The 40,647-nt window shown below is 60.0% G+C and carries 37 protein-coding genes; 20 read left to right on the forward strand and 17 right to left on the reverse strand.

Translation table 11 applies throughout. The features are described 5' to 3' along the window. Nucleotides 1-385: 385 nt before the first annotated feature. From ABEA58_RS13365 to ABEA58_RS13395, 7 genes are all read right to left on the reverse strand, one after another. The gene (locus ABEA58_RS13365; RefSeq protein WP_345552250.1) at nucleotides 386-1,720 is read right to left on the reverse strand and encodes a serine hydrolase; all 1,335 of its coding nucleotides are present in this window, start codon (nucleotides 1,718-1,720) and stop codon (nucleotides 386-388) included. A gap of 191 nt (nucleotides 1,721-1,911) precedes the next feature. Beyond that, nucleotides 1,912-2,736 carry a transglutaminase domain-containing protein gene (locus ABEA58_RS13370; RefSeq protein ID WP_345552252.1) on the reverse strand — a complete coding sequence of 275 codons (825 nt, stop codon included), beginning with the start codon at nucleotides 2,734-2,736 and terminating at the stop codon, nucleotides 1,912-1,914. An 11-nt stretch (nucleotides 2,737-2,747) separates the two neighbouring features. Further along, a complete protein-coding gene (locus ABEA58_RS13375) occupies nucleotides 2,748-2,972 on the reverse strand; it encodes a DUF350 domain-containing protein (protein ID WP_345552254.1) in 225 nt (74 codons plus the stop codon). A gap of 383 nt (nucleotides 2,973-3,355) precedes the next feature. After that, nucleotides 3,356-4,141, reverse strand: a complete 786-nt coding sequence (locus ABEA58_RS13380; RefSeq protein WP_345552256.1) for a DUF2884 family protein — start codon at nucleotides 4,139-4,141, stop codon at nucleotides 3,356-3,358. Nucleotides 4,142-4,417: 276 nt separating this feature from the next. Then, complete coding sequence (locus tag ABEA58_RS13385; RefSeq protein ID WP_345552258.1) at nucleotides 4,418-4,816, reverse strand: globin domain-containing protein; 399 nt, start codon at nucleotides 4,814-4,816, stop codon at nucleotides 4,418-4,420. Nucleotides 4,817-4,935: 119 nt separating this feature from the next. Next, nucleotides 4,936-6,330, reverse strand: coding sequence for a penicillin binding protein PBP4B (gene pbp4b, locus ABEA58_RS13390; RefSeq protein WP_345552260.1), 1,395 nt, complete (start codon nucleotides 6,328-6,330; stop codon nucleotides 4,936-4,938). 431 nt (nucleotides 6,331-6,761) lie between these two features. After that, complete coding sequence (locus ABEA58_RS13395) at nucleotides 6,762-6,977, reverse strand: CPXCG motif-containing cysteine-rich protein (protein ID WP_345552261.1); 216 nt, start codon at nucleotides 6,975-6,977, stop codon at nucleotides 6,762-6,764. A 371-nt stretch (nucleotides 6,978-7,348) separates the two neighbouring features. Between ABEA58_RS13395 and ABEA58_RS13400 the strand changes: the two genes are divergently transcribed. The 3 genes from ABEA58_RS13400 to ABEA58_RS13410 all read left to right on the forward strand — a co-directional run bounded on the left by ABEA58_RS13400 (nucleotide 7,349) and on the right by ABEA58_RS13410 (nucleotide 10,986). Beyond that, on the forward strand, nucleotides 7,349-8,512 hold the full coding sequence (locus ABEA58_RS13400) for a phosphoglycerate kinase (protein ID WP_345552263.1): 1,164 nt from the start codon (nucleotides 7,349-7,351) through the stop codon (nucleotides 8,510-8,512). Nucleotides 8,513-8,595: 83 nt separating this feature from the next. After that, the gene (gene fba / locus ABEA58_RS13405; protein WP_345552265.1) at nucleotides 8,596-9,660 is read left to right on the forward strand and encodes a class II fructose-bisphosphate aldolase; all 1,065 of its coding nucleotides are present in this window, start codon (nucleotides 8,596-8,598) and stop codon (nucleotides 9,658-9,660) included. A gap of 348 nt (nucleotides 9,661-10,008) precedes the next feature. Then, the gene (locus tag ABEA58_RS13410; protein ID WP_345552267.1) at nucleotides 10,009-10,986 is read left to right on the forward strand and encodes an alpha/beta hydrolase; all 978 of its coding nucleotides are present in this window, start codon (nucleotides 10,009-10,011) and stop codon (nucleotides 10,984-10,986) included. A 370-nt stretch (nucleotides 10,987-11,356) separates the two neighbouring features. Here ABEA58_RS13410 and rarD read toward each other — a convergent pair whose 3' ends face one another. Next, the gene (gene rarD / locus ABEA58_RS13415) at nucleotides 11,357-12,262 is read right to left on the reverse strand and encodes an EamA family transporter RarD (RefSeq protein ID WP_345552269.1); all 906 of its coding nucleotides are present in this window, start codon (nucleotides 12,260-12,262) and stop codon (nucleotides 11,357-11,359) included. A 156-nt stretch (nucleotides 12,263-12,418) separates the two neighbouring features. Further along, nucleotides 12,419-13,651 carry a phosphoglycerate dehydrogenase gene (gene serA / locus ABEA58_RS13420; protein WP_345552271.1) on the reverse strand — a complete coding sequence of 411 codons (1,233 nt, stop codon included), beginning with the start codon at nucleotides 13,649-13,651 and terminating at the stop codon, nucleotides 12,419-12,421. A 246-nt stretch (nucleotides 13,652-13,897) separates the two neighbouring features. On the opposite strand from serA, the gene ABEA58_RS13425 reads away from it, so the two are divergent. The 9 genes from ABEA58_RS13425 (at nucleotide 13,898) to ABEA58_RS13465 (ending at nucleotide 21,007) form a co-directional block, all read left to right on the forward strand. Next, nucleotides 13,898-14,560 (forward strand): fumarylacetoacetate hydrolase family protein, encoded by a 663-nt coding sequence (locus ABEA58_RS13425; RefSeq protein ID WP_345552273.1) that lies wholly within the window; start codon nucleotides 13,898-13,900, stop codon nucleotides 14,558-14,560. Between the two features lie 313 nt (nucleotides 14,561-14,873). Continuing rightward, entirely contained in the window at nucleotides 14,874-15,410 is a 537-nt protein-coding gene (locus tag ABEA58_RS13430) for an asparaginase domain-containing protein (RefSeq protein ID WP_345552275.1), read from the forward strand. A gap of 151 nt (nucleotides 15,411-15,561) precedes the next feature. Beyond that, nucleotides 15,562-17,070 carry an aldehyde dehydrogenase gene (locus ABEA58_RS13435; RefSeq protein ID WP_345552277.1) on the forward strand — a complete coding sequence of 503 codons (1,509 nt, stop codon included), beginning with the start codon at nucleotides 15,562-15,564 and terminating at the stop codon, nucleotides 17,068-17,070. Nucleotides 17,071-17,133: 63 nt separating this feature from the next. Beyond that, nucleotides 17,134-17,439, forward strand: coding sequence for a putative signal transducing protein (locus tag ABEA58_RS13440; protein ID WP_345552279.1), 306 nt, complete (start codon nucleotides 17,134-17,136; stop codon nucleotides 17,437-17,439). A 139-nt stretch (nucleotides 17,440-17,578) separates the two neighbouring features. After that, nucleotides 17,579-18,331, forward strand: coding sequence for a TerC family protein (locus tag ABEA58_RS13445; protein ID WP_345552280.1), 753 nt, complete (start codon nucleotides 17,579-17,581; stop codon nucleotides 18,329-18,331). A gap of 267 nt (nucleotides 18,332-18,598) precedes the next feature. Beyond that, on the forward strand, nucleotides 18,599-19,021 hold the full coding sequence (locus ABEA58_RS13450) for a hypothetical protein (protein ID WP_345552281.1): 423 nt from the start codon (nucleotides 18,599-18,601) through the stop codon (nucleotides 19,019-19,021). Between the two features lie 101 nt (nucleotides 19,022-19,122). Continuing rightward, a complete protein-coding gene (locus ABEA58_RS13455) occupies nucleotides 19,123-19,773 on the forward strand; it encodes a hypothetical protein (RefSeq protein ID WP_345552283.1) in 651 nt (216 codons plus the stop codon). A 106-nt stretch (nucleotides 19,774-19,879) separates the two neighbouring features. Beyond that, a complete protein-coding gene (locus tag ABEA58_RS13460) occupies nucleotides 19,880-20,500 on the forward strand; it encodes a PepSY domain-containing protein (RefSeq protein WP_345552285.1) in 621 nt (206 codons plus the stop codon). A gap of 282 nt (nucleotides 20,501-20,782) precedes the next feature. Beyond that, complete coding sequence (locus ABEA58_RS13465; protein ID WP_345552287.1) at nucleotides 20,783-21,007, forward strand: hypothetical protein; 225 nt, start codon at nucleotides 20,783-20,785, stop codon at nucleotides 21,005-21,007. A gap of 172 nt (nucleotides 21,008-21,179) precedes the next feature. Here the strand turns inward: ABEA58_RS13465 and ABEA58_RS13470 are convergent, their stop codons facing one another. Genes ABEA58_RS13470 through ABEA58_RS13485 form a run of 4 tightly spaced genes read right to left on the reverse strand, consistent with a single transcriptional unit; the run spans nucleotide 21,180 to nucleotide 24,773 of the window. Next, entirely contained in the window at nucleotides 21,180-21,686 is a 507-nt protein-coding gene (locus tag ABEA58_RS13470; protein WP_345552289.1) for a GNAT family N-acetyltransferase, read from the reverse strand. Continuing rightward, nucleotides 21,665-23,203: a PhnE/PtxC family ABC transporter permease gene (locus ABEA58_RS13475; protein ID WP_345552291.1), complete on the reverse strand. Its 1,539-nt coding sequence runs from the start codon at nucleotides 23,201-23,203 to the stop codon at nucleotides 21,665-21,667. Before ABEA58_RS13475 ends, ABEA58_RS13470 begins: the two co-directional genes overlap by 22 nt. Beyond that, entirely contained in the window at nucleotides 23,200-23,877 is a 678-nt protein-coding gene (locus tag ABEA58_RS13480) for an ATP-binding cassette domain-containing protein (protein ID WP_345552293.1), read from the reverse strand. Before ABEA58_RS13480 ends, ABEA58_RS13475 begins: the two co-directional genes overlap by 4 nt. Next, entirely contained in the window at nucleotides 23,877-24,773 is an 897-nt protein-coding gene (locus ABEA58_RS13485) for a putative selenate ABC transporter substrate-binding protein (RefSeq protein WP_345552295.1), read from the reverse strand. Before ABEA58_RS13485 ends, ABEA58_RS13480 begins: the two co-directional genes overlap by 1 nt. 323 nt (nucleotides 24,774-25,096) lie before the next feature. Here ABEA58_RS13485 and ABEA58_RS13490 point away from each other — a divergent pair, with 323 nt between their 5' ends. Beyond that, on the forward strand, nucleotides 25,097-25,279 hold the full coding sequence (locus ABEA58_RS13490; RefSeq protein ID WP_345552297.1) for a hypothetical protein: 183 nt from the start codon (nucleotides 25,097-25,099) through the stop codon (nucleotides 25,277-25,279). Between the two features lie 55 nt (nucleotides 25,280-25,334). On the opposite strand, the gene ABEA58_RS13495 is transcribed toward ABEA58_RS13490, so the two are convergent. Continuing rightward, nucleotides 25,335-26,084, reverse strand: coding sequence for an SDR family NAD(P)-dependent oxidoreductase (locus ABEA58_RS13495; protein ID WP_345552298.1), 750 nt, complete (start codon nucleotides 26,082-26,084; stop codon nucleotides 25,335-25,337). A gap of 63 nt (nucleotides 26,085-26,147) precedes the next feature. Further along, entirely contained in the window at nucleotides 26,148-27,065 is a 918-nt protein-coding gene (locus ABEA58_RS13500; protein WP_345552300.1) for a LysR family transcriptional regulator, read from the reverse strand. Between the two features lie 170 nt (nucleotides 27,066-27,235). Here ABEA58_RS13500 and ABEA58_RS13505 point away from each other — a divergent pair, with 170 nt between their 5' ends. The 5 genes from ABEA58_RS13505 to ABEA58_RS13525 all read left to right on the forward strand — a co-directional run bounded on the left by ABEA58_RS13505 (nucleotide 27,236) and on the right by ABEA58_RS13525 (nucleotide 33,974). Beyond that, entirely contained in the window at nucleotides 27,236-28,681 is a 1,446-nt protein-coding gene (locus ABEA58_RS13505; protein ID WP_345552303.1) for an NAD-dependent succinate-semialdehyde dehydrogenase, read from the forward strand. Nucleotides 28,682-28,829: 148 nt separating this feature from the next. After that, nucleotides 28,830-30,143, forward strand: a complete 1,314-nt coding sequence (gene aptA, locus ABEA58_RS13510) for an omega-aminotransferase AptA (protein WP_345552305.1) — start codon at nucleotides 28,830-28,832, stop codon at nucleotides 30,141-30,143. A gap of 253 nt (nucleotides 30,144-30,396) precedes the next feature. Further along, complete coding sequence (locus ABEA58_RS13515) at nucleotides 30,397-30,987, forward strand: HdeD family acid-resistance protein (RefSeq protein WP_345552307.1); 591 nt, start codon at nucleotides 30,397-30,399, stop codon at nucleotides 30,985-30,987. A gap of 113 nt (nucleotides 30,988-31,100) precedes the next feature. Next, nucleotides 31,101-32,723 carry a collagenase gene (locus ABEA58_RS13520; protein ID WP_345552309.1) on the forward strand — a complete coding sequence of 541 codons (1,623 nt, stop codon included), beginning with the start codon at nucleotides 31,101-31,103 and terminating at the stop codon, nucleotides 32,721-32,723. 312 nt (nucleotides 32,724-33,035) lie between these two features. Continuing rightward, entirely contained in the window at nucleotides 33,036-33,974 is a 939-nt protein-coding gene (locus ABEA58_RS13525) for an alpha/beta fold hydrolase (RefSeq protein ID WP_345552311.1), read from the forward strand. 72 nt (nucleotides 33,975-34,046) lie between these two features. On the opposite strand, the gene ABEA58_RS13530 is transcribed toward ABEA58_RS13525, so the two are convergent. Continuing rightward, the gene (locus ABEA58_RS13530) at nucleotides 34,047-34,814 is read right to left on the reverse strand and encodes a transglutaminase domain-containing protein (protein ID WP_345552313.1); all 768 of its coding nucleotides are present in this window, start codon (nucleotides 34,812-34,814) and stop codon (nucleotides 34,047-34,049) included. Between the two features lie 871 nt (nucleotides 34,815-35,685). After that, on the reverse strand, nucleotides 35,686-36,669 hold the full coding sequence (locus tag ABEA58_RS13535; RefSeq protein ID WP_345552315.1) for a transglutaminase domain-containing protein: 984 nt from the start codon (nucleotides 36,667-36,669) through the stop codon (nucleotides 35,686-35,688). Nucleotides 36,670-37,228: 559 nt separating this feature from the next. On the opposite strand from ABEA58_RS13535, the gene ABEA58_RS13540 reads away from it, so the two are divergent. Together ABEA58_RS13540 and ABEA58_RS13545 are read left to right on the forward strand one after the other, a co-directional pair. Then, on the forward strand, nucleotides 37,229-39,268 hold the full coding sequence (locus ABEA58_RS13540) for an MltF family protein (RefSeq protein WP_345552317.1): 2,040 nt from the start codon (nucleotides 37,229-37,231) through the stop codon (nucleotides 39,266-39,268). A gap of 850 nt (nucleotides 39,269-40,118) precedes the next feature. Beyond that, on the forward strand, nucleotides 40,119-40,466 hold the full coding sequence (locus ABEA58_RS13545; RefSeq protein ID WP_345552318.1) for an energy transducer TonB: 348 nt from the start codon (nucleotides 40,119-40,121) through the stop codon (nucleotides 40,464-40,466). The last annotated feature ends 181 nt before the right edge of the window (nucleotides 40,467-40,647 follow it).

A 40,647-nucleotide genomic window follows, 5' to 3' on the forward strand; every position in this document is an offset into this window, starting at 1 on the left:
ATGATGCTGGGAGCGGAGAATGCGTGGGTTGCAATGGCTGCGACTGAATGAAGCTAATGGCGCTCTACTGTGGGTTTTCCGGTGTCGATGGCAATGTCGCCGTTGATATTGGTGTCGATGCTGGTGTAGTCGATGTTGGTGTCGATGCTGGTGTAAGAGTCGCCCGGCATTTTCGCGCCGGTATGAGCGGTGTTATGCGCTGATGGCTTGAAGCTCCCCTGAGTGCCCACCTGCTTGAATTTCTGAGTATTCAGTATTCAGTATTCAGTATTCAGTATCGAGCCTTGAGCGCCGGGAATCAGTTATTCAAGTGTAAGCCCGGGAGCGCGACAAATACCGCTGCTCCACAGGCGGTTACAGGCTGTTATCTATAACGCAAAAAGGATCAGTGCTGCATTGCGGGGACCGTTGCCGGCGCAGTGACTTTTTCGAGCGCAGTGAGGTCGGGTGCGTTTGGACGGGCGCGCTTCAGCTCCTGTTGATAGATCAGGCCGCCAAGCTCGCGCAAAAACGGTTTGGCCACCTCGTCGATCTGGTAGTCATCATCGTTCAGTGTGTCGTTTTTATTGGCATAGATAACCGCGGAAAGAAAAAACTCCACCCGATTCTTCAGATCGACGATATAAGCCGAGTCGATCACATGCCCGTAGGCCCAGCCGGTTTTGTTGAAGATTTTAATGTGCTCGGGGATCTGCCGGGGTTCACCGCCAAACATCAGGAATTTGGAGTAGTTGTGCGGATACTCTTTCGCAGAATAAGCGGGTTCGCTGCTGTCTGGTGGCAGCATGGACATATAGCGCAGCAGCAGCGCGCGGTCTTCTTCGCGCAGTGCAAAGCGCTCACTCTGAGCAAACAACTGCGGGAAGATTAAACGCTTCATCACTCCATCGAGGTCGCCGAGGCTCAAGCGGTTCTTGGTGGTGAAATCCATCGGCGTGGGGATGCGCTCGCCGGCGGCAATATAGGCTTTGCCCAGCTTGGGGTGGCTGGTATTGATATAGCGGGTGTCGCTGTGGCGCGCCGGCAGGGACAGGATGGTCTCGCCTGCGGCGTCGATAAAGCGAATGGGGTTGTACTGGCGGTTCTCCTCTTCCGTCATGGCCGTGCTCAGGCGGTGATTGATCAGCGTGTGCCGCAGCCCTTTATTCGCCAGTTTCTGATTGATGTAGTCCTGCCCCAAGAGTTCATACAGGCGGTTACTGGCATCGTTATCGCTCACCAGAAGAATCTTTTTAATGTAGTGGCCGATGCTGGGAGTGCCGCTCTCGGCGGTGGGATCGCGATATGCGCTGGTCTGGGCGGGGGCGGCGGCATCGGTCAGCATGGTGGTTGCAGAGGTCAGCCCCTCAACATCCTGTTCGGCCAGCCACTCCAGCGCCAGCAGCGAGATTGGCAGTTTGACGGTGCTGGCGGGATAAAAATAGCGGTTGTTATCCAGCCCGTAGTGGTACTCCCGCAACTCGGGGTTATTGTGCCGGTCGCGGTCTATGCGGGTATAGATGATCTGCAGCCGGTGAGGCTCAGGGTCGGCCATGACGGCATTCAGAATGGGATATTCCGGGCCGGCCGCAGACAACCACTCCTGCAGCTGCTCGCACTGTTTGTCCGGTGCCGAGGCTGAGGAGTAAGTCGAGAGGGAGGTCGAGTGTCCGCAGCCGGCCGTGGCCGCCATGGAAAGTCCAGCACTGCAAAGCAGCAGTAAAACACGGTGCAGGTTCACAGGCGGTACCTCTTTGAGAAATGACCGCAGGATCATATCGACCCGCCCCGGGCGGGGCAAACCCGCATGGGGGAAGCGGGCCGCTGCGGTGAGCGCGAATTGCCGGCGGGGCCGCGGATTGAAGGCCGGGGTGGGAAGTTTGCCGATGACGGTGTGGCGGGGCTGGTTGCGCGGTAATGGGGGAAAAACGGTCAGCCGCGAATAAACTGCGACTTTTTCACCCAGTGGCTGCCGCGATAGTTTCTGGTGGCAGCTTTGCTGCGCTTGGCCCAGAAGAAGTCGCGGTTAAACTGGAATTCCACGTCGTAGCCCTCGGCCAGGGCCGCCAGGGGCATGGCCTGGAAGCTGCTCCGGCGCTCTTTGCTGGTGGCCTCCAAAAGGTATTCGCGGTTATTGACGATCGCCACCACCCACGCATGCCCCTCCCCCTTGAAGGTGCCCATCGCCACCCGGGCATCCACGCCCAGGTTGATGAGCCAGTCGGCCAGCAGGATGGCGTGGTCTTCGCAGTCGCCGCGTTTCTGGTAATAAGCCTGCCGCGAGGTCTGCCAGATATCCGCAAGGCCGGAATATTGCAGGTGATCGAGCTGATATTCCTTGCGGGTCGCCAGGGTATAGAGGGGCACCCAGAGCTCGCGTGTGGTGAAGGGCTGGAAGCCGACAAGATAGCTGTTGGCAAAGTGATGTTTGCTGTCGAGACCGCGCGCGGAAGCGGTGGCATCGCGAATGCCGCGCCAGTGCCACACGGAGACATAGGCGCTGTCCTCAAGGCTGCGTTGTTCCACCGCCTGATGAAGGAATTCCTCGGTCAGCGGCTCGCTGCTGCCCTGTACACGCACCACGCCGCGCTGGTTATCGCGAACCCGCTCGGCCGAGGACAGCTCCATCTGCCGCGCAACCATGCCCTTGTGCTCAACGGGCTGGGGCGGAATATCGTAGTAACCGCCCGCCTGCAGGGCCAGGTGTGGAGCGATAAGTGCGGCGGTGACCAGTCCGAGTAAAAGCCAGTGACGCATGGGGAAAGAGCTCAGCCTTTGAGCCCGAAGGAGATGATGAGGGCAACAAAGAGGAGGATGGTGGAGGCGAAAATCGCTACGGCGATATTGCCTTTTTTGAGCTCTCCCTCGATATCCACATGCCGCAGCAGTTTCTTGTCGATCAGCATCAGCGAAACGATGCCGATAAAGAGCGCCAGCACGGTATACAGAATATTGATGCCGATATTGAAGAGGGTGGCAGTAATAAATTCCATCTGCATGATATTCAGTAGTCCATAAAACTGAAGAGGTGCCGATTAAATCATAAAGTGCCGCGCCGCGCTGAGCTGTGGTTGCAGCAAGGGCAGAAATTTCCCGGTGCGGGCCCTTCAGCTGAACAGTATGGAGCATGTGTGCGGAGCGGGGGAAGTGTGCGGGAAATGGAATGCAGGCGCTATGGCCAGCGGGGTGCTGGATCCCGGGGCTGGAGCGGCAGGCCGCAGGCGCGCCGGCTGCTGGAACAGGGAGGGCGTTAGGAAGCGCGTACCGCTTTGTGAAGGGGCCAGGCATCCGCGCGTGGCGAAAATAAAAAAGGCCGCACTGGGCGGCCGAGGGGATCAAGATCGGGTCGGTTGGGTTCGATTGGGTCGAGAGAGAATCAGTGCAGTTTGACCAGGTCATAGGCCGCCAGTTGCGGGATGGCGGCGTGAACCTGGGTTTCGGTCCGGTCGATGGCCTCCATCTGCCGACAGAGACTCTCGGCCATGGCATGCAGGGCTTCCGTCTTGCCCTCGATGGCCTCTTCCGCGGCCGCGGCGGCCTGCTCCGCCTGGCGTTCGATACTGCGCCCGCCGGTCAGGGCCGCCTTGAAGGCACCCCAGGCAATGCTGCCGGCGGAGTCCATGGCGATCTGCTCCAGGCGGGGTTCCAGGTCCTTGCCGATGGCCTCTTCCACAAAGGTCTCCACACCTTCGGTACCCAGGGTGTAGGTGCCGTCCTGCTCGCTGAAGCGCTGATAGGCGCGGCGCTGCACGTCTGCCATGGCCTGGTGCAGTTCCTCGAGGTTGGGGTGGTCGCTGCCAGCGAGGACGGTCAGCGCAATCCCCACGCCGTGCAGGGCCACATCCACTGCCAGCAGGGAAAGCAGGTTCAGGTTGCGGCTGGCCTCGTGCATCTGGCCGTAGTAGCGGGCCATCAGGGTCTGCTGTGTCACATCCAGTGCAATCGCCTGACCATTGACCATCAGGGTCGCGGGGACCTCATACAGAAACAGGGTTTCGCTGGACTGGGCGCTCTCCCGCACATCAATGGACGATGGTCCCAGGCGCACCGTGTGGGAAATATCGATATTGCACTGCTCGTTATCGTCGCCAAGCTCCAGGTTTTCGGCGCAGACGATACCGCTCGCGCCCATGGCGGCGGCAATCAACAGGGGTTTCCACATATCAGCGAGTCCGGTTGTTTATTCAGTTATGCATAGGATGCGCTGAAACCGGCGCATGGATGCAGTGACTGAAAATTTTTTTGGCAGGCTGACGCCGACGCGATGGCGGATGCTGTTAGGGGCAGGGGCAGGGGCAGGGGCAGGGGCCGGATCAGGAGCCGATGCACAGCGGGCAAGCGGCGCTGCCGGCTGGGAGGCCGGCCAGTGCTTTTGCGTATCTTTCGGTCTTGCGATTGGGCGCTGGGCGCCGGGCCGCGAACGGGGCTGGAAGCGCGCTCAGTAGGCGCCGCGAATCAGCTCGATACCGGGGCCGATAGCCTCGCGCCAGCTGGCTTCGGTGTTCTCGTCGAATTCCGGGTCGTGTTTGCGCACGGTGTCGATCAGTGCCTGCAGCCAGAGGCTGTACCACTGTGGCTGAATACCATAGCCGCGGCGGGAGTGGCTCTCGCCGAGGGCGCGCAGCTTGGTGTCTGGCATGCCCCGGGAGTGCAGCACCAGCTGCATGATGCCGTTGCGCAGCAGATGGCGCTGCTGCTTCATATCGGTGTCCACGAACAGCGCCCGAACCTCATCGGAAGAGCTCATAAAGCGGTCGTAGAAATCGATAAAAAATTGCTCGTTATTACAGCAGCGTCCATAGCTCTGGAAAACGATATCACTGGCAGCCTGTTGCATCAGAGGGACTCCGCGAGTGGTTGGGATCGGTAATTGAAGGCAAAGGATGGTGAAAAAGCGCGGATTGTATCGGTGCGAGCGAAATCCGGGAAGGGCTTATCCGCGCAGAATCTCTGCAGCTACTGAGCCGCAGAGGTCGCATTGGTGACGATCAGTGCCTCATAGATGGCGGTGGCAATGGCCCCGTAGCGGCCGGTGGCGAATAGATCGCCGGCAAAGCGATTGGAGTTGTGCTCCGGGTCCAGCACCGGGGAATGCTTTTTGTTGGTCAGCAGCACTATGCCGAGGTTGTGGGCCGGGTCTATGAGGGTGAGTGTGCCGGTCCAGCCGGTGTGGCCGTAAGCCTGTGGGCTTGCCAGCTCGCCGAACATCCACTGTATGTCCGCGTTGGCATTGCGGCGCCAGCCGAGGCCAAAGGTGGGGTCTGCCGGAGAGGGGGCGGTAAAGCGGGTGATGGTCTGCTGATCAAAAAGGCAGACATCGCCGTAGCCGCCGCCATTGAGCATGGTTTGCAGCAGCAAGGCGAGATCTTCCGTGGTGGAGAACAGCCCGGCGTGCCCGGATACCCCGCCCATGGAATAGAAGGCTTTTTCGTCGTGGACCTCGCCCCTCAGGGTGTGGCGGCGGATATTGGGGAAGTCGATGGTGCCGTCGCGGGTGTTGCCCATCAGTTCGGTGGCGGCGAACTGGCTGGGCTTGAAGCCTTTTTGCAGCGGGTTGAACCTGGTGTTGTGAAGGCCCAGCGGCGCATAGATGTGCTGTTCGACATAGTCATCCAGCGGCTGCCCGGCAATTCGCTCCACCAGCAGGCCGAGCAGCATATAGTCGGTATCGCTGTAGGCGGTTTTGCTGCCCGGTTGATAGTTGAGGGGGGCTTGCGGAATCAGTGCGAGGGTTTTTTCCCGCTGCTGGGAGAAAAGTTCTTTTGCCGATGCGGGGTTGTGAAACTGCGGATCGGGAGAGAAGCCGGCGGAGTGTTGCAGCAGGTCGCGCACGCGCAGGGAGTTTTTGCCGCGAATACTATCGCCATCGCGGTCGGTAAATTCCGGCAAATAGTGGCGCACCGGAGCGTCCACGTCGAGCTTGCCCTCGCTTACCAGCTTCTGCAGGGCAAAGTTGGTGGCGTACATTTTGGTGTTGGAGGCGAGATCAAACAGCGTGTCCCGCTCCACTGGCGCCGGCGTCGCCAGCGGCTGCAGGCCAGCGAACTTCTGCCGGTAGCCGTACTGCGCGCTCTTCACAATGCGCCCGTCCTTGATGATCAGCAGCGCCGCGCCGGGAAAGCCATTGGCAATATCGGCCTCGATCAGCTGGTCGACCCGCTTCAGGCCGGTGCTGCTGAAGCCGGCCTGCTCCGGGCTGGCGGCATGGCGCAGTACCGGAAGATCGCAGCTGGCCTGTTCATTGATAGCCAGAGCTGGTGCGGGTGGCTCGTCGCTGGCAATGGGCGCGGCCTGTCCCTGGCTGGCCAGGGCAATCAGCAGGGCGGTGGCATAGGCGCCCAGCCGTTGCATCAGCGGGCTTTTTAATCGGGTTTTTAGCCCGGCGCTGAAGCGGTGGCTTAAGCGGGATTTCCGCGCATCGGCGCAGCCTTTTAGGGTGCCAGGGTCTTTGAGCGTGAGGGAGGCGGTGAGCGCAAGAGAGCGGGTGGGTGTCAGGGCGTCTGCTAGCGGAGCGGGGCCTGCGCATTTTCTGCCCGCAGCTGTGGCTGCGGCTGTTATTTTTCCGCTGTTTATGTTCCCGGCTCGCATATTCCTCTCCCCTCGTCGCCCGTGAGTCCGCCTGTGGGTCTGTATTGGTGATGCACCGTGGCGCCGCCAATCGCGCCTGAAGAATAAATTATTTTACAGGATGTTGGCGAGAAGAATAATTTGTTGCGAATCAAATGTGTCAGGTTGCCCCTGTGGGGGTGATGTTGGTGCTTCGATCATCAACGAATGTAGATTTAAATTGCGCTGTTCTCGTCCTGCAGGCTGACACGCAGGGAGCCATCCTCTTCCATCGCCACCGTGACTGCGATCGGGCGGCAGCAAACCTGGCAGTCTTCGATGTAGCGATAGGAGTCATAACCGCCTTGCGAACACGGCGACGTATCCACCAGCAGGGTGATCGGCTCGCCGCAGTAGGGGCAGTGGCCGCGGTATTCCTCTAGACCTGTCATCGATTGTTAGCCCTCCGCTGATCGCTATCCTGATACCTGCCATGGGCGGCGGTGTTTGCGGGGGTGATTCCCCGCGATGCCGCGCAATGTCTGCGCGGCATGTTTCCTTTAATACCCTCTCAAGCGTGCCTTGCCCTGCAGCCCGCGGGCGGAAAATTCTGGGGCATTTTTTGTAGTGAAATTACCGTGTGCGAGTGTAGTTTAACTACAAAAAATAGCGGGGAAATCCGTCGTATCGAAACCGCGGATTTCGGGACATTTGTCATCGCCTATGACCGCATTATCCGCTAAAGTCCCGGTCGGCGTAGGCCTTTGCGCTTGTTATAATCCGCCCCCATTTTTAACGTTTCACAAAACAGAGGTGACTGGTGATGGCCGTCAAGCAGATGACTGATCTGAATCTCGCGGGTAAACGCCTGCTGATCCGCGAGGACTTGAATGTGCCGGTGAAAGATGGCGCGGTCACCTCCGATGCGCGAATTCGCGCCGCGCTGCCCACCATTCGCCAAGCCATGGATGCCGGCGCCCGCGTGCTGCTGATGTCGCATCTGGGGCGGCCAACGGAAGGCGAGTACGCCGAAGAGTTCTCCCTCGCGCCGGTGGCGGCGCATCTGGGCAAGCTGCTGGGCTGTGAAGTGCCGCTGATCAAGGACTGGCGCGAAGGTGTGACGCTGGAAGACGGCGCCGTCGCCCTGCTGGAAAACGTGCGCTTCAACGCGGGCGAGAAAAAAGACGATGAACAGCTCGCCCGCGCCTATGCGGCGCTGTGCGATATTTTTGTGATGGACGCTTTCGGCACCGCGCACCGGGCCCAGGCCTCCACCCACGGCGTGGCCAAATTCGCCCCGGTGGCCTGCGCCGGCCCGCTGTTGGCGGCGGAGCTGGATGCGCTGCAGAAGGCGCTGGCGCAACCCGCCCGCCCCATGGTGGCGATCGTGGGTGGCTCCAAGGTATCCACCAAGCTGACGGTGCTGGAAACCCTGGCCGACAAGGTGGATCAGCTGATTGTCGGTGGCGGCATCGCCAATACCTTCCTCGCCGCCAGCGGCAAGCCGGTGGGCAAGTCCCTGTGCGAGCACGATCTGGTGGATACCGCCAGGGCGCTGATGGAGAAGTGCGACATTCCCCTGCCGGTGGACGTGGTGACCGGCAAGGAATTCAGCGAAACCGCCGCCGCCGAGACCAAGTCCGCCGATGAGGTCGCAAGCGACGATATGATTTTCGACATCGGCCCACAGTCATCCGAGCAGCTGGCGGCAATCCTGCGCAATGCCAAGACCATTATCTGGAACGGCCCTGTGGGCGTATTCGAGTTCGACCAGTTCGGCGGCGGCACCGAGCGCCTGTCGAAAGCCATTGCCGGGAGCGATGCCTTCTCCATTGCCGGCGGTGGCGACACCCTGGCGGCGGTGGACAAGTACGGCATTGCCGATCAGGTCTCCTATATTTCCACCGGTGGTGGCGCATTCCTCGAATATGTTGAAGGCAAGACGCTGCCGGCGGTAGCGATGCTGGAATCCCGCGCGAACGATTGATCTTCACACTGTCCCGCCGGCAAGCCCGGCGGTGACGAAAGCAAGAAAACAGAATTTTGGCTTAGACGAGAAAGGAATTTTTCATGGCACTTATCAGTTTGCGGCAATTGCTGGATCACGCTGCCGAGTACGGCTACGGCGTGCCCGCATTCAACGTCAATAACCTGGAGCAGATGCGCGCGATCATGGAAGCGGCGCGGCAGACCGACTCCCCGGTGATCGTGCAGGCCTCCGCCGGCGCGCGCAAATACGCCGGCGCCCCCTTTCTGCGTCACCTGATTCTGGCCGCCATCGAGGAGTTCCCGGAAATCCCGGTGGTAATGCACCAGGACCACGGCACCAGCCCGGCGGTCTGTCAGCGTTCCATCCAGCTGGGCTTCAGCTCGGTGATGATGGACGGTTCGCTGGAGGAGGACGGCAAGACGCCCGCCTCCTACGAGTACAACGTGGATGTGACCCGCCGCGCGGTGGAAATGGCCCACGCCTGCGGCGTTTCCGTCGAGGGTGAGCTGGGTTGCCTGGGCTCCCTGGAAACCGGCATGGCCGGCGAGGAAGATGGTGTTGGTGCCGAGGGCAAGCTGTCGCACGACCAGCTGCTCACCGACCCGGAAGAGGCGGCGGATTTTGTCGCCAAGACCGGCGTGGACGCGCTGGCGATCGCCTGCGGCACCAGCCACGGCGCCTACAAGTTCAGCCGCCCGCCCACCGGGGACATTCTCGCCATTGACCGCATCCGCGAGATTCACGCGCGGATTCCCGGCACCCACCTGGTGATGCACGGTTCCTCCTCGGTGCCGCAGGAATGGCTGGCGGTAATCAACGAATTTGGTGGTGAGATTCCGGAAACCTACGGCGTGCCGGTGGAGCAGATCTGCGAGGGCATCAAGTACGGTGTGCGCAAGGTCAATATCGACACCGACCTGCGTCTGGCCTCCACCGGTGCCACGCGCCGCTTCCTCGCCGAGCACCCATCCGAATTCGACCCGCGCAAGTTCTACAAGGCGGCGCAGGACGCGATGAAGGATATCTGTGTGGCTCGCTACGAGGCCTTCGGTACCGCCGGCAACGCCAGCAAGATCCGCCCACTGAGCCTCGACGCCATGGTCCAGCGTTACGAGTCTGGAGAGCTGAACCCGCAGATCAAGTAACACCTGCCTGGGCATCGCGCGGGGCGTGTGCATTCAAGAAATGCCACGCCCCGGTTTCATATTTCGGCTTCGGCCGCTTTGCCGCCTCCCTGCGGTTTCTTTCCAGTTTCCTTCCTGTTTCCTTCCCGCTTGTCCCCAGCGTTTTTACAGATAGCTTCAGATAGCTTCAGATAGCTTCCTTGCGTCCCTTCGCCAGCTTTATTCGCGCCTGTTTACAGCCTTTAGGCCATCTCACTGCAGCCCTTGGTTATGCGCTTAGGCTGCGCCGCAACCGCTTGCGGTTTTGCCGCCGAGGTCAGTTGATTTGCATGGCTTCCGGCTGGCGCAAAATGCAGTACTATGTGGTCTATGGAATTAATACGTGAACTGTCAACGCTGGAGCACAGCCCGGTCCTCAAACGGCCGGACTTTACCGCGTTGCGCGAACAGCTGCCCCGCCTGGACTTCAGCGGCGCGGAAGCGTTGCTGCCGGAGCTGAAGGACTACCGCACCTACTACAACCTGCACTTTCCGCTGGCCCATAAAACCGGCGTCGGCACTTTTCAGGCGGCGGGGTTCGAGCTGGTCTCCCAGTACTGGCTGGTAGAGGAGCCGCGCGGCACGCTGTTTATCTGTCACGGTTATTTCGATCACACGGGCATTTATGGTGCGGCGATCCGCTTCGGCCTGGAGCGCAACCTGAATGTGGTGATTTTTGATTTTCCTGGCCACGGACTCTCCAGCGGTGAGCCGGTGGCCATCGATACCTTCCTGCAGTACCGGCAGGTATTGGACAGCCTGCTGAATATCGCCCGCGAGCGGCTGCCGGGCCCTTGGCACGCCATGGGCCAGAGCACCGGCGGCGCGGCGCTGCTGGCCTACCTGCAATACAGTTTCTGGCAGCCGTTTGACAAGGTCTTCCTGCTGGCGCCGCTGATCCGCCCGGCCCGCTGGCATCTGCGCAAGTGGATGTTCTACTTTGGGCAGTTCTTTATGGTGGAGCCCAACCGGGGCTTCAATATCAATACCCACGATGCTGAATTCGCCCGCCGCCAGGCGCACCGGGATCCGCTGCAATCCCCGGTGATGTCGATGCGCTGGCTGGCGGCGATGGTGGACTGGCTGCACGCTTTCCCTAAAACGGCGCGCAACCCCAAGCGCATTCTGGTGGTGCAGGGCAGCGACGATGAAACCGTCTCCTGGCGTTACAACATGCGCGCCATCCGCGCCCGCTTCCCCAACAGCAAGCGGGTCATTGTGCGCGGTGCGCGCCACCAGATGATCAATGAGACCCAGCCCTACCGCCACCAGATTCTGAAGGCGCTGGACAGCTGGCTGCGGGATTAGCCGGCGGATCAGCAGGGTTCTGCCGGGCATTCTCGTCGGCCGCTTACCTGGCGTTTTTGCTGGCGCCCTTGCTAGTGTTTTGCCTGACGCCTTTCCTGACGCCTTTCCTGACGCCTTTCCTGACGACTTTCCTGGCGCCTTTGCCGGTTCTTGCCCAGCTCTTTCGCTGTTCCGTGAGCGGGTTCTGGAGTGGGTTCTGGAGTGGGGGGTGCTGCCGCATAGGGCCGCCCGCTAGCCTTTCACCGAGTATCCGCTTCCCCGAATCTTCGTTTCCCCGAGTCTTCGCCTGCGGCTTATTTTTGCCCGCTCAGGCCCTCCGCGCGGGTGACGGTATAAGCGGAATCGCGTCGTAAAAGCTGGCCTGTAACCGCTACGCGGCCCGCAGCAGCGCGCGCTGGTTGCGCCTGTGCGCCAGCGCTTCGGCGGTGTAAAGGATGAGCCCGACCCAGACGAAGGCAAAAGTCACCAGCTTGGTTTCGTTGAGGGGTTCCCCGAACACCAGTGTCGCCAGCATCAGCATCAGGGTCGGCCCCAGATACTGGAGAAAGGCGATGCTGGACAGGTTCAGCCGGCGCGCGGCGATATTGAACAGCAGCAGCGGCACCAGTGTGATGGGCCCCGCGAGCAGCAGCAGGCCGTTCAGCTGCCAGGCATTGCCGGTCAGGTTGCTGGTGGGGCTGTCACTCCAGAGCAGGTAGAGCAGCGCGATTGGCAGCATATACAGGGTTTCGACCGCCAGGCCGGTGAGACTCTCCACCGGTGCGCGTTTGCGCACCAGGCCGTAGAAGCCAAACGAAAATGCCAGGAACAGCGCCACCAGCGGCAGTTCGCCGAACTGCCACAGCTCGTGCCCGATACCGATCACCGCCAGGCTTACCGCCAGCCACTGCAGCGGGCGCAGGCGCTCCCCCAGAAAAAGCACGCCCAGCAGCACGCTGATCAGGGGGTTGATGTAGTAGCCGAGGCTCGCATCCAGCATATGGGCATTGGTGATGGCCCAGATAAAAACCAGCCAGTTGCTGCCGATCAGCAGCGTCGAAACTGCCAGGGTGGCCATGCGCCTGCGGTCGCGCAGGGTGCTGAGGAAATCCCGCTGTTTGCCGATCAGCAGCAGAATCAGCAGTGCCAGCAGCAGCGACCAGACGCTGCGGTGGGCGAGGATTTCCGGCGCGGGGATGCCGTCCAGCAGCTTGAAATACAGCGGCGCCATCCCCCACAGGAGGAAAGCGGTAATACCGGCAAGCAGGCCGGCGGCAGCGGAATCTTTATGGGGCACGGGTTACTCGCGGCTTGTGGCCGTCGTTCTCATGAAGCAGGGGGGAAGCCGTCGCGGATCGCGCGGCGGCAGCGGCGGATTCTACCGGGAAAATCCGCCCGGGTCAGTGCCCTTGGGGAAGGCCCCGGCAGACTGCCGGGGCCTGTGGTGGGTCGCTTAGAAGAGTACGCGGCAGCGCAGGGTGCCGGGGATATTCTTCAGCTTCTCGAGCGCCAGGTCGGAGTACTCCGCGTCCACGTCGATGACCACGTAGCCGAGGGTCTCGTTGGTCTGCAGGAACTGCGCGGAAATGTTGATGGCGTTTTCGGAGAACACCTGGTTGATGGCGCTCAGAATCCCGGGCACATTCTTGTGGATGTGCAGCAGGCGGTGGGCGCCACCCTGGCCCGGCAGTGCCACCTCGGGGAAGTTGACCGAGCTGGTGGTGGTGCCGTTGTCGGAATAGGTGGCCAGCTTCTCCGCCACTTCGACGCCGATGTTTTCCTGGGCTTCCATGGTGGAGCCGCCGATATGCGGGGTCAGCAGTGCGTTGTCGATGCCGCGCAGCGGCGACACGAACTCGTCATCGTTGCCACGGGGCTCCACCGGGAACACGTCGATGGCGGCACCGGCCAGGTGGCCGCTCTTCAGCGCCGCCGCCAGTGCGTCGATATCCACCACGGTGCCGCGGGAGGCGTTTAGCAGAATGGCGCCGGGCTTCATCTTCTCCAGCTGTTCGCCGCCGATCATCATCTTGGTGGACGGCAGTTCCGGCACGTGCAGGCTGACCACATCGGACTGGGCCAGCAGCTCGTCCATGGAGTGAACCTGGGAGGCGTTGCCCAGCGGCAGTTTGGTCACCACATCGAAGAAGATCACGCGCATGCCGATGGCCTCGGCCATAACCGACAGCTGCGAGCCGATGGCGCCGTAACCGATAATGCCGAGGGTCTTGCCGCGGGCCTCGTAGGAGCCGGAGGCGGATTTCAGCCAGCCTCCGCGGTGGCAGAGGGCGTTCTTTTCCGGGATACCGCGCAGCATCAGGATGGTCTCGGCGATGATCAGCTCGGCCACACTGCGGGTGTTGGAGTAGGGCGCGTTAAACACGGCGATGCCGAGTTCGGTGGCGGCCTTCAGGTCCACCTGGTTGGTGCCGATGCAGAAGCAGCCGATGGCGATCAGCTTGGGGGCGTTTTCCAGTACCTTGCGGGTCAGCTGGGTGCGCGAGCGGATGCCGACAAAGTGGGCATCGGCGATTTTTTCGATCAGTTGCTCTTCCGGCAGCGAAGTCTTCAGGTACTCCACGTTGGTATAGCCGCGGGAGGCCAGCAGGTCGATCGCCGACTGGTGCACACCTTCCAGCAGCAGGATGCGGATTTTGTCTTTTTGCAAAGAGATTTGCGGAGCCATAAACACTCTCTACTATGGGCAACAGTTTTTGAGAAAGTTAAAAAGCGCTGGATTGTGCGGTCACGGCAGGTTCGCGCCAGCGCGTGGTCAAACTTGCGGGGCCTTGCGCAGAAAGCCCGGGCGGCAAACCATCCGCTCCTGAGCATGCGCCAGTGCGCGCAACCGGGGGTCCGGCGAGGGCGCGATCATAACACACGGGGCTGTAAAAGCTTTACGCGAGATACTTATCCTAAAGGGGGCACCGGCATGTACCGGCATCAATATACCTGCGCCAGCGAATGTGACTTACCTGTCGGCAAAATCGTCTGTGTGGGACGCAATTACGCCGACCATGCGGCGGAGCTCAACAATCCGATCCCGCAGGAGCCGCTGCTGTTTATCAAGCCCGCCACCGCCGCCGTGGATCTGCGCGCGCCGATCCACCTTCCGGTGGGCCGTGGCAGCTGTCACTTCGAGGGCGAGCTGGCGCTGCTGATCGGCCAGCGGCTCAGCGGCGCCAACGCCGCCGAGGTGCCCGCCGCCATCGCCGGGCTGGGGCTGGCGCTGGATCTGACCTTGCGCGAGCTGCAGTCGCAGCTGAAGGCCGATGGCCACCCCTGGGAAAAGGCCAAGGCGTTTGACGGCGCCTGCCCCCTGTCGCCCTTCGTCAAGCTGGACTGGCTGCCGGACTGGGATGCCCTGACCTACACCCTGTGGCTGAACGGAGCGGTTCGCCAGCGCGGCAAGAGCGCCCATATGCTGACGCCGATCCTCGACCTCGCCGCCTATATCAGCAGCTATTTCACCCTGGAGCCCGGCGATGTGATTCTCACCGGCACCCCCGCCGGCGTGGGCGAGCTGCACCACGGCGACCGCCTCGCCCTGCAGTTGGAAGAGGACTGGCTGCGGGTGGAGACCGCGGTGGTCTAAAAGATCGCAGTGGCCTGGGAAGACTTGCGAAACCGCAGCGGCATGGGCGGTCAGCGGGCGACCCCGGCAATGCAAACCGGTGCCGTGATTGCCCCCTTCCGGGACTACCATTCATTTCATTGCCGGCAGGGCCGGGTGAAACTATGATTCCGCGCGCATTGATACAGATACTGCACTGCGAAAATGCGCGCATCCCGCGTGCCGCTCTATTCCCGCCGGCTGGCAAACCCAGCGGCCTGCATCATTCTCCACGGTGTCCACAAGGCGCCCGCTGGAGACGACACACGCCCTGAAATGACAGAGAGACTGCGCGATGACCGAGCTGAACCCCATCCAGACCATCCGTATCCTCACCACCGGCGGCACCATCGAGAAGAGTTACTGCGAGGAGGAGGGCACCCTGCGCAACCGCGCCTCCATCATCCGCGACGGCCTCATCGCCAGCCTGCGCCTGCCCTATACCCATCTGGAGCTGGACAGCGTGCTCAACAAGGACTCGCTGGAGATGGACGACGCCGACCGCCAGCTGATCGCAGATGCGGTGTCGCGCACCGCCGCCAAGGGCGACCCCATCGTGGTTCTGCACGGCACCGACACCATGGCCAACACCGCCGACTACTGCTTTGCAAAGCTCGGCACACCGCCGGTGGCGGTGGTCTTTACCGGCGCCATGAAGCCCATGGGCTTTATCGATTCCGATGCCCGCCAGAATGTCACCGAGGCCCTGCTGGCCGCCCGCCTGCTGCAGCCGGGCTTCTATATCGCTTTCCACAACCGGGTGTTTCCCATTCCCGGCGCGCACAAGAACCGCGAAACCGGCACCTTCGAGGCCGTGGCCGGGTCTGGCTGAATCCGTCTGGCGGGCCGGACACTGGCGGAAAATTCTTCCCGGCCATCTTCGCAGGGGGCGGGATTGCGCGTTACAATTGGCCGCTCTTTGATTTGTGATCACATTTTCGGTATAAACCGAACGATCCTTCAATTTCAACCGTGAGGTGCCCATGTCGGAACACAATAAGACCCCCCAGACCCTGCAGGAGTGGCAGGCGATGGCCGAGGCCCTGCAGATCGAGGGCCGGGCCTTCATCAATGGCGAGTATGTCGACGCCCTGTCCGGCGAGACCCGTCCGACCTTCAGCCCCGGCGATGGTCGCGAACTGGCGCAGGTAGCCAGCTGTGGCCCCGAGGACGCCGAGCTGGCGGTCAAGGTCGCCCGCGAGACCTTCGAATCCGGCGTCTGGTCCCATATGCCGCCTATGCAGCGCAAGAAAATCATGGTGCGCTTCGCCGAGCTGATCGAGCAGAACCGCGACGAGATCGCCCTGCTGGAAAGCCTCGACGCCGGCAAGCCCATCAGCGACACCATGAACGTGGACGTGCCCGGCTCGGTGACCACCATTCGCTGGAGCGGTGAGGCGGTCGACAAGATCTACGACGAAATGGCCCCCACCGGCCCCAACGAAATCGGCCTGATCGAGCGCATGCCGCTGGGCGTTGTCGCCGCCATCGTGCCGTGGAACTTCCCGCTGTCCACCACCTGCTGGAAACTGGGCCCGGCACTGGCGACCGGTAACAGTGTGATCCTGAAGCCCGCTTCCAACACCCCGCTGACCGCCATCAAACTGGCCGGCCTGGCGAAAGAGGCCGGCCTGCCGGACGGCGTGCTGAATGTTCTGCCGGGACCGGGCAGCAGCCTGGGCAAGGCGCTGAGCCTGCACATGGATATCGACTGCCTGACCTTCACCGGTTCCACCGATGTGGGCAAGACCCTGACTGAATACTCCGGCCAGTCCAACCTGAAGCGCACCTTCCTCGAGCTGGGCGGCAAGAGTCCCAACATCGTCTTCGCCGATGCCGACCTCGACAAGGCGGCCGAAGCGGCGGCGCTGGCGGTGTTCTACAACCAGGGCGAGACCTGCACCGCCGGTACCCGCCTGCTGGTGCACAAGTCCATCGCAGATGAGTTTATGCAGAAGGTCAAAAAGGCCGCGGCCCGCTTCAAGCCCGGCCATCCGCAGGACCCCAATACCGTGATGGGTGCCCTGATCGACAAGAACCAGTTCGACACCGTCGAGCACTACGTGGCCAAGGGCAAGGAAGACGGTGCCGTGCTCTTCTGTGGCGGCGCCCCGGCGCAGCCGGTGGAAGGCGGTTACTACTACGAGCCGACCATCTTCACCAAGGTCACCAACGACATGACCATCGCCCGGGAGGAAATCTTTGGCCCGGTGCTGGCGGTGATCGAATTCGACAGCGACGAAGAGGCGCTGCAGATCGCCAACGACTCCATCTACGGCCTGGCTGCCGGTGTCTGGACCAAGGACATCAGTCGCGCCCACCGCATGGCCCGCGATATCCGCGCCGGTTCCGTGTGGGTCAACAACTACTTCGGCGGCGACATCACCGTGCCCTTCGGCGGCTTCAAGCAGTCCGGCAATGGCCGCGACAAGTCTCTGCACGCGCTGGACAAGTACAGCGAGCTGAAGTCCACCTGGATCGACATCTCCTGATCAGCCACTGTTCAGAAGATCTGTTTCTTCGTATCTTGAGGGCCGCAATAGCGGCCCTTTTTTATGAAGCTGATCTACACCCACGAAAACCGCCTGCTGGTCGAACTGGCCAGAAGCAAACTGGAGCTGGCGGGTATCGCGGTATTTCTCAAAAATGAATTCGCCCAGGGCGCGGCCGGCGAACTGGCCCCGCACCAGGCCTGGGCGGAGCTGTGGCTGGAGCGTGAGCGCGACTTCGAGCGCGCCACGCAATTATTGCGGCAGGCCGATGAACCGCAGGCGGATTGGGGTTGCCGAGCCTGTGGCGAAGCCAATGGCGCCGCCTTTGATTACTGCTGGCACTGTGGTGAGCCCCGCCCGCATGCCTGAATTTCCGAGCGTGCTTTTTCCCTGAACCTCATCGCGGCAGGCGGTGCGGGGAACGATGACGCATGCGCGGCATGGCCTGGCCGGCGGTGTCACCTTAGAATGAGGCACCTGGAAACAACCGCGGCAAAAGGAAAACCGAATGTTTGAATGGATAGCAAGCCCCGAAGCCTGGATCGCGCTGGCAACGCTGGCGGCACTGGAAATCGTCCTCGGCATCGACAACATCATCTTCATCTCCATTCTTGTCGGCCGCCTGCCAGCGCAACAGCGGGAGACCGCCCGCTTTGTCGGCCTCGGTCTGGCCATGCTTATGCGGCTGGCGCTGCTGTTTTCCATCGTCTGGATCATGGGGCTGGTGGAGCCCTGGTTCAGCGTGTTCGGGCAGGAAATTTCCGGTCGCGATGTGATTCTCGTCGGCGGCGGCCTCTTCCTGCTGTTCAAGGCCACCCATGAGATTCATCACAGCCTCGAAGGTGTGGATGATGATGGGGGTGCGGTAAAGGCATCCAGCTTCGGCATGGTGCTGGTACAGATCGCGGTGCTGGATATCGTCTTCTCGCTGGACTCCGTTATCACCGCAGTGGGGCTGGTGGACCAGATCTCGATCATGGCGGTCGCCATTATTCTGGCGGTGCTTGTCATGCTGGTGGCGGTCAAGCCCATCGGCGACTTCGTCGAGCGCCACCCCACGGTAAAAATGCTCGCCCTGTCCTTCTTGATTCTGGTGGGCTTCACCCTCATTCTTGAAGGCTTCGAAGTGCACGTGCCCAAAGGCTACATCTACTTTGCCATGGCCTTCTCGATGGCGGTGGAAATGCTCAATATCCGTCTGCGGAAGAAGCAGGCCAAACCAGTGGAACTGCACAAGCCTTTTCATGAGAAAAAAGGCTAGATCGAGATTCAAGCTAAGAAGCGAGCCGGCTATAAAATAAAAGGGGCGCTGAGTGCCCCTGAATAAATGATTTTAGTTAACCAAAAAACAGGCCATAAAAATGTTTTTATAAATAGCGGGAACGTTATCCCTGTTATTAATAAAACAGGTTTTCTTTTCATATTTGATCAGTTTCGCAGTGGAGAGATAAGGGTTGTGAGTTCTTGGAGGTTTTCTTTAGTGAAAACCTCCTCTTAGCGTGTTATGTGACTAATAAAAGGATTTTATATGAGCTATGACTTGATGGTTTTCGAGCCTTCTGTTGCGCCCAGGCAAAGAAAGGCGTTCATGGAATGGTTTGCTGAGCAAACCAGATGGGCCGAGGGTCATTCCTACCGAGATCACGCTGTTTCCAGTGAAGCTCTTCAGGCGTGGTTCAAAGAGATGATCGCTTACTTCCCGCCGATGAATGGTCCACTTGCTTCTGGTGATGTGGATAACGAAAGAGTAACCGACCACTGTGTCGGGAAGAGTGTTATCTATTCTGCTTTCTCGTGGAGCGTTGCGGAAGAGGCCTTCCCGGTGATGCGCGAACTCGCAATAAAACACAGGGTTGGTTTCTTTGATGTAAGCGCTGAAGATGGCGAGATATTATTTCCCGATGAGGAAAATGGCAAAGATAAGGCAAGGTCATGGTGGAAAATATGGTGAACGCTGGTAGATAGATTCATCTATCTATCGAAGTTATTGCCTGTTTGGCGCTAGCCAACATCGGTATCGGCCAACCTACTAATGCCTAGTGGTGTCAAATAATGAAGATCAGAAGCCTAATTTTAGTTTTAATTGTTTATTTGAGTGGTTGTGCAACCACTGTAAAGAATATCAATTTGGACAATTTGAATGATCCAGGCAGTAAGGATGGGCTTGTTTTAATGTCCGCAGGAAGAATGAATTCAAAAGGATTGCTGTCTCCGCCATTCCCATTTGTCAACTATAGAGTTTTCAAGGTAGGCGATAATGGGAAAATAGAGCGGGAACAAAAAAAGTTTATCATGGGCGAGCCCTGGGATGCTTTATATAGGCCATTCGGTCATGTTGGTGGCAGCCGATATGTCTTTGTTCACTTCTTTCCGTTAGAGGAAGGGCAATATGTCTTATGGGCGGAGGAGAGGGGCTCATACGGGGCTATCATTCCGACTGGGACCGGAGCTATGTTTATGCCGGGCTCTGCTCCAAAGGATACAGGGAATGTTTTTATATTTAATGTCCAAAAAAATAGCATAAATTATATCGGAGAGATTCTTACGGTTGATTATAACGTTCAATCACTTGATGGTTTTGCAGTTAATGATGAGCTAGAGCGGGACTTTAAATTCCTTTTAAAGGAAGAGTCTGACTCAAAAAATATAGAAGTTAAAAAGGAGCTGGCCAGCAAGGGGTACCTCATCCGGAATCGAAACTAGGATCAATAGCGCTAACGATTCAACTAGGAAAGTTGGGGCCGGAGTAGAGTTTTCTTGCGATCTGGTCCTGACAATCTTGTCATTTAAAATCAAGATAGAAGTATAAATGTTCAGCCGAAGATTTCATAAGTACATAGGTTTGGCCATGATGGTCCCAATGGTTGGTTGGGCGATCACGGGGGTGGTATTTTTCATAAAACCGGGTTATGCAGGTGCCTATGAAATTTTAAACCCCAAAACGTACCCATTGGAGTCTGACTATTCTATCTCTATGGATGATCTCTGGGAGGAGGTCAGAGTAATAAAGTCGATCCTTGGTGTTCATGTGCTCGCTAGATCCAACGGGGATTATTGGAATTTAAACCCAGGCACCTTGGAACCATCGGAGATTCCAGATAAGCAGCGATTGAAGTTGTTGTTTGAAGACGCGGTATCCAGAAACTCTGCACGGTATGGCGCCATTGAGAGGATCGAAAATTTAACGGCTTATACCTCAACCGGGATTGAGGTGGAGTTGAATTGGGATCGTCTGACATTCAATCAGCAAGGTTTTGATCGGAAGATTATTGATTCCTTATACAGGATTCATTACCTGCAATGGACGCCATGGTCAGCTGTAAATCAGCTAATGGGCTTTGTAGGGCTGCTGCTATTGATGGCTCTTATGGTATTTGGAGTGAGAATATATTTCTCTGGCAGAGGTGCTGTGAATAACAGTTGTGATTAGCTGTTCTGCAAAATTTTTTTGTGATGCTTTTGATTATTCTTCGGTATCTTTAAGAAAAATTTTGTGTCCCAAATTTTTTCAGTGTGAGTCCTATCCGATTATAAATCGCCTTCTAATGCAGCTTTATTCATTGTGTAAGAAATGTTGGTGCGCTGGCTAAAGAGATGGGGATGATGGAGGGTGGGGATATAAGAGGGTATAGAAATTTATCTAAAGGCAAAGAAAGAGGATTTTATAATCCATCTTCTTTGTGGATCTGCGGTCGCCTGTTCGGCGACACTGGTGATTTTGGATACCCAAAATATCAGCCATGATTATACGAACCCTCTTGCCAGCTTCGCGTTGATTTCAATGCAGGCATCCTATGGGTACCCCAGGTGGGCAACGGTCTCTGGTGCCGAGCTTATCAAAGCGCTGGAAAGAATCATCAATAGTGATTCCAGAGCCATTCAAATGCTGGCTGTAAGGAAAATGAATCCCGGTGCTGATGCACAATCACAGCAATAAGCCACGACAACAGACTACGACAACTTGCCCCGGCTTACGTGTCTTGGGGCATTTGAGGATCGCGGGGTAACCTGACCTGCACACGCCGCAGTGCGCTTGCTGGCAGCCAGCAAGGTCCTGAGCAGTCTGTGGCAGCGGCACGGCTCGCAACTAAAAGGCTCTCTTCAACGACTCACTCCGTCTCGGTCTTGTACACGCTCATCCCGCGCGCCTGATAGTTGGCGAGCGCGCCGGGGTGATCGAGGGTGCAGGTATGTACCCAGACCCGCCGGGTCTGCTCCGGGTTCCAGTCCCAGGCGGAGCGCAGGGCGTGGCTCAGCAGGTAGCCGCCGAAACCCCTGCCGACATAGCGGGGCGCCAGACCGAAGTAGGCGATCTGAATGTTGCCTTGCGGTTGCTGTTCCAGTTCGTAGTAGCCGGCGATGGAGCCGCGCTCGTAGGCCACCCAGGTGCGCAGCTGCTCCCGTTCCGCATACCGGCGCCACTCCGCATCCGGCAGGGAGAGTTTGTCCACCCACTGCCAGGGTTCGCCAACCAGCTGGTACAGGTAGCGGTTGAAGCGAAATTCTTTCTGTTCGGCCTCCATAACGACCAAGCCCTCGGGCTGGGGTTTTTCCCGCAACTGATGCGCGGCGGTCATTTCCAGATAATAAGTGGTTACCGGGGCTGTGTTGTCCATACCTCTCCCTCATGCTGGCCCGTGGCGCGCTTCTGCAGGTTTAAATCACTGGCCAGGAAACGCTGTCGCAGGTGCCGCGACAGGGCATCCGCGCTCAGGGTCAGTATGGCACTGACGGCGATCAGCAGCAGTGCCACGTCAAAGCGCAGGAATTCAAACGCGGAGTCGATATAAAAGCCGAGGGTCGGGATGCCGAGGATGCCCAGCATGGCGGTTTCGCGGATGATGATTTCCCAGCGGTAAAAACAGTAGGCGAGAAAGCGCTGGTAGAGCGTGGGTATATAAAAATAGGTGAAGCGGCACAGTGGGCCGGACTCCATCACCGCTGGTGCCAGCTCGTCGCTGTGGCGGCCGAGAAGGTGGCCGATGATGGCGCCGTTATGCAGGGTCATGGCGAGGATGGCCGGCAGCATGGAAGGCCCCAGCACGATCAGGAAAATAAAGTTGAGCAGGTATTCCGGCAGTGAGCGCAGCACCAGTAACAAGCCGTCGCCCATCCGCCGGTGCCAGCCGGCAACAAAGTGCCGGGAGTTGAGGGTGGAGGCGAGCAGTGCCAGCAGACCCGTCAGCACCAGTACTATCTGCGCCAGCAGGATGGTGTTGCCCAGGCCGTTGCCGACCTGCTCCCCCAGCCACAGCAGCCAGCGCTGGGTTTTCTCCAGCCCCCAGTCCTCGCGCAACGGCGCCGGGATGCAGTCGCGCAGAAATTGCTGCAGGTTGTCGCCGCTCCATTCGGCGGACAGGGGTCTGACGAGGAAAGACAGCGGCACCAGCAGCCACAGCAGTTTTGCCCGGAACCAGAAGCGCAGTGAATAAAGCAGCGCGAGCAGGGTGAACAGCATGGCGCTGGCCGCCGAGTAGTCTCCGCTGCGCAGCGCGGTTTCGAGGTGAAAGCCGATGGTGGGCAGCCCGATAAAGCCCAGCACCACCGAGGTGCGGATGGCGCACTCCATGCGGTAGGCGGTGTAGTTGCCCATGGCGTGCAGCGCCAGCGGCAGCCGGGTATAGAAAAAATGGCTCAGGCGCCCTCCCCGGGGTTGTTCCACGGCGCGGGCGGGGCGGGAGTCCACTTCCTCCAACTGCTCGCCAAAAACCTTGGCCATGGTGCCGCTGAAGGGCAGCACGATGGCGAGCACCCCGGCGAGGGTGGATATGCCGAAGACCTGGATAAAGATCAGCGCCCAGAACACCTCGTGCACGGAGCGCAGGGCGGCGGCGACAAACCTAACGCCGGCGCGGTGATAGTAAGCGGCAAAAACAAAACCCAGCGCGGTGGCGAGCGAGACCCCCTGCAGTGAGAAAGTGACGGTGTAGGTCACCGCCTCCAGCCACTGCCCCCAGTCATTTACCCGTGGGGTCAGCAGGCCCTGCCCCATCAGTGCCAGCTCGTGTGCGGGACTGCGGGTGCTGATGCCGATATCGGCAAACGCCATACAGCCGAGGGCGATGAGCGCAAAATAGAAAGTGAGTTTGCGCAGGCTGCGGCTCTGGCTGAGAAAACCGGTTGCGGCGGTCATTGGTACAGGCGCTGAATCGCGTCGGCGTCCGCGTCACTGGCGGGGCAATCGAACAGCAGCTGTCCGCCTTTCAGGCCGATGATGCGGTCGCACAGCTCCAGCGCCAGGGGCGCGTTGTGCAATGCGATGACGCTGCTGTGGTGGGCGTTCAGCAGCAGCTGCAGTATTGCCCGGCCCTGTACCCGGTCGAGGGCCGATACGGGCTCGTCCGCCAGCAGCACATCCCTGCGCTGATAGAGCGCGCGGGCGATGGCGGTGCGCTGCTGCTGGCCGCCGGAGAGTTCGGCGCTCTTGCGCCACAGCAGGTCGTCGATGCCGAGGGGGGCCGCCAGCGCGGCGATCTCTTCCCTGAAGCGCGGCGCCGGCAGCAGCAGGTTTCTGAGGTTGACCAGAGCGGAGTGGCGCGCCAGTGCGCCGGAGAAAATATTGTGAAAGACCTTGAGTTGCGGCACCAGGCTGGGGTCCTGCGGACACCAGCTGGCGCGCTGTGGCAGTTGCCGGCGCAGGTGGCGCAGCAGGGTGCTTTTGCCGGAACCGCTTTTGCCGAGCACGGCGACGCGCTCCCCGGCGCGGATGCGGAGGTGGTCGATGTTCAGCGCCAGCTGTTCGGGCTCGCCGCGGCCTTGGCCGGGGTAGCTCAGCCGGCACTGCTCCAGCTCAAGCAGGACGGTCATCAGAACTCGTCGAGCAGGCCGATGGATCTGGCGGTGTCTTCGATGGCCTGGTAGTCGCCGTTGCTGGCGGGCACGAAGCGCGAGCGCGGGAAGCTCTGCAGGATGGATTCGTCCTCCAGCTTCAGCAGCGCCTCGGTGACTTTTTGCTGAAAGCCGGCGCCGAACTGCCGGTCCAGATCCCCGCGCACGGTCCACTGATAGTCGGGATAGCTTGGGGTGGTCCAGATCACCGAAACCAGGTCCGTATCCACCGCGCCACTGGCGACGGCCTTGTCCCATACCGCATAGTTGACCGCGCCCACCTCATAAGCGCCGGATTGCACCAGGGCGATGGTGCGGCTGTGGTCGCCGCTGAAGCCGACCCGTGAAAACACATCTTCGGGGGCCTGCTTGAAGGTCTCGCGAATATGGTATTCCGGCATCAGGCGGCCGGAGGTGGAACCCTTGGAGCCGAAGGTGAAAGTCTTGCCGGCGATGTCCCGGGGAAGCTCCGCCGCCGGCGCGATGTCGGCGGCGCGGTGGGCGATAAACAGGGTTTTGAAAAACTGGTCCTCATGGCCCTGGGCGATGGCCACGGAGCCGGGCACCGCGCGCCGCGCCTGCACTCCGGAGAGGCCGCCGAACCATGCCAGCTGTACCTGACTGTTGCGAAACGCGGTGATGGCGGCGGGGTAGCTTTTCACCGGAATGTATTGCACCGCCACGTCCAGCTCTGCGGCGAGGTAATCGGCAACCTGCTGGAAGCGCCGCACCAGCTCGGCCTCGTTCTGGTCGGGGATGGCGGTGAAGGTAAAGTGCGGGCGCTGGTTTGCGGTACTGTCGTCGCCGGGCGCGGCGGCGCTGTGAAAACTGTAAAGGGATGCGAGCAGGGTCAGTGCCACAGACAGGAGACGCATTGGGAATATCCTTATTGGTGTTAGAGCCTGCTGGTCTTCAGGCCCGCCCCGCAGGCGGCTGTGGCCCGGGAGCTGTGGGGTTGTTGCAGTTGTTTTTAGTTGGCGGTTTTGAGCGGGCTGCTTTCAGTCGATCCGAGTCGCTGCGAGTCGCTTTCCGTTGTGCGGTCCTGCGAGCGCGCGGCTTCCTGAATCGCGCTGCCTGTCGGGCCGCGTTGACCTCGAAGCCGCGCTGCTCTCGAAGCCGCTTAGCTCTTGAAGCCGCGTTGCTCTCGAAGCCGCATTGCTTTCCGAACCGTTAGCGCTGGGAGCCTAAAGTCCTCTATGTGCTCTATGTCCTCTATGTCCTCTATGTGCTCTATGCCCTCTGCGCTGTATGGCCGCGCACGCAGCGCTTTGTAGCCCAGCGCCGGGGATTTTACAAATCCTCCCTGTGCCGGGTCTGCGGCTGCGGTCTCGGCGCAGCAAAAATCCGCGCGCGCAACGCCTATCCATCGCCGGTGCGCTGAACCCTCACTGGGGCTTGCCCGGTATTGGGGCCGTTATCCGTTGTGGAGGTGTCGGTCAGGCGTTGGCGCCGCCGTCGATCAGCATGGCGCTGCCGGTAATCTGCCGGGCCTCGTCGGCGCAGAGGAAATAGCAGTAGGCGGCCACCTCGTCGGGGCGCGTGATGCGCCCGGTGGGCACGGCGGCATGATTCTCGGCCATGGCCTCGGCGTAGGCCACGCCGCGCTGGCGGGCTTCCTTCTCCAGCATGGGGGTGTCCACATCCCCGGGGCAGATGGCGTTGATGGTGACGCCATCGGCGGCGTGATCCAGCGCCATGGATTTGCTCAGCATCACCAGCGCGCCCTTGCTCGCGCAATAGGCGGCGGCCTGCGGTCCGCCGTGCAGTCCCCAGTCGGAGGCGATATTGACGATGCTGCCGCGGCTGGCGATCAGGTGGGGCATGGCGGCGCGGGAGAGATAAAAGGGCGCGTCCAAGTTGGTGGCCATGGTCTGCCGCCACTCGGCGTCGCTGGTGGTGGGCGCGGTTTTGCGAAAGATAATGCCCGCGCAATTGATCAGTGCATCCAGGCGACCGAAACGGGCGAGGGTTTCCGCCACCAGCGCGGCGCAGGCTGCGCTGTCGCCCAGATCGCCGGCCAGGGTGGCGCTCGCCGCCAGCGGCGCGGCGATGGCGCGCAGGCGCTCTGCGTCGCGCCCGGCCAGCATCACGCGCCAGTTCTCGCGCGCAAAGCGCTGCGCGATGGCCTGGCCGATACCTGAGCTGGCGCCGGTCACGAGAACGACCCGGGAGCCTGTTGCTGTCATGGTGTTTCCTTGTGTTCTGTCATCGGTGGCCAGTTGGCCCCGGGGCGGCAGCGCCGCTCCTGTTCAGGGGTGGATTATCAGGGCTTTTAAAAACAGCTGCACCGCCGGGTGCTCGGCGGCGCTGCGCTTGTAGGTGGCGGCGTTCTGGATCTGGTAGTGGAAGCGCTCCGGGCACAGCGCCACCAGCTGGCCGCTGCCCACATAGCGCTCGGCCAGATACTCGGGCAAAAAACCCACAAAGCGGCCCGACAGCAGCATCGCCAGCCGCGCCGCCATATGGTTGGCGGTGGATTTACGCGTGAACAGGCGGTACAGGTGAGCGGCACCAGAGAGCACCGCGTGACTGGGGGCGGCCAGCTCCTGCTCGGTGAGTAACTCCTCACTGACCTCCGGGGTGCTGGCCAGCGGGTGCTGGCGGCCGCAGTAGAGCCGCGACTGGTGCTGGAACAGGGGTTGGTACTCCAGCCCCGGCCGGTGCGAATGCAGGGGGTTGATGCCCACATCGGCGCGCCCGGCCAGTATTTCCAGCTCCAGCTCCTGCGGCGCCGCCAGCTGCACATCCAGCTGCAGCTGCGGGGCCCGCTGCCGCAGCCGGGCGATGGTGGTGGGCAGGTCCAGCTGTGGCATTTCCAGCGCATCGTCCGGCATCACAATGCGCAGGCTGCCGGTGAGCTGGGACTGGATGGCGTTGACCTGGCTCTTGAAGGCGGCCAGGTGGCCGTCCAGGTCGCCGATGGCCTGATACAGGGCCTCGCCCTCCGGGGTCAGCTTGAAATCCGAGCGCCCGCGGGAGCGCAGGCACAGCTGCATGCCGAGGCGCGCCTCCAGATCGGACAGGTGCAGGCTGATGGTTGAGCGGCTGATGTTCAGTGCCACTTCCGCCGGCGCCAGTCCGCCGGCGCGCACCACCTCGCGGAAAACCCGCAGCAGGCGCAGGTCCATATCGCTCACTCTGCCGCCAAGGGCGCTTTTTCCGCTCATTTCACTGCTCCTCGCCGCTATTGTGTCGCGGTTGGCCGCGCCAGATGGAGCTTAGGGTAAAGTTTGATAAAGGTAAATTTTAGTTGGAGAAAAATGACTATTCCCCGGCCCATGGCGGCTTCAGAATCGCGCCTGTTACGTTGAAAGCCAATAATTAAGGGGGCTTAAAGATGCAGTTGGCCGACACAGAATTGTTGAAAACCCAGAACTATGTTAACGGCGAGTGGCGCGATGCCGCCCAGCGCATCGCCGTGTGCGATCCGGCCAATGGCGCGCTGCTGGCGGAAATCGCCGATGGCAGCGCCCAGGATGCGCAGGAGGCGGTGCAGGCCGCCGCCGCCGCCTTCGACAGCTGGAAGAGCAAGACCGCCGCCGAGCGCGCGGCGGTGCTGAAGCGCTGGCACCAGCTGATTGTGGAAAACATCGATGACCTGGCGCGCATTCTCACCCTGGAGCAGGGCAAGCCGCTGGCGGAGGCCAGGGGGGAAATCCTCTACGGCGCCTCCTATATCGAGTGGTATGCGGAGGAGTGCCGCCGCGCCTACGGCCAGACGATCCCCACCCACAACCCGGATATGCGCCTGCAGACCATCCGCCAGCCGGTGGGGGTGGTGACCTGCATCACGCCGTGGAATTTCCCCAACGCCATGATCACCCGCAAGGCGGCCCCGGCGCTGGCGGCGGGCTGCACGGTAGTGATCAAGCCCGCCGGCGAGACGCCGCTGTCGGCGCTGGCGCTGTGCGAGCTGGCGGCGCGCGCCGGGCTGCCCGCCGGCACCATCAATATGGTGGTGGGATCAGACGCCGCAGCCCTCGGCCGGGTATTGACTCAGCACCCGCAGGTGGCCAAGTTCACCTTTACCGGCTCCACCGCGGTGGGCAAGATCCTGATGGCCCAGTGCGCCAGCGGGGTGAAAAAAATGTCCATGGAGCTGGGCGGCAATGCGCCCTTTATCGTCTTCGACGATGCGGATATGGAGACCGCAGTCAGCGCCTGTGTCGCCACCAAGTTCCGCAACGCCGGCCAGACCTGCGTGTCCACCAACCGCATTTATGTGCACGAGTCGGTACACGATGAGTTTGTGCAGAAGCTGAGCGCGGCGGTGGCCGAAATGAAAATTGGCCACGGCTGCGATGAAGGCGTGATCATCGGCCCGCTGATTCACCGCCGCGCCGCCGAGCGGGTGGCGGCGCTGGTGAAAGAAAGCGTCGACGCCGGGGCCAGGGTGGAAGTGGGCGGTGACTTTCTGCCCACCGGCGAAAACTACTTTGCGCCCACGGTGCTGACCGGCGTGACCGACGATATGCGCATCGCCCGCGAGGAGATTTTCGGGCCGCTGGCGCCGGTGCAGAAGTTCAGCGACGAGGACGACGTGATCCGCCGCGCCAATGACACCCCCTACGGTCTCGCCGCCTATGTGATGAGCGAGAGCATTCGCCGCGCCAACCGGGTGGTGGAGGCGCTGGACTACGGCATGGTGGCCTGCAACGCCGGTGTCTTCTCCACCACCGTGGCGCCCTTCGGCGGCAGCAAGGAGTCCGGCATCGGCCGCGAGGGCGGTGTCGAGGGCATGGCGGAGTTTTACGAAACCAAGTACTGCTGCTTCGGCGTCTGAAGCCGCCGCACAGCCCGGCGGCCCTGTGACCCGGTAGCTGCAAGCCCGCAGCGGCTGCAATACAGCGGGGCTGCCATACACTGAGAGATAACGGCGCATCGCAGCCGCGCCGACCGATAAGATCAAGGGAATACCCGGAGACAACATTATGTCCGACATGAAAACCGATGCCTTCTGGATGCCGTTTACCCCCAACCGCAGCTTCAAGGCGGCGCCGCGTATCGTCGAGCGCGCCGAGGGCATTTATCTGGTGGAGAAGGGCGGTCGCCAGATCATCGATGCCACCGCCGGCCTGTGGTGCAGCAATGCCGGCCACTGCCGCAGCGAGATCGCCGACGCCATCCACCAGCAGGCGAAGAAGCTGGATTACAGCTCGATCTTTAATTTCGGCCACGAGCTGAGCTTCGAGTACTCCGAGCGACTGGTAAAGCACACCCCCGATGGCCTCAACAAGGTGTTCTACGGCAACTCCGGTTCCGAGGCGGTGGAGAGCGCGCTGAAGATTGCCCTGCAGTACCAGCGCGCCCGCGGCAAGGGCAGCCGCACTATGTTTATCGGCCGCGAGAAGGGCTACCACGGCGTGAACTTCGGCGGTATTTCCGTGGGCGGCATCGCCCCCAATTACCAGACGTTTGGCCAGCCGGTGAAAGCCAACCATATGCGCCACACGCTGGATATCGAGCGCAACGCCTTCAGCCGCGGCCTGCCGGAGCACGGCGTCGAGCTGGCCGAGGACCTGGAGCGGCTGGTGGCCTTCCACGGTGCCGACCAGATCGCGGCGGTGATTATCGAGCCCTTCTCCGGTGCCGGCGGCGTGGTGCTGCCGCCGAAGGGCTACCTCAAGCGCATCCGCGAGATCTGCGACCAGCACGACCTGCTGCTGATTTTCGATGAGGTGATCTCCGGCTGGGGCCGCACCGGCTCCGCCTTCGCCTCCATCGAGTGGGACGTAACCCCGGACATGATGACCTCCGCCAAGGGCATCACCAACGCGGCGGTTCCGCTGGGCGCGGTGTTCGTGCAGGACCACATCTACAACACTGTGATGAATGCGGCACCGGAAGGCATGGTGGAGTTTTTCCACGGCTACACCTACTCCGCGCACCCGGTGGCCTGCGCGGCCGGCATGGCGACCCTGGACATCTACGAGCGCGAGGGTCTGCTGACCCGCGCCGCCGGCGCGATCGGCCAGCACTGGGAAAACGCCCTGCACAGCCTGGCGGACCTGGACAATGTGATCGATGTGCGCAACTACGGCCTGGTGGGCGCCATCGAGCTGCGCGCGCCGGCGGAACTGAAGGGCAAGTTCGGCGCCAAGGCCTCCGCCGCGGCCTGGGAGGCCGGGGTGATGGCGCGGGGCATCGGCGATGCCCTGTGCATGTCGCCGCCGCTGATCATCGAGGAGCACGAGATCGACATGATCGTCGACAGGCTGCGCACGGTGATCAAGTCTCTGGCGTAGAGGCGCCTCGGGGGCGGACCGGCTGGTCCGCCCTTATTCTCTTTCCTTTTTCTTTTGTAGTTCACTGCGCTCACTTCGCGGATCTGCCCTTGCCGACCCGCTGCCAGCTGCCGCTGTTACCTGCTGTCCTTTCCCGCCATCGTTTCCTGCTGTTCTTTCGAGGCGCCCCGCGTATCAGCCCTGCGCACCCGGTCTCTGTGGCGCCGCCGTCTACACTTGCGGTATCTGGGTCATATAACGCGGAGATCCCCCGATGCCTGCCGAACCCTATTCCCTGCCCACGCGGCCCGTCCTGTCGGTGCTGGCGGAAAACTGGTGGTTGCTGTTGCTGCGCGGGCTGGCCGCGATCCTGTTTGGCCTGCTGACGCTTATCTGGCCCGGGGTGACGCTGCTCACCCTGGTGCTGCTGTTCGGCCTCTACGCCCTGTTTGATGGCTTTACCTCCCTGTTTGCCGCGGTGCGGGGGCGGCATAAATCCACGCCCATGTGGTGGTTGATTGTGGCGGGGCTGGTCAGTGTGGCGGCGGGCATCGTCACCTTTATTCATCCCGAGCTGACCGGGCTGGTGCTGGTGCTGCTGATCGGCGCCTGGGCGCTGGTGCGGGGAGTGTTCGAGATTGTCGGCGCGGTGCGGCTGCGCAAAGAGCTGCGCGGCGAGTGGCTGCTGATCGCCGCGGGCCTGTTGTCGGTGGTGTTTGGCGTCGCCCTGCTGGTCAACCCGGAAGCCGGCGCGCTGGCGCTGGCATGGCTGATCGGGGCCTACGCCCTCATGCTCGGCTTCGCCCTGATCTGGCTCGCCCTGCGGGTGCGCAGACGCCTCAGTCAGCCGCCGCGCAGGGGCTAGGCGAGGGCCCCTCAAGGTGGGGTGGGAGTGGCCGGGCAGTCCGTAAAAGTCTGGCGAACGCCCGGTTCCCGTCTAAAATTGTTCTTTTTTTGACCAGTCAAAACCGGTAATGTGTGTCCTTCATCCTGGCCAGGGAGGGCGCGGTAAAAGCACATCCCGGTGGTCAGACTATGGTTTCCCGAGCGTTCGCCCTGTTGGCAGTTTGTTGCGGCTTCTTGCTCTCCGCCTGTAGCGTGCGGGAGCTGGCCGACGATACCTGGTACGAGGTGCACACCGGCAACTTCCGCATCGTCACCAATGGCAATCCCGAAGCCGTCGACACCCTCGCCCGCGATCTGGAGCGCTACCGTGCGGTGGCCCTCAATTTGCTGGGCACTAAAGAGCGGGGCAAGAAGCTCACCATCTATGCCGCCGCCGACCGGATCACCTATGCCGGGCTGGTGGGGCCGGAACTGGCCGAGATCACCAACGGCCTGTTCGACACCACCGCCGAGGGCAGTTACGCCCTGGTGAACCTGGATGGCCGCAGCGGCGAGCGCCAGCTGCAGGCGCGGGAATTCCTGTTCCACGAGTACACCCACTACCTGAGCTACCACGGCAACACCCTGCACTACCCCTACTGGTACAGCGAGGGCTTTGCCGAATTCATGTCCACCATGACGTTTCCCCGCCCCGGCCACTACCAGCTGGGCGCCATTCCGCAGGAGCGGGCGCTGACGCTCATCTATACCGAGCCGCTGCCGCTGGAGACGCTGCTGCGCGCAACCGTCATGAACACCCCGGACGAGGACAAAGGCCGCGTGTATGCCAGCGGCTGGATGCTGACGCACTGGCTGCTGATGGAGAGCGGCCGGGTGGATCAGCTGCGGGATTACCTCAAGGCCTACAACCGCGGCGAAGATCCCGTCGCAGCACTGGAAAAAACCTTCGGCGTAACCCTGCAGCAGGTGGCGGGGCGCTATAACGCGCTGTTTCAGGAGGGGGATTTCGACATGGTGGCAGGCCGGGTGCCCGCATCCTTCGAGGAAGCCACCCCGCACCTGCGCCCGCTGTCGCCGCGCAGTGCCGTGGCGGAAGTCGCGCGCTTTCTGGTGATGTCCGGCTACCACCCCGGCGGGCTGGGCGATTTACTCCAGTATGCGCAGGTCAAGGGGCTGGAGAGCCCGGAACTCACCGCAACCTATGCCGAGGCGGCGCTGCAGGCGGGCGATTTCGACTTTGCCGCGGACCTGCTTGCCAGCATTCCCGTGCCGGCGCGCGACAACGTCTGGTTCCAGAGAGTCGATGCCTGGCTGCAGTTGAACCGGCAGATGTACACAGCGGGCGAGGCGCGCGACCGCGAACAGCTGAAAGCGGCGCGAGACAAGTTCGTGCAGCTGGTGAATAAAGATGAGCAAACCGCTTCCCACTGGTACGGGCTGGCGGTCAGCATGGAGATGCTGGCCTACCCCCGCGACGAGTATCTGGAAATGCTGGAGCAGGCTTACCTGCGCGCCCCGCGCCAGGTGCATATCGCCCAGTGGCTGGCCATGGAGCTGTACCAGAAACAGGATGCGGATTATTTTGCCCGCGTGGCCCAGCCGCTGCTGATGGACCTGAACGACGAGGAGGAGTACCGGCAGATCAAGGATATGCTGGCGGAACTGCAGGAGCCGCAGAGGCCAGCTGGGCATGAACGGCCCGACGGGCGTGAAAACAAACAGGGCAAAGACATCCCCGCGCCAAACAAAGGCTAGTGGCGTTCCATCAGTCGAGTTGTGCCCCGCGCAAGGCCCCGCACTCAGGTGTGGGGCCTTTTTGTTGTGTTACCTTTAACCGGGAAAAATGCTTGGCCAGTGATAAGCGGTTAACCAGCGAGCAATAAGAAAGTACCGGGGAAAATGTCCGGGAAAGCACCTGGAAAAGTATCTGCAAATTTCTCGGATAAAAGAGAATGCAGAAAGTAGAAAGTAGAAAGTAGGAAGTAGGAAGCAGAGAAGAGCGCGAAAGAAAGGAGTCTTGCGCGCGATGTACCCCAAAGGCAATACAAATAAAAAGGAAGCCTGCTCATGATCGATCTGAAAACCTGGCGCGCCGCCGGCGAAACATTCAACTTCTCACAGCAGCCGATCTTCACCCGCAAGGGCGGGCGCGAAGGCGCGGCGCCGCTGCTGCTGATTCACGGTTACCCAACCTCCTCCTGGGACTGGAACAAAGTCTGGCCGGCCCTGGGCGAATGCTACGCGCTGTATACCCTCGACATGCTCGGCTTTGGGGACTCCGCCAAACCCCGCGACTGCGCCTACCGCATTGCCCAGCAGGCGGACCTTATCGAGGCCTGGCTCTCCAGCCAGGGATTGCGGGAATACCATATCCTCGCGCACGACTATGGCGATACCGTCGCCCAGGAACTGATGGCGCGGGACAACCTCAGGCGGGCGAGTAAAACCGCCGGCGGCTGTCGGCTGCGCATCGCCAGTGTCGCGCTGCTGAACGGTGGCCTGTTCCCGGAAACCCACCGCGCCGCGCTGATACAGAAATTGCTGCTGTCGCCACTGGGGCCACTGGTTGCCCGCTTCACCACCAAGGAGCGGATGGCGGCCAATCTGAGGGCCATTTTTGGCGCACAGACGCCGCCCTCGCAGGAGGAGATAGACGGCTTCTGGGAGCTGATTTGCCAGAATAATGGCAAGCGGGCGCTGCAGCGCCTGATCAACTACATGACCCAGCGCAAGCAAAACCGCAGCCGCTGGGTGGGCGCCCTGCAACAGAGTCCGGTGCCGATCAAACTGATTAATGGCAGCGTCGATCCGGTCTCCGGTGCCCACATGGTGGAACGCTATCGCGAGCTGGTGGCCAATGCCGATGTCACCGCGCTGGCGAATATCGGCCACTACCCGCAGGTGGAGGCACCGCAGGCGGTTGTGGATGCCTATCTCTGTTTCAGGGCGGCACAGCAGCGCGCCGCCAACGGAGCGCGCCGGCAGGCGGCACCGGTGGAATCCTGATACTCACTGTGCCGGTTGATGCTGCGCTGGCTCGCCGGCTAATGCCCAGTCTCGTTTGAGGCGGGGCGGGGGCTAGCGTGCCAGCGGGCCTATCTCCTGCTCGCTCTCCTGCGCGCCCTCCAGCGCCTCGCCTGACATTAACGGGCGATCAGTGGGGGCAATAAAGTTATCTACATAGGCTTCCTCAAACCGGCTGCTGTCTTGCAGCAGGGCGAGGTTGTGTAGTGCCATGGCGTCCCCGGGATTGAGGTTGAGGGCGTGGGTAAAACTCTGCTGGGCAAGCGTCGTATCACCTATACGTCGATAGAGAGTGCCGAGGCTGACCCACAGCGTACTGTCATCATAGTCCCGCTCGATGGCATGGCGTATATGTACAAAAGCCTGTTCCAGCTCACCGCGCAACATGGCTTCTATCGCCAGATTGTTGAGATAGAGGGATTTTGCCTTTCGATCACTCAAAAGATTCAGGTCTTTACCCCGGTAAATTCTGTAATCCTGTTCGACGATGAAAGCCCCTTCACTGACCATGACAACGGCATTGATATGCGAGATTCGTTGGCGAAAGCGCACTCCGGACTCCGACTCTGCCACCTGTGTACCGGCATTGCGACTGCTCTGGTTGAGGTGGGCCTCTAATCCCAGATGGCGGGCCATGGCAACGATCATGGCCGCGTGAGAGATACAATTGCCCTTTTGCAGGGAAAACGCCTCAGAAGCCGAGGTGGTATGGTTCAGGTCATACTGCAGATAGAAATTGCGCTTTTTCAGGTCGTCGATAACAGAATTCATGCGCTGAGTAGAGGTGTAACCTTTGGCCGCAGATTGCAGGTAGCGGCGCATTTCTGGGCTTAACGCGAAAAGGTTTTTTCCCGTTGTGCTGCACTGTTCACCTTTCGATTCCCTATGCCCGTCTCCGCTGAATATCATCGGCGTCTGCAGTAGTTCCGCGGGTTCAATACCCGCCTCCCGGCTTGCCTTAACCGCTGAGTGTGATGCGCAGCCAAGCTGCAGCAGAAGCGTGACTACAATAAAAGTCCGTAACATGTTGATTCTTCCCTGGGGTATTTCTGAAAGCACTCTTGCCGAACGGGAATAACCGCATCTGTCAACTGATTGTCAGATGCACCGTTCAGCAAAAAAACGAAAAACAAAAAACGAAAGGCGTCTATCGCAGGTCGGTAATGTGGGGCCGAAACAATAAACAAACGAGAGAAAGCGAAAGCAAAATGAAGTTCAGAAGAAAGACAAGTGCGATCAGTTCAACTCTTCGCAAGAGTTCATCAAAGATTTTTAGACATGAATGATCTTCACTCTGTCGGGTCTGCCCTGAGGCGCGCTATGACACATTATGCCCCCTCATCTGGCAAGAGTAGACAGGCCACAAGGGTAGATTGCAGCGCCAAAAATATTGGAAATTGCAGAAATTCTTACTTAACAGGTAGAGCGTGAAGTGAAAGCGGCTGAACTCAATGCAGATAATGGGGCAAGACCAAAACAGAAGGGATTGCCTCTGCGGGATTATTTTTGCGCCAGCACTTGGCCCTTGGCGCTAGCCCCCCTTGGCGCTGAACTGGGGTTGGGTAGTGGCGGAAAGACCCGAGCAGCTGCCGGGTGGCGCGCAGGCCCGGCAGGGTACCGCATCAACAGGGCGGCGGGATGAATCGGAGCGCCAGCATAGTCAGCCCAGTCCCGGGCTGGATAGCGAGCGGGGCTACCTGGCCAGCAGTTGTATCTCAAGCCCATCGGTGGATATTGCCGCTAGATTAGCGCGGCCGTTCAGATTGTCGCTTGAACTGAAGTTATCCGCATAGGTCTCCTCAACCTGCATACTCTCCTGCAGCAGGGCGAGATTGTGTTGCGCAACCGCGTCCTCACCGTTGAGGTTGAGGGCGTGCGTGAAGCTCTGCTGGGCCAGCAGCGGGAAGCCCATGCGCCGGTGGATGGTGCCGAGGCCAACCCAGAGCGCGCTGGAATCGTCATCCAGCGCAATGGCATTGCGCATATAAACAAACGCCTGTTCCAGCTCATCCCGGAACATGGCTTCCATAGCCAGGTTGTTGAGATACAGGGATTTGGCTTTACGGTCGTCCAAGAGGTGCAGATTTTTACCGGGATAGATCTTGTTATCCTGCTCGATAATGTAAGCCCCATCGCCGGTCAGCAGCACAGCATTGATATGCGAGATATTCTGCCGAAAACGCACACCGGACTGAGATTCCGCAAGTTGCGAATTGACGTTGATGGCTCCCTGGTTGACGTAAGCCTCAAGACCCAGATAGCGGGCCATGGCAACAATCATCGCCGCGTGCGATACGCAGTTGCCCTGCTGCAGGGCAAACGCTTCGGCGGCGGAGGTGGTGCGGTTCAGGTCGTATTGCAGGTAGAAGCCGCGCGCCCTCATATCACGCAACACCGCGTTCATACGCTCAACAGCACTGCCGTCTTTCGCCGTTGAGCGCAGGTAGCGGCGCATCTCTGGGCTCAACTGCAGCAGTGCCGAGCCCTTTGCGTTCCATTCTTCGCTTTGCCATTGCTTGCTGCCTGCCCCTGTTCGCGCCGTTTCACCGGCAATTGTGGCTGGCAGCTGTAATAAAACTTTGGGTTCGATGCCCGCCTGCCGGCTGACCTTTACCGCATTGTGGGACGCGCAGCCAAATTGCAGCAGCAGCGTGAGCAAAATAAAAATCCGGATCATGCCGATTTCTCCCTGTTATATATCTGTAAGATCGCGGATCGGTGGGAAATAGTTGCAGCAAAGCGATGAATGCACCGTTATCAGGGATAAGCGGTGAATCGGAGCCGGCCGGAGCGGTGAAGTGAAGTCGTCGTGCGGTCAGTGGCAATCACGACAGCGTTATTCGATGATCTTTTGATATGAATTGACAGCGTCCCTTCTCTCTCTTTTCCTCTCCCTCTCTCCGTTTGACGGGTGGCGCAGCATGAAAACGCAAGCCCCATGCACATGACAAGACGCGGCCTGCTTTTGAAGTAGATATACGCGCCAGAAATGTGAGAGATTGCGGTGTGACCACCGTAATGCATTAATGGAAGCGAAGACGGTGCATGAATTCATCAAAGATATAGGTCGAAGCGTGAAGAAAGCGGAATCTCCGGTTTACCTCTTATTGTTGGTCCTACTGCTGGCACTGGGGGGCTGTGGAAAAGGTGGCGGCAATGATGGGGCGGAGAACAAGGCCGAAAAGCCGAATCTGCAGGGCGGTGTATCAACAGGGGCCGCGGCAGAAGCGGAGCCAGTGGCATTCAAAAACTACATAGAGAAGGGCGACCTCGCGGATATCCGCAAGCGGGGCACATTGCGCCTGCTGGCACCCGTCGGCATCAGCGAGGAATCGCTGCCGCGGGATGGTCTGCCCGGCAGCACCTGGCGTGAGCTGGCAGAAAAGTTCGCCCGCAGCCGTGGCCTGCAGCCACAGTGGGTTTATGTACAGAGTTTCGCCGACCTGATTCCCGCACTGCGGGAAGGCCGCGGAGACATCATCGCCATTAATTTTACCCGCACGAAACAGCGCGCAGAGCAAGTGGCATTCACCCGGCCACTGCAGTATGTCCGCGAACTGCTGGTGACCCGCACCGATGCGCAACGAGCGGAAAGCGGCCAGCCCGTGCAGGTTGCCCTGCGCCGCGGCAGCGCTTTCGCGCATGCGCTGGCTGGCGGAAGCGAAAACGCAGTGGCAACTGAGCAGGCGGGCCGGTTCGAGATACGCTACCTCGACGAGCCGGCTGATTACGACTCCCTGCTTGGCGGTGTTGCCTCAGGCAAATATCCCGCGACGGTTGTGGACAGCAACCTGGCCGATGCCCTGCTGCCTTTCTACCCCGAGCTGGCGGTCAGCGAAACGCTAAATTCCAAGCGGGCCATTGCCTGGGCCGTTCGCAAGCAGGCCCCCGTACTGGTGCAGTCCCTTAATGAGTTTCTTACCGGGGAGCACCTCATCGCCGAGCAAATGCAGGAGCGGCCGCTCAGGGACTGGGCACAGATCAAGGAAAGTCGCACGTTAAGAGTACTCACCCGCAACCATCCCGCCTCCTACTTTATGTGGAAGGGAGAGCTGATGGGCTTCGATTACGACCTGCTGAGGAAGTTTGCCGAGGAACAAGGCTTACGCCTGAGTATGGTGGTGCCGGGGCCTGATGTTGATCTGGGTGAAGCACTCAATGCCGGGCTCGGGGACATGATCGCCGCATCCCTCACGGTGACGGAAGCACGGCGGGAACAGGGCCTTAGCTTCACACGCCCTTATATGGAAGTTCAGGAACAGGTTATTGCGGCCAAAGCCGTCAATGGCGCCGACAACACGGATATCGCCGGCATGCTCACCGGGGCAAAGGTGGCAGTAAACCCGCTGACCAGCTATTACGACAACCTGGACCAGCTGGCGCTGCAACAGAATCAGCCACTGGAGATTGTCGCGGTAGAGGGGGCAACCACCGAATACTTGATCGAGGCCGTCGCCAATGGCGAGTATCCGTTTACCGTGGCTGACTCCCATCTGGTGGCAATCGAGCGTACCTATCGTGATGATTTCACCGTTATTGGTAACCTGGCCGGGAAACAGCAGATAGCCTGGGCGGTGCGCAACCAGCAGCCCGACTTGTTGAAAAAACTCAATGGTTTTCTCAACGCCAAGTATCGTGGGCTGTTTTTCAATGTCACCTACAACAAGTACTTTAAAGAAAGCAAACGCATTGAGGCGCCGTTACAGGAACGACTGCGCAGCGCCAGCAAGCTCTCCCCCTATGATCCCATCGTAAAAGAGTACGCCGCGAAAATGAATCGCGACTGGCGCATGATAGTGGCCCAGATGTACCAGGAAAGCCGTTTCGACCCGAAAGCACGCTCCTTTGCCGGCGCGCGGGGGCTCATGCAGGTATTGCCGCGTACCGCGCGGCAAATGGGTATCACCGACCTCTACCAACCAGAAAATAATATCCGCGCAGGGATCAGTTATCTGCAATGGCTGGAAGACCGTTTTCCCAAGCGCCTGGAGTTTGACGAGCGCATCTATTTCACGCTGGCGGCCTACAACGCCGGTCACGGGCATGTAAGGGATGCGCGTAAACTGGCGCAAAGCCTGGGCAAAGACCCGGATCGCTGGTTCGGCAACGTAGAAGAAGCCATGCTGCTGTTGAGCAAGCCTGAGTATTACCGCAAGGCCCGCTTCGGTTATGTGCGCGGCCGAGAGCCAGTGAATTACGTGCGCGAGATTCGCAACCGCTACCTCGGCTACCTGTCCGTAGCCCGCAAGGAACGGCTGGAGAATCAGCCTCAGTGAGCCTCATGTTAGAGCGCTCTGCCGGGCAAGAAACGGGGCTGTGCGAAAGAGTGACCAACCAGCGATCGCCCTGCAGTAGCCGGTACTGCTGACAGCAAAGAAAAGGCGGCTGTGAATAGCGAAGCAGTCGCCGACAAACCAAAAAATGAGAAATCGCAACAATTAGAAGGCAAAAAAATAGAAATGAAAAAATAGAAGTGACAAAAATTGGAAGTAAAGAAATAAAAATTGTTAAAGTCAGAATCAAAGAAAACTGAGTAGAGTGCGGTTCCTCAGGGACTGCTCAATACTCCTTCAAAAAGCCAGCTGTAAACCAGCGGCAACCCTTTCCTAGCCTCTTAATCATCTGAGCCAGCATGTTTTTTGCCGGGCACGCCAGTATGGTGTGTCGCGAGAGAGCTCACACTGGCTGAAACAGTTCTGTGATAAACCAGCTGTTACAAACCTATAAAACTGAGAACCCACAGAGCAAGCCAGACCAGACTGGCCGCTATTGTGCGTGGATACCAGTACCAAGCAGCGATGCGTGAATCGAAACTGTCGATCATGTACTGCAAGCGAGCTGAAGAGCATGATTCCCCGGGAAAACGGTCGCTACGACGGTGATTGTGGAAAATCAGCTAGTAATTAGGGAAAAAGCTTATAAATCAGTTGGTTAGATAAGGGGTCATGGCCGATGGATAGTCGTCGTGACGACCGATATTCCTGTCGCTGTAATGCCATGAAATTCGGCGTAGCCTTGACCAGCCGGGGCTTTCAGAGCATTCTGGCGGGAAATCTATTTTGAGATATGCGTCGTGGGGATATCAGTCCTGACGACTACGATACAAATGTTAAGCGTAAGGAAATCATGAAGAAATTAGCTCTAGCATTAGTTATGTCGGTTCTTGCAGGTTGTGCAGCTATGGAGCCAAAAGTGTCGGGTATTACTGCTATTAATTTTAATAGTGAGCCTGGTCCTGTCGTCAAAGTTGCTCCCCGTTACCCTAATGCTGCTTTAGCACAAGGTTTGGAAGGTAATATAAGCATGAGTTTTGTTGTGGGTGAAGATGGAAAGCCAAAAGATATTAAGGTAATTGAGTCTGTTGGTGAGCCACTTGAAAGTGCTGCTTTACGTGCACTGGAAAAGGCGTTCTATCTACCAAAACATAGCGGGAAGTCTGTCACTTCGGTTGCAGAGTTCACGCTTAACAAGTAAAGGCACCCGACATCAAAACCGCCGCTTCGCTCTGGTTTTGCTGCCGGTGCTTTAGGCGTTATGTTGCCGGTCGGTAAAAATTATCGTCGGTGCCTGCGGGTAATTTTTCGCACTGGTTTAGCGTCCGGCATTGAGCAGCTTTGCCATTCCGGGATCAAGCAGTTTCGCTTCTAGAGCGTTC

It is taken from the genome of Microbulbifer aestuariivivens, from assembly GCF_039545115.1.
GTDB classification, from domain to species: Bacteria; Pseudomonadota; Gammaproteobacteria; order Pseudomonadales; family Cellvibrionaceae; genus Microbulbifer; species Microbulbifer aestuariivivens.

Excerpts from the sequence above, each read along its gene's own strand:
- ABEA58_RS13530 (WP_345552313.1), bottom strand. The coding sequence starts at position 34,814 with ATGCGCCGCTACCTGCAATCTGCGGCCAAAGGTTACACCTCTACTCAG.
- ABEA58_RS13480 (WP_345552293.1), bottom strand. The coding sequence starts at position 23,877 with ATGACCGTCCTGCTTGAGCTGGAGCAGTGCCGGCTGAGCTACCCCGGC.
- ABEA58_RS13445 (WP_345552280.1), top strand. The coding sequence starts at position 17,579 with ATGTTTGAATGGATAGCAAGCCCCGAAGCCTGGATCGCGCTGGCAACG.
- ABEA58_RS13375 (WP_345552254.1), bottom strand. The coding sequence starts at position 2,972 with ATGGAATTTATTACTGCCACCCTCTTCAATATCGGCATCAATATTCTG.
- ABEA58_RS13475 (WP_345552291.1), bottom strand. The coding sequence starts at position 23,203 with ATGACCGCCGCAACCGGTTTTCTCAGCCAGAGCCGCAGCCTGCGCAAA.
- ABEA58_RS13495 (WP_345552298.1), bottom strand. The coding sequence starts at position 26,084 with ATGACAGCAACAGGCTCCCGGGTCGTTCTCGTGACCGGCGCCAGCTCA.
- ABEA58_RS13450 (WP_345552281.1), top strand. The coding sequence starts at position 18,599 with ATGAGCTATGACTTGATGGTTTTCGAGCCTTCTGTTGCGCCCAGGCAA.
- ABEA58_RS13370 (WP_345552252.1), bottom strand. The coding sequence starts at position 2,736 with ATGCGTCACTGGCTTTTACTCGGACTGGTCACCGCCGCACTTATCGCT.
- ABEA58_RS13470 (WP_345552289.1), bottom strand. The coding sequence starts at position 21,686 with ATGGACAACACAGCCCCGGTAACCACTTATTATCTGGAAATGACCGCC.
- ABEA58_RS13485 (WP_345552295.1), bottom strand. The coding sequence starts at position 24,773 with ATGCGTCTCCTGTCTGTGGCACTGACCCTGCTCGCATCCCTTTACAGT.
- ABEA58_RS13425 (WP_345552273.1), top strand. The coding sequence starts at position 13,898 with ATGTACCGGCATCAATATACCTGCGCCAGCGAATGTGACTTACCTGTC.
- aptA (WP_345552305.1), top strand. The coding sequence starts at position 28,830 with ATGTCCGACATGAAAACCGATGCCTTCTGGATGCCGTTTACCCCCAAC.
- ABEA58_RS13500 (WP_345552300.1), bottom strand. The coding sequence starts at position 27,065 with ATGAGCGGAAAAAGCGCCCTTGGCGGCAGAGTGAGCGATATGGACCTG.
- ABEA58_RS13395 (WP_345552261.1), bottom strand. The coding sequence starts at position 6,977 with ATGACAGGTCTAGAGGAATACCGCGGCCACTGCCCCTACTGCGGCGAG.
- ABEA58_RS13545 (WP_345552318.1), top strand. The coding sequence starts at position 40,119 with ATGAAGAAATTAGCTCTAGCATTAGTTATGTCGGTTCTTGCAGGTTGT.
- ABEA58_RS13460 (WP_345552285.1), top strand. The coding sequence starts at position 19,880 with ATGTTCAGCCGAAGATTTCATAAGTACATAGGTTTGGCCATGATGGTC.
- ABEA58_RS13505 (WP_345552303.1), top strand. The coding sequence starts at position 27,236 with ATGCAGTTGGCCGACACAGAATTGTTGAAAACCCAGAACTATGTTAAC.
- ABEA58_RS13380 (WP_345552256.1), bottom strand. The coding sequence starts at position 4,141 with ATGTGGAAACCCCTGTTGATTGCCGCCGCCATGGGCGCGAGCGGTATC.
- ABEA58_RS13535 (WP_345552315.1), bottom strand. The coding sequence starts at position 36,669 with ATGATCCGGATTTTTATTTTGCTCACGCTGCTGCTGCAATTTGGCTGC.
- ABEA58_RS13410 (WP_345552267.1), top strand. The coding sequence starts at position 10,009 with ATGGAATTAATACGTGAACTGTCAACGCTGGAGCACAGCCCGGTCCTC.
- ABEA58_RS13440 (WP_345552279.1), top strand. The coding sequence starts at position 17,134 with ATGAAGCTGATCTACACCCACGAAAACCGCCTGCTGGTCGAACTGGCC.
- ABEA58_RS13455 (WP_345552283.1), top strand. The coding sequence starts at position 19,123 with ATGAAGATCAGAAGCCTAATTTTAGTTTTAATTGTTTATTTGAGTGGT.
- ABEA58_RS13430 (WP_345552275.1), top strand. The coding sequence starts at position 14,874 with ATGACCGAGCTGAACCCCATCCAGACCATCCGTATCCTCACCACCGGC.
- fba (WP_345552265.1), top strand. The coding sequence starts at position 8,596 with ATGGCACTTATCAGTTTGCGGCAATTGCTGGATCACGCTGCCGAGTAC.
- serA (WP_345552271.1), bottom strand. The coding sequence starts at position 13,651 with ATGGCTCCGCAAATCTCTTTGCAAAAAGACAAAATCCGCATCCTGCTG.
- ABEA58_RS13515 (WP_345552307.1), top strand. The coding sequence starts at position 30,397 with ATGCCTGCCGAACCCTATTCCCTGCCCACGCGGCCCGTCCTGTCGGTG.
- ABEA58_RS13400 (WP_345552263.1), top strand. The coding sequence starts at position 7,349 with ATGGCCGTCAAGCAGATGACTGATCTGAATCTCGCGGGTAAACGCCTG.
- ABEA58_RS13525 (WP_345552311.1), top strand. The coding sequence starts at position 33,036 with ATGATCGATCTGAAAACCTGGCGCGCCGCCGGCGAAACATTCAACTTC.
- pbp4b (WP_345552260.1), bottom strand. The coding sequence starts at position 6,330 with ATGCAACGGCTGGGCGCCTATGCCACCGCCCTGCTGATTGCCCTGGCC.
- ABEA58_RS13385 (WP_345552258.1), bottom strand. The coding sequence starts at position 4,816 with ATGCAACAGGCTGCCAGTGATATCGTTTTCCAGAGCTATGGACGCTGC.
- ABEA58_RS13435 (WP_345552277.1), top strand. The coding sequence starts at position 15,562 with ATGTCGGAACACAATAAGACCCCCCAGACCCTGCAGGAGTGGCAGGCG.